This is a genomic window from Planotetraspora mira (genome assembly GCF_016863275.1).
Lineage (GTDB): Bacteria > Actinomycetota > Actinomycetes > Streptosporangiales > Streptosporangiaceae > Planotetraspora > Planotetraspora mira.
The window spans coordinates 113832-170867 of record NZ_BOOO01000001.1 but is presented as its reverse complement, the minus strand read 5'-3'; the positions used below and the strand labels follow the sequence as shown (position 1 = coordinate 170867).

Here is a 57036-nt window from a genome sequence, read left to right as displayed (position 1 = left end):
GTATCCGTACGCGAACGCTTGAGGCGACCGCGAGGCCGGGCCCTTCTCCAGCGAGAGGCCCTTCTCCACTGAGGTGAACGGCACGGCGCCTGCCCGCGGGGTGGGCTCGGGGGGTTGAAACGGCAGAGCCCCCGGGCGGACGCGGCAGGCGCGCCGCCCGAGGGCTCGGTGGTCAGGCGTGGATCAGATGTGGATCACGCCTTGCGGAGCTGGAAGGCCAGGCCGAGATCGGCGTCCTCGTGCCGGGGCAGGTCCTCAGCGGAGCCGCCTTCGGTGAGGTTCGTCGCAAGCACCTCCTCGGCCACGGTCCCGCCGCCCTCGCGCAGTGCCGTCGCCAGATCGCCGTCGGCCGACCACCACAGGTCGATCCGGTCGGTGATGGACAGCCCGGTCGCCTTGCGTGCCTCCTGAACCAGCCGGATGACCTCGCGGACCAGGCCCGCCCTGCGCAGTTCGTCGGTGATCGCGAGGTCCAGGGCCACGGTCTCACCCGTTCCGGTGTCGACCGCGCCGGTCTCCACGGCCCATCCCGTCTTGGGCTGCTCCGTGATGATCACGTCGTCCGGCCCGAGCTCGACCGTTCCCAGCACTCCCGCCTCGACGGCGGCGGCCGTCCCGGATCGGACGGCCTGAGCCAGCGCGGCCGGGTCGGCGGCGCCGATGGCGGCGGCGACCAGCTTGGTCTGCGACCCGAACCGCTTCCCGAGGGCACGGAAGTTCGGCTTCACGGTGAAGGTCACCAGGTCGGCCGAGAACCCGGACATGTCCTCCAGGCTCTGCACGTTCAGCTCGTCGGCGATCAGCTCGCGCAGCTCACCGGGGAGCGTCGCCCACCCGGGTGCGCCGATCAGCGCCCGGCCGAGCGGCTGGCGGGTCTTGACCGACGACGAGACGCGGGCCGAGCGGCCCAGCTCGACGAGGCGACGGACGAGCGCCATGCGCTCGGACAACGCCGGGTCGAGCAGCGAGGCGTCCACCTCGGGCCAGGTGGTGAGGTGGACCGACGGCGGGGCGTCGGGGCCGCGGAGCACGTCCCACAGGTAGTCGGTCAGGAACGGGACGAGCGGCGCCATCAGCCGGCTCACGGTCTCCAGGCACTCGTAGAGCGTGGCGAACGCCGACTCCTCGCCGGACCAGAACCGGCGGCGCGAGCGGCGGACGTACCAGTTCGACAGGTCGTCCAGGAAGTCCGTCAGGCGGCGTCCGGCCCGGGCGGTGTCGAACTCCTCAAGGGAGGAGGTGACGTCGGCGACCGTCCGGTGAAGCTCGGCGAGGGCCCACCGGTCGATCAGCGGACGCTCGGCGTGCGGCGGGGCGGAGGCCAGCCGGGCCGGCGACCACGACTCGGCGTTGGCGTAGAGCGTGAAGAACGACGCGGTGTTCCAGTAGGTGAGCAGGACCTTCCGGACGATCTCCTCCAGCGCGGCATGGCTGATCCGGCGGGGAGCCCACGGGGAACCCGAGGTCGCCATGTACCAGCGGAGGGAGTCGGCCCCGTGCTCGTCCATCAGCGGCATCGGCTGCAGCACGTTGCCCAGGTGCTTGCTCATCTTGCGCCCGTCCTCGGCGAGGATCAGGCCGAGGCACAGGACGTTCTCATACGACGAGCGGTCGAAGACCAGGGTCCCGACCGTCATCATCGAGTAGAACCACCCACGGGTCTGGTCGATGGCCTCGGCGATGAACTGGCCGGGGTAGGACGCCTCGAAGACGTCCTTGTTGACGTGCGGAGCGCCCCACTGGGCGAACGGCATGGCACCCGAGTCGTACCAGACGTCGATGACGTCGGGAACGCGCCGGGCCTCGGCGCCGCAGACCGCGTCTCCCTCGCCGTGCCGGCAGGGGAAGGTCACGTCGTCGACGTACGGCCGGTGCGGGTCGAGCCCTGACAGCTCACGGCCCGCGTACTCGCCGAGTTCCTTGAGCGAGCCGACGCAGGTGACGTGGGAGTCGTCCTCGGAGCAGACCCACAGCGGCAGCGGCGTGCCCCAGTACCGCGAGCGGGACAAGGCCCAGTCGACGTTGTTGCGGAGCCACTCGCCGTAGCGGCCGTTCTTGATCGTCTCGGGGAACCAGTTGGTCCCCTCGTTCTCGGCGAGCAGACGGTCCTTGATCTTGGTGGTCCGGATGTACCACGACGGGAGCGCGTAGTAGAGCAGCGGCGTGTGGCAGCGCCAGCAGTGCGGGTAGCTGTGCTCGAAGTGGTCGCCCCAGAACAGCAGGCCGCGGCTGCGCAGGTCCTCGGTGAGCGGCTCGTCGGCGTCCTTGAAGAAGGTGCCGCCGACGAACGGCACGTCGGGCAGGAACCGGCCGTCGGGTCCGATGGGGTTGACCACCGGCATGCCGTACCGCTTGCAGACGGTCATGTCGTCCGCGCCGAACGCGGGCGCCTGGTGGACCAGGCCGGTACCGTCCTCGACGGTGACGTAGTCGCCCAGCACCACGTAGTGCGCGCCGGGGATCTCGACCAGTTCGAAGGGGCGGGAGTAGGGGGTGTGCTCCAACTCGGTCCCCGTGAACCTGGCGAGCACCTCGACGTCCTCACCGAGGACCTTGGTCATCAGCGGCTCGGCGATGACCAGCACCTCGTCGCCGCGGCGGGCCGCGACGTAGGTGACGTCCGGGTGGACGGCCACCGCCGTGTTGGACACCAGGGTCCACGGGGTGGTGGTCCAGATCAGCAGCGAGGCGCCGAGGTCGGCCAGGGGGCCGGAGGTGACGGGCATCCGCACGTAGACCGACGGACTGGAGACGGTCTCGTATCCGCCCGGCTGGCCCAGCTCGTGATCGGACAGCCCGGTGCCGCAACGCGGGCAGTAGGGCGTGATCCGGAAGTCGCGGAACAGCAGGTCCTTGTCCCAGATGGTCTTGAGCGACCACCAGACGGCCTCGACGTACTGCGGGTCCATCGTGCGGTAGGCCTGGGACATGTCGACCCAGTAGCCCATCCGCTCGGTCATCTCCTCGAAGGCGTCGACGTGCCGGAGCACCGACTCACGGCAGCGGTCGTTGAACGCCGCGATGCCGTACTCCTCGATCTGGGGCTTACCGGAGAGACCGAGTTCCTTCTCGACGGCGACCTCGACGGGCAGGCCGTGGCAATCCCAGCCGGCCTTGCGGGGAACGTGATACCCGCGCATGGACTTGTACCGGGGGAAGACGTCCTTGAACACGCGGGCCTCGACGTGGTGGACGCCCGGCATGCCGTTCGCCGTGGGAGGGCCCTCGTAGAAGATCCAGGAAGGGCCGTCCGCGTTCTGCTCCAGGGACCGCTCGAAGATCTTCCCGTCCCGCCAGCGTTCAAGGACCTCGTGTTCGAGGGCGGGCAGGTCGACCTGCCCGGGAAGGGAGCGGAAGTAATTGGCGGACATCGTAGGGCGGAACCTCCACGCATCGCTGGGATCGGCGTGAAGGGACGAAGCCGGAGCGGCTCCGCGGTACCACCCTTCTTGACGCCCGCTGAGGGACGCCCTCTTCTTTTCGTGCCCGCTGCCGGGTCTACTCGGCCGGGAAGGCCTTTCTTCCGGCGGCTCCGGGGTGATCTTCCCCCCGCGACCCGCCCCGGGCTCACACCGTCCCCGGGTCGCTCGTGCGAGTGGATGCGGAGGTACTCGTCCCCATCGACGCCTTGCAGACTTAGACGATAACGCAGACGGAGCGCAAGGGCTTCCCGATATACGGCGCGGCGAGACCCGGACGGCCGCGGGCGGAACATACGGAGGGGTGGCGATGTTGTCACGGTGTGTGCCCCGGCGGTCGACGGAGGGGTGACGGAAGGCGGCCCTGTGGGCCGTCGTCTCCGTTTCCGCCGTACGGCGGGGCGCCGTGCGTCTTGTCTCGGGCATCACGAGCCGCGACAGAAGTGGTCGACATCCAGGGGGACGAGGAGGAACCGGCCGAATGTGCCGCCCGGCTCAGGGCGGGGTAAAACCGTCGGCGAGTCGTTTGCCGGGCCGTTATCAGAGACCTATGCTGCCCGGACTGCTCATATGTTGATCATCGTTCCTGACTAATGGGAGGCCTCATGGCCACGCGCGCGGCCAGAACCGCTACCAGCGAAGACACCTGGTCCGGCGAGGAGCTCGCCGAGGTCCGCACCCGGCTGCTGCATGAGATCGAGGAGCTCACCGCCGACATCACGCGTGCCGAGGCGGAACTCGCGCAGGGGGATGCCAGCGAGGGCGCGGGGGACGATCCGGCTGACGCCGGGGCCAAGACCTATGAGCGTGAGCGTGAGATCGCCCTTACCCTGAATGCGCGCGACCTGCTCGCGCAGAACGAGCGGGCGATCGCCCGCGTCGACGCAGGGACTTACGGAGAGTGCGAATCGTGCCACAAGCCGATCGGGAAGGAACGTCTGCGAGCGTTCCCGAGGGCGACGCTGTGCGTAGCGTGCAAGACGCGGGAGGAGCGCCGCTGAGCGGTGAAGCCGGAACACGGTCCGTCGGCGGGCGGAGGATCGCCCTCCTGGGCGTCGTCGCGGCGGTCGTGTACGCGCTCGACGTGGTGAGCAAGCTGCTCGTGGTCGAGTTCCTCGAGCACAAGGCGCCCACGACCGTCATTCCCGGCGTGCTGGTGCTGAACGTGATCCGCAATCCCGGTGCCGCGTTCAGCATCGGCACCGGGATGACGATCATCTTCACCGTGATCGCGCTCGGAGTGGTCGTCGCCATCCTGCGGACGGCCCGGCAGCTCAGAAGCCTTCCCTGGGCGATCACGCTGGGCCTGCTGCTGGGCGGCGCGGTGGGCAACCTGACGGACCGGATCTTCCGGTCACCCGCCCCCCTGCAGGGGCACGTGGTGGACTTCCTCCAGGCGTTCCCGGTCACGAGGTTCCCCGTGTTCAACCTCGCCGACTCCGCCATCGTCTGCGGCGGCATCCTCGCGGTCTTCCTGGCGTGGCGCGGCTACCAGATCGACGGGTCGCGCCAGACGGGGGAGACCGCCGATGGGTGACCAGCGCAGTCTCCCCGTCCCCGACGGCCTGGAGGGCGAGCGTCTCGACGCGGCCCTGGCCCGGCTGTTCGGCTTCTCCCGCACCCGCGCCGCCGAGCTGATCGCCTCGGGCGAGGTGCTGGTCGACGGCTCCGTCCCGGCGAAGTCCGACCGGGTGCACGCCGGGGCCTGGCTGGACGTGACCGTCCCGCCGCCCCCCTCCACGCCGATGCCGGTCGCGGAACCGGTGCCCGGCATGGCGATCATCTATGAGGACGACGACATCGTCGTGGTGAACAAGCCGATCGGCGTGGCCGCGCACCCGACCGTCGGCTGGACCGGGCCGACCGTGATCGGTGGCCTGCTGGGCACCGGCCACCGCGTCTCCACCAGCGGGGCGGCCGAACGCCAGGGCATCGTCCACCGGCTCGACGCCAACACCACGGGGGCGATGGTGGTGGCCAAGAGCGAGGCGGCCTACACCCACCTCAAGCGGGCCTTCAAGGAGCGGACGGTCGACAAGCGCTACCACGCGCTGGTGCAGGGCCACATGGACCCGCTCCGGGGGACCGTGGACGCTCCGATCGACCGGCACCCGTCCGGCGACGGCCGCTTCGCCGTCGTGGCGGGGGGCAAGGACTCGATCACCCACTACGACACCGTCGAGGCCTTCCGGTCGGCGTCGCTGCTCGACATCAAGCTGGAGACAGGCAGGACCCACCAGATCCGGGTCCACATGTCGGCGCTCAGGCACCCCTGCGTCGGCGATCTCATGTACGGCGCGGACCCCACGCTGTCGGCCCGGCTGGGGCTGTCCCGGCAGTGGCTGCACGCCGTCTCCCTGGCCTTCGAGCATCCGGCCACGGGCGAGTGGGTCTCGTTCACCACCGAATATCCGGAGGATCTGGCGCGGGCGCTGCGCGTCGTCAGCGACGAGAGCTAGGCGGCGAAGAGCCGGGGTTCTGCCCGCCGTCGTCGTGCCTGTTCCAGTAACCGTTCCCGAAGCCTCCCCGGCCTCCCGTGCCCTCGCCGCGGCGAGGCCCGTCGATCCGGGGCTCCGGCTGCGCCTTGTGCGTGGAGCCGGAGCCGGCCGGGGACGTCGACGGCTTACGGGTCGCCTGCGGGGCGGGCTCGCCTGACCGGGTGCCGGCGTTCGTCATCGACTGCGCCGCCTCCTGATTCGCGCCCGGCGGGGGCTGCGCCGTACGGGTGGTGAACACGGTCACGGTGGGCGTGCTGACCGGCGTGTATCCGGCGCCGGGATCCCGTGTGGTCACGTAGGCGACGCCGCCCACCACGACACCCGCGACGGCGATCATGGAAGCGGCGACCGCGGCGAACACCCAGGGAATGCGCCGGTAGCGGGACCGGCGAGGCCGGGACGGCGACGGGGACGCGGCGGCCGGCCGTCCCGCGGTCCTCCGGTGGGAATGCACGGGGGAGCCGGTGCGCGACCTCTGAGCGGGTGGGCCGCCCGGCTGCGTGGCGGGAAGCTCGACGGGAGGCTCGGAGGCGGCCTGTTCGGCCACGGCCCGCAGCAGCGGCGCGGCTTGCTCGGCCGTCATCCGCCGGGCGGGATCCTTGGCCAGCAGTCCCGTGATGATCGGAGCGAGAGGACCGGCCTGCGGCATGGGCCCGGGCTCCTCGTAGGTGACCGCCGCCAGCGTCGCGAGCGCGTGACCACGCTGGAACGGCGATCGGCCCTCGGCGGCCAGGAACAGGGTCACGCCGAGCGACCACAGGTCCGACGCGCGCCGTGCCATGGCTCCGCTGGCCCGCTCCGGGGCCATGAAGGCCGGGGTGCCGATGAGCATGCCGGTGCGCGTCACCGGGGAATCGTCCTCCAGCGCCGCGATCCCGAAGTCGGTCAGCACCGCGCGTCCGTCGTGGGCGATCAGCACGTTCTCGGGCTTGACGTCCCGATGGAGCACGCCCGCCGCGTGGGCGGCACTGAGAGCGGCCAGGACCTGGCCGCCGATCTCCGCCACCCGCCGGGGAGGCAGCGGCCCCTCCTCGCGGACGATGGAGCCGAGCGTCCGGGAGGGGACGAGTTCCAGGACGATCCAGAGGCGGTCGTCCTCTTCGAAGACGTCGTAGACCGTGGCCACGCCCGGATGGCTGAGCCGTCCCGCGGCCCGCGCCTCCCGGAAGGTCCGTGTGATGAACGTCTCCCGGTCCTGGCCGGAGAGCCCCGCCGAAGCGGTGAGTTCCTTGACGGCGACCTCTCTGCGGAGCACGTCGTCGAGGGCGCGCCAGACGATCCCCATGCCGCCGCGTCCGAGAGGCTCGATCAGCCGGTAACGTCCGGCGACCACTCGATCGGAGGTCTGCGCATCAGCCATGGCCCGTGGCGCTGCCCTTCTCGAACACGCTCATGCCGCGGAACCAGGCCCTGCGGCCGATTCCCCCCGCGATCAGGCGCCTTTGCTTTTACTCATTAGGCACGAATGTGGTCAAGAATACCCTAAAATAGGACATAGTGGTCGTCCATGTTCGGTCGGTCGTCTGCCAGTAGAGGGCGGCGTATCCGCCGTCGGGCAGCCGGAACGCCCGGTCGAGGACCCTGACCCTGCCGTACGACGGGGTGTAGGTGAACTCCCACTCGGCGGCGGGCGCTCCGCGCTGGCGGACGGCCGCCAGGCGGATGCGCTGGTAGCCGGGAAGAAGCCCCTTCTTCCTCGATGCGGCCTCGACGGCGGTCAGCGCGGGCACGGGATCGGCCGCCGTCCACTTCGTGAAGTCCACCAGCAGGTATCCGCTCCGGCTGGAGTCGTGGAAGCTCACGCGCGCCGCCTGCCGGTCGAAGGCGGTCCAGCCCTTGGGCAGGGCGACCGAGAAGCCCAGCGGATCCTTGTGCATGGTCCAGCCGGCGGGCAGGGCGGCGCCGGGGTGAGCGGCGGACGGCGTGGCCGCCGGAGTGACCTTCGCGGGCGTGGCCGGAGACGCCGCGGAGCCGGAGGCGGATCCGTCCGCGAGCCGGCGATAGCCGTACCAGCCGCCGGTGGCCAGCACGACGCAGAGCAGGGCGGCCAGTGCGACACGTGCGCCGGCACGTCCCCGCCCGCGCGGGCCGGACGGCGGCGCCGAGGTGATGTGCGGGCCAGAGGGCGGCGCCGAGACCGTATGCGGGCCGGACGGCAGCGCCGACGTCACGCGTGGGAGAGGCTCGGCGGCGACGTCTCCGGTGGACGGCGGGCCGAAACCCGTGCCGTCCGCCCCCGACGACGCGGCCTTCAGGAGCCCGGCGGCGGTCTCGGCGGTCATCCGGAGGGCGGGGTCCTTGGCCAGCAGGCCTTCGATGACGGGGGTGAGGGAGCCCGCACGCCGTGGCGGATCGAGCTCCGTGTGGATCACAGCCGCCATGGTCGCGATGACCGAGTCGCGTTCGAACGGCGCCCTGCCCTCGACGGCCGTGTACATCGTCGCGCCCAGCGACCACAGGTCCGACTCGGGTGTGGCGAACCGCCCGTTGAGCCGTTCCGGCGGCAGGAACGCCGGGGTCCCCGTCACCGCGCCCGTGGTGGTGAGCCCGGTCTCGTCCGGCATGGTGGCGATGCCGAAGTCGGTGAGGACCACCCTGCCGTCGGGCTGGAGCAGGACGTTCTCGGGTTTGACGTCACGGTGGAGGATCCCGGCGGCGTGTGCCGCACGGAGGGCGTCGAGCACCTGGAGGCCGATGTCGGCGACCCGTCGCGGCGGCAGCGGGCCCGACTCGCGAAGCACTGCGCCGAGCGACCGTCCCTGGACGAACTGCATGACGATCCAGGGCCTGCCGTCCTCCTCGATCACGTCATGGACGACGACCACGCCGGGGTGGGACAGACGGCCGGCCGCCCGTGCCTCGCGGACGGTCCGCTGGTTGAACGCCGCGCGCTCCTGTGCGTCCGCCGTGCGGTGGAGCACCTCTTTGACGACCACCGTACGGTCGAGCACCTCGTCGTGGGCACGCCAGACGATCCCCATGCCGCCGCGGCCGATGGCTTCGAGCAGGTGATACCTGCCCGCGATGCGACGCCCGTCGTTCACCTGACCCCTTCCGGAAACTCCTGAATCGTCCCACAGGATCTGCGGACGGGCCGGAAAGGGCGCTGGATCATGCCCGAAAACCGCACATTTCATTCTGCGACTTTGTTAAGTTCTGCCCCTCTTGCCCGTTTTATTACCTCCGAATACGATCACTATCGGCTCTCTCCGGCACCACAGCGGTGTCATTTCTCCGAGGATGGCGGGTTCTCGCCTGAGGATGCGCCGTCCCCCGCCCCTCCAGGAGGCATAGGTGCGGCCGAGTACGGCGTCGTACAGAAGATTTCCTTTCGGCAAGGTCACAAGTGTTGCGGTCATCGCGCTGACGGCGTTCACACTGCCGTTCATCCCGTCGGCGAGCGCGAATTCACACGGACCGAAATGCAGCCCGGATCCGAACGCCCATCTGGCGTCCGTGCCGAGCCCCGAGTCGTTCTTCGGGTTCCCCTTGGGCAAGGGGCAGTCCCGGGTGGTCACGACAGGCGAGATCAGGGCGTACGTCGACGCGGTGGGACGCGCCTCCGACCGCGTGGTCACCGGGACGATCGCGCACAGCTTCACCGGCCAGGCACTGCCGTACGCCATCGTGTCCGGCAAGGACCACATGGGCCGCAAGGAACTGGCCGAGATCGCCGAGCAGGTCAAGTCGCTGCGCGACCCGCGTTCCCTGAAGCCCGACAAGGCGGCCCGCATCGCCAAGGACACCCCGGCGATCGTCTGGGTGGCCGGGAACGTTCACGGCGGTGAGACGAGTGGCGCCGACGCCGCGCTCAAGACGCTGTACGAGTTGTCTTCCGGTCTGTCCTGCGACGTGACCAAGCGCAACGACAACCTCGTCACGGTCATCGTGCCGACCCAGAACCCCGACGGGCGCGACGCCAACCGCAGGACGAACGACCGCGGCTTCGACCTCAACCGCGACTGGTTCGCCCGGACGCAGCCGGAGACCGACGGCAAGGTCGCGATGTTGCGCGACTACCCGCCGCAGATCTTCGTCGACGCCCACGAGATGGGCGGGCGGCAGTACTTCTTCCCGCCGAACGCCGACCCGATCCACCACGAGATCGCCGACCAGCCGGTCGACTGGATCAACCGCATCGGGGCGGCCAACGCCGCGGGCTTCGGGTACAACGGCGCGTGCGCGGGCGCGGTCACCACGGAGTGCTACTTCAACTACGCGACGTATGACCTGTTCTACATGGGTTACGGCGACACCGCGCCGGCCACGGGCTTCGGCGCCGCGGGCATGACCTTCGAGAAGGGCAGCTCCTCGGCCGTCGAGGACCGGGTCCAGCAGCAGTTCAACACCCAGTGGGCCACCACCGGCTGGGCCGCGGACAACAAGCGGGAGATCCTCGGCGGGTACTACGACATCTGGCAGACCGCCCTCAAGGAGGGCGCCGCGGGCACGCTCGAGCCCAACGAGGTCGTGCAGCCCACGAACACCGTCCAGTTCCCGGTGCCCGACGTCAAGGTCAAGTCGTACTTCCTGCTGCCCGACCGCCAGCTCGGTGACGTGCGCAAGCTCGTGGAACGGCTTCGCGGCATGGACGTCGAGGTCTACAAGGTCGAGCGCTCGCTGAAGGTCCCGAACGCGCGTGTCTTCGGAGGCCGGTCCGCCAAGAACCTGACGGTTCCCGAGGGCGCGTACTGGATCCCGATGAACCAGCCGCAGAAGCACTGGATCCAGGCGCTGCTCGCGGAGGACCCCTACGTCCCCTTCCCGTACTTCTACGACGTCTCCTCGTGGAGCAACCCGCTGCTGATGGGGATCGACACCATCTCCACCGGAGACACGCTGTCCCCGAAGGTCGAGCGGGTCAAGAGCATCGACGGCGGCACGGACGGCCGGGCCCACAAGAACGGCTCCTACACCTACCCGATGGACTCGGCCAGCGCGTCCGAGCTCACCTTCCGGCTGCTCGGCTCCGGGGTCCCGGTCTCGCGTGACCTCACGACCGGGCGGGTCAGCCTGTCCGCCCGCGAGATCAGCGAGCACGACCTGGACGACCTGGCCCGTCCGCTCGGCGTGACCGTCGGCACGAGCTCCAAGCCGGTCTCCGGCACCCCGCTGAGCCTGCCCGACACCGGCCTGTTCGCCGGCACCGGCATCTCCACCACCTCCGGCTCGTACGGCGAGGCGCGATACGTGCTGGGCGACCACTGGGGTCTCAACCTCACGCAGGTGACCGCGGCGGACATCAACGGCAACACCCCCGCCTTCACCGGGCGCACCGCCCTGGTGGTCCCGGACGGCAACAGCTCGACCGGCGGCCTGACGGCCGAAGGCCTGGCCAACCTCAAGGCGTGGGTGGCCGCGGGCGGCACCTACGTCGGGCTCCGCAACGAGGGCACCCGGCTCGCCCGAACCGCCGGCCTCACGTCCACCACGGAGAAGGCCAAGCCGACCGGCTACCAGGTGATCGGCTCGCACTTCCGGGTCGACGTGGCGAACGGCACTCCGGTGGCGCTCGGCCGCCCGGCCGAGGACTTCCAGTTCAACAACAGCGACCCGATCCTGAACCCGAGCCAGACCGGCACGAACGTCCTGTCCTACCCGGCGGACGACACGTTCTGGTCCAACGGCTACACGGTCGGGGCCGACGCGCTCAAGGGCACGGTCTCGCTCGTCGACGAGCCGACCGGCGCCGGACATGCCGTGCTGTTCGCATACAATCCGCTCTTCCGGGCCTACAACGAGAACGGCATCCACCTCGTGGCCAACGCGCTGCTCGAGCCCGAGGCTCCGGCGGCCGCGGCGGCGCAGCGCACCGTTGCCCCGCAGGCCGGTGTGGACGCTCTGCGGTCGGCGGCCGCCAAGGCTCCCGAGCCGGCCGATCTCGGCGGGCAGTGGCGGCCGATCAGCATCGAGGTCGCCGGCTCCGACCTGGCCAGGACCGAGGCCGTCGTCAGGCGGTACACGGACACCGCGCAGACGGCGGAGGCGAACGGCTCGGCCTACATCACCATCCCGAACCCGGAGGGACTCGCGGCCGACGAGCACCCGTTCCTCCGCGACCTCGTCAGCGCCCTGCGCACCGAGCAGATCCCGCTGCGTTCCGTCGTCGGCTGACACAGCCGCCGGCTGAAGGATCCACCTCTCGAGAACACCCGCACGACGGGTCCGGCCGGGGTCTTCCCCGGCCGGACCCGATGGAAGGAACCGCATGACATCGCGACGTCTCGGCGCCGCGGCCTCCTCGGCCGCGCTGCTCGGCCTGCTGATCGCCCAGGGGGCGCAGCCGGCCTTCGCCTCGTCCGGAGACCACGGAAAGCACGGAGATCACGGGAACCACGGAAATCCGGGCCGGCCGCACTACTCGGCGGGTGCCGCGAGCGTCGGGGACCCCTACTTCCCCGACGCCGGCAACGGCGGCTACGACGTGAAGCACTACGACATCGCCTTCACCTACGACCCCGCCACCCGGATCATGGACGCGACGACGACGATCACCGCGGTCGCGACCCAGGGACTGAACCGGTTCGACCTCGACTTCCGCGGGCCGGAGATCAGCTCCCTCACCGTGGACGGGCACCGGTCGGCGTTCGAGCGCAGCGGCCAGGAACTCGTCGTGACCCCCCGGCACGACCTGGCCAAGGGGCGCCACTTCACGGTGGTCGTGAAGTACAAGGGCACGCCTCCGGTCGTCACGGACCCCGACGACTCCATCGAGGGCTGGGTGCCCACCGACGACGGCGTGTTCGTGCCGGGCGAGCCGCAGGGGTCTCCCGCGTGGTTCCCGGGCAACGACCATCCGACGGACAAGGCCACCTTCACCTTCCACGCGACCGTCCCCGAGGGCGTCACCGCGGTCGGCAACGGCCGGTTGGAGTCGCAGAAGACGAAGAAGGGCTGGACGACGTTCGTGTGGGACTCGCGCGAGCCCATGGCGACGTACCTGTCCACGGTGACGATCGGGAACTTCACCGTCACCAAGTCGAAGACGCCCAGTGGCCTGCCGATCTACACGGCGGTGGACCCGCGGCTGGTCACCCAGTCGGCCGCCGCCGTCGCCCAGATCCCGGACATCGTCGAGTACTTCTCCTCGATCTTCGGCCCCTATCCCTTCAACACGGCGGGCGCGATCATCGACCGGGCCCCCGACGTCGGCTACGCCCTGGAGAGCCAGACCAAGCCGATCTTCTCCAGCGCCCCGGGCGTCGGCACGATGGCGCACGAACTCGCCCACCAGTGGTTCGGCGACAGCGTGTCGCTCAGCCGCTGGTCCGACATCTGGCTCAACGAGGGCTTCGCGACGTACTCCCAGTGGATGTACACCGAGCACACCGGCGGCGCCACCGTGGACCAGACGTTCAACAGCACGAGCAACTACGGGCGTGCGGCGACGTCGTCGTTCTGGCAGACCGTCACGACCGACCCCGGCCCTGTGGACATGTTCGGCAACGTCCCCTACAACCGCGGCGCGATGACGCTGCACGCGCTCCGCGGCAAGATCGGCGACGACGCCTTCTTCAAGCTCGTCAAGAAGTGGGCCGCCTCCAACCGGTACGGCAACACCAGCACCGCCGAGTTCATCCGCACTGCGGAGAAGGTCTCGGGCATGGACCTGACGAACTTCTTCGACGTGTGGCTCTTCCAGAAGGGCAAGCCCACCACCTGGTAGGGCCCGGCTCCTGACGGGCCCGCCACCCGGTGGGCCCGGCACGTATGGCGACCCCCGTCTCGATCGAGGCGGGGGTTCGTCGTGGGGGCGTCCGCCCGTTTCGCCGGGTGGGATAGGGTTCGTGACCAGCAAGAATGCCCGGGTCTCGCCGTACCGGTGAGCACGGCGACGATCGCCCTTCGTGCAGGAGCCTCCATGGGTGCCATCGAGATCGAACTGCTGCCCGCCTCGGCGGCCGCCGACAGGACCCTCGTCGAGCGGATCACTTCACTCGTCAACGAGGTCTACACCATCGCCGAGCAGGGCATGTGGGCCGGCAGTTCGGCCCGGACGACGGCGGACGAGGTCGTGGAGCTGATCGGCGCCGGTGAGATCGCCGTGGCCCGCCTGAACGGAGAGATCGTGGGCTCCGTGCGCATTCAGCGCCTCGAGGGCGGCGTGGGCGAGTTCGGAATGCTCGCCGCCGATCCCGAGCACCGGGGCGTCGGCATCGGAAGGGAACTGGTCCGCTTCGCCGAGCGGACGAGCAGGGAACGCGGGCTCGCCACCATGCAACTGGAACTGCTGGTCCCGCGCGAGTGGAGCCACCCGTCGAAGGAGTTCCTCGCTACCTGGTATCCCAGGATCGGGTACCGGCGCGTGCGCGCCGGAAACCTCGACGAGGACTACCCGGGGCTCGCCCCCTTGCTCGCGACCCCGTGCGACTACTTCATCTACCACAAGGACCTCACGGCCTGACGGCCGTCCGGTTCAGGTGGCGGGCCGGAACGTGGCGGCGAACGTCGTGAAGTTGTGCAGGTCCTTCTGCCAGCGGCTGTCGGGGGTCTGCCAGAAGAGGGCGTATCCGTGGTGCTTGTCGGTGACGAAGCCGCGGTTGATCGCGTGGGTCTTCCCGTTGCCGGACCGCCAGGTGAACTCCAGGTCGGCGGCCTCCTTGAAGTAGTCCACGGACTTGAGGCTCACGCGCCGGTAGCCGGGGAACCGGGAGGGATAGTACTTCTCCTGGGCCTTCCAGTCCTTCACGGCGTCGGACTTGGGCGTGCTGGTCATGCCGATCTGCAGGGTGGCGGCACGGTCGGGGCCGCGGAACCAGACGTTGGAACCGTCGCGACGGTCGACCTTCCAGCCCTTGGGCAGGGCGATCGAGAATCCTGTCTTGTCCTTGTAGCGATGCCAGCCGGCCGGGACGTCCGTGGGCTGTGAGGTCGTCGGCTTCGGCGAGGCCGGGGGTTTGCCGGACGCGGAGGTGGTGGCCGGAGGCGACGGCGGCGGTGTGGTGCTCCCGCTCGCCGCGAGGGCGGCCTTTCGCCCGTCGCCCTCGGGCTTGCCCGAGGTGCGCTCGCCTTCTCGGATTCCGAGGTATCCCGCGATGGCGGCGATGATCACCAGCACCGGGATCACCACCAGGGCCCATTTGACCAGGGGAGAGGGCCGCCACCGCTCCGCGGAGGCGGGGGGCTCGGCCTGCCACGCCGTTCCGCGCTGGGTGGGAGCGGACACGGGCTGACCCCAGCCGGGCCGCCCACCCCAGTCGGCGACCGGCTCGGTCCCCTGCCTCGAGGGCGCCTGGTTCAGCCGGCCCTCGGCGGTCTCCCGCGGGGGCACGCCCCCGGGGGCGGGGTCGTGTGTGAGAAGGGGGAACGACGAGGGCGACCCCGGGGGAGTGCCGCGAGAGGGGGACGTCGCCGGCGGCGTGGAACGAGGCGCGGCCGGCCCCTCCGGATCAAGCGAGGGCGAGGGTGCGGATCCCGCGGGGGTCGCGGGACGCGCCGAGGGCGCGGGGTGAGCCGGCGGTGTGGCGCGCTCCGGCGGTGTGGGGTGAGCCGATGGTGTGGGACGCGCCGGGGCGGGGGCCCGGCTCCCGGTCCCCGGGGTCCCGCGCGGAACGGCCCGTGTCATCGGCATCTCCTCGGACGCCGGCGTGTCCTCCGCCTCCGCGAGGGAGCCCGCGGAGGGGGCCCTGCCGGGGCCCGAGGCGCTCTTCGGCCCTCCGTGCTGCTCCTCCTCCGCCCGCTCGCCCGGAGCCGGAGCCCGATCCGCGCCGGAGGCGGGCGGCTCCGTCGGAGCCGTGCCGGCCTCCTCGTCCGCGGGAGGGCCGTCAGGGGGCGCGGCAGGGTCCGATGCCGCTTCCGGCGGCGATGCCTTCTTCGCGGGTGGCCGAGGCGGCGCGGGTACGGCTTCCGCGACGGGCCCGCTGGGAGGGACGACCTCGGGAGGGGCCGGAGACGGCGTGACGGGGGCGGGGCGCGACGCCTCCTTGAGCAGACGGACGATCTCGTCGTAGCCGGGCCGGTCCTCCGGCTCCCTGGCGAGCAGGCGGATCAGCACCGGCCCGAGCCGCCCGGCCCGGATCGCTGGGGCGGGGTCGTCGGTGAGGACGGCGTGCATGGTGGCCATGGCCATGCCCCGGTCGTGGGGCGGCTTGCCCTCGACGGCGGTGTAGAGCGTCGCCCCGAGCGACCACAGGTCGGACTCCCGCCGCGCCGGGCCGCCGCGAAGCCGCTCCGGGGGGATGAACGCGGGAGTGCCGATGATCCCCGTGCGCGTCATGGTGGAGTCGGCCTCGAGGCGCGCGATGCCGAAGTCGGTCAGGACGACCCGCCCGTCCTCGGTGAGCAGCACGTTCTCCGGCTTGACGTCTCGGTGGAGCACGCCCTGGGCGTGGGCGGCCCGCAACGCGTCCAGGATCTGCAGGCCGATCTCGGCCGTCCGCTCGGGGGAGAGCGGCCCGTCCTCGCGGATCGTCTGCCCGAGGGACCGGGAGGTCACGAGCTGCATGATGATCCAGGGGCGGCCGTCCTCCTCGATCACGTCGTGGACGACGACCACGTTCGGGTGGGTCAGGCGGCCCGCGGCCCGCGCCTCGCGCATGGTCCGCCGGTTGAGATCGCTGAGCTCGTCGCCCATCGCACTGTCGTAGCGGACCTCCTTGACCGCGACGGCGCGATCGAGCAGCTGGTCATGGGCCCGCCAGACGACTCCCATGCCCCCGCGGCCGATCGGCTCCTCGAGGTGATACCGGCCTCCGACGAGCCGGCCTTCCGCTTGCGGCATCTGATCTCCTCCCGAACCCCAAATCGTCCCACGGATGGCAAATGGTTCGACCAGACCACGCGGTGTTATCTATCCGGATTTCGATATATGAGACAGATCATTTCAATCTCGCGGAGACCGGCTGGTAGGGTCGTAGGCATGGTCAGGTATCACGTGTTTACGCAGCCGGCTCCGGGAGGGCCGGTCGCGCGTTCGTGAGCTAGCGATCACCTGGAGCCGGCTGAAGGCAGAGACGTCATGTCTCTGCCTTTTTCGTTGTCGACGAGCCGGTGCGAACGGCCGGCCCACCAAGGAGCGGACATGTCGCAGGCGACACAACTCGGCCGCCGTGCCGTACGAATCGGGACTCTGTCCATCGGGGACGGCACGCCCGTCGCGGTGATCGGCGGTGACGACGCCAGATGGGTGAGCCTGCGCGGTCATCACGGCCGCAGCAGCGCGGACGAGGTGATCGGGAAGGCCAGGGCCGGATGGGCGGGGCCGCTGCTCGTGGAGCCGTTCTCGGCCGCCGACCTGGGCGCGATCGCCGAGAACGCCGACGGGGTCGTGATCGGCGCCGCCTGGATGCAGGACTTCCGCCTGGTCCAGGCGGTGGCGCGGGTCGGCCTGCCGGTCGTGGTGCAGCGCGGGCAGGCGGCGACGCTGGAGGAGTGGCTGGCCATCGCGGACTACTGCGCGGCGGAGGGCAACGACCAGGTGGTGCTCTGCGAGAGCGGGAGCCGTACCCACCTGGGCGGCACCACGCTGGACCTGGCGCTCATGCGGGCGGCGGCGGAACGCTCCGGCCGCCCCGTGCTCGCGGACCTGGGGGACGACCCGGCGCTCGCACCGGCGGCGGTCGCCGCGGGTGCCGACGGCCTGCTCCTGTCCTGCGGCGTCACGCCCGAGGCGGCCGAAGCGGCGCACGAGGCCGCCTCCGTCGTCGGCGCACTGGTACGGCCGGAGGCCCCGGGGAGCGTCGGTGCCGCGCGGGCGGCGATCGACCGGGTGGACGCGGCCCTGGCGACCCTGCTGGAGCGCCGGATCGCCCTGGCGGGGACCGTCCAGCGGCTCAAGCCGGTCGGCGGCTTCCGGGGACGTGACATGGACCGCGAGCGCCGCCTCGTCGCCGCGATGGCGCGGCGGGCGCCGAGCCTCGGTGAGGCGAGGCTCGCTCCGGTGATGAACGCGGTGATCGAGGCCGGGCTGCGTGTCGCGGAAGAGGATTCACGTCGCTGACCTGCCGTCTTCCGGCTGCGGATAGGATCTGAATCACCTGAGTCCCACGGGTTCGCGATCACGCGTAGGCTCTGATCGGCAGGGCGCACGGCGTGCCGAGCGACCCGGAGAGTGCGTCGGAGTGGGGGTCTCATGGGTGATTCGTTTGTACATCTGCACGTCCACACCGAGTATTCGATGCTCGACGGGGCGGCCCGGCTGAAGCAGATGTTCAAACACGTGGGCGACCAAGGCATGCCCGCGATCGCGATCACCGACCACGGCAACATGCACGGGGCCTACGACTTCTACAAGCAGGCCACCGCCGCCGGGGTGAAGCCGATCCTCGGCATCGAGGCGTACGTCGCGCCCGAGTCCCGGTTCCAGAAGAAGCCGGTCGTGTGGGGCGAGCCGCACCAGAAGAGCGACGACGTCTCCGCCGGCGGCTACTACACCCACATGACGATCTGGGCCAAGAACCGGGTCGGCCTGGGCAACCTCATGCGCGTCAGCTCCCGGGCGTACACCGAGGGGTTCGTCCGCAAGTGGGCACGGATGGACCACGACCTCCTGGCGGAGAACTCCGAGGGCCTGATGGCCACCACCGGCTGCCCGTCCGGGGAGGTGCAGACGCGGCTTCGCCTGGGGCAGTACGACGAGGCGGTCAAGGCCGCCGCCAAGTTCCAGGAGCTCTTCGGGAAGGAGAACTACTTCCTGGAGATCATGGACCACGGGCTCGACATCGAGCGGCGGGTCAGGGACGGCCTGACCAGGATCAGCCGCGAGCTGAACATCCCCCCGCTGGTCACCAACGACTCGCATTACACCTACGAGTCGGATTCGGCGAGCCACGACGCCCTCCTGTGCATCCAGACCGGCAAGCAACTGGCCGACCCGGACCGGTTCAGGTTCGACGGCAGCGGCTACTACATCAAGTCGGCCGACGAGATGCGGGCCGTCGACTCCTCCGACCTGTGGCAGGAGGGCTGCCGCAACACCCTGATGGTCGCCGAGAAGGTCGACCCCTCGGACATGTTCGGCTACAAGAACCTGATGCCGAGCTTCCCGACGCCCGAAGGGAAGACCGAGGAGGAGTTCTTCCGCGAGACGGTGTGGGCGGGCATGCGGCGCCGCTACCCGGAGGGCTTCGACGAGGAGCGCCGGGTCCGCGCCGAGTACGAGATGGGCATCATCCTCCAGATGGGGTTCCCGTCCTACTTCCTCGTGGTCGCGGACTTCATCATGTGGGCCAAGGAGAACGGCATCCGGGTGGGGCCGGGACGTGGCTCCGCGGCCGGCTCGCTGGTGGCCTACGCCATGGGCATCACCGACCTCGACCCGATCCCGCACGCCCTGCTGTTCGAGCGGTTCCTCAACCCCGAGCGTGTGTCCATGCCCGACGTCGACATCGACTTCGACGAGCGCAGACGCGCCGACGTGATCAGGTACGTCACGGAGAAGTGGGGCGCCGACAAGGTCGCCATGATCGCCACCTTCGGCACCATCAAGGCGAAGGCCGCCATCAAGGACGCCGCCCGCGTCCTGGGTCATCCGTACGCGCTCGGCGACAAGGTCTCCAAGGCGTTCCCGCCCGCGGTGATGGGCAAGGACATCCCCCTTTCGGGCATCTTCGACAAGGACCACCCGCGCTACAACGAGGCCGGCGAGCTGCGCAGGCTGTACGACGAGGACGTCGACGTCAAGGCGACGATGGACCTCGCCAAGGGCCTTGAGGGCCTGATCCGGCAGACCGGCGTGCACGCCGCCGGCGTCATCATGTCGGCCGAGTCGCTCGTCGACAACGTCCCGATCATGCGGCGGGACTCCGACGGCGCGATCATCACGCAGTTCGACTATCCGACCTGCGAGACGCTCGGCCTGCTGAAGATGGACTTCCTCGGCCTGCGCAACCTCACGATCATCGACGACTGCCTGAAGATGATCGAGCTGAACGGCAACGAGCCGATCGACCTGCTCAAGCTGCCGCTCGACGACCGCATCACCTACGAGCTCCTCGGCCGCGGCGACACCCTGGGCATCTTCCAGCTCGACGGCGGCGGCATGCGCTCCCTGCTGCGCATCATGCGCCCCGACAACTTCGAGGACATCTCGGCCGCCCTCGCGCTCTACCGGCCGGGCCCCATGGGCGCCAACTCGCACACGAACTACGCGCTGCGCAAGAACGCCCAGCAGGAGATCACCCCGATCCACCCGGAGCTCGAGGAGCCGCTCAAGGAGATCCTCGACACGACGTACGGCCTGATCGTGTATCAGGAGCAGGTCATGGCCATCGCGCAGAAGGTCGCGGGCTACTCCCTGGGCGGCGCCGACCTGCTCCGCCGCGCGATGGGCAAGAAGAAGAAGTCCGAGCTGGACAAGCAGTTCGAGTTCTTCGAGAAGGGCATGCAGGACAACGGCTTCTCGGCCGCGGCGATCAAGTCGCTGTGGGACATCCTGCTGCCGTTCTCCGACTACGCCTTCAACAAGGCCCACACCGCCGGGTACGGCCTGGTCTCCTACTGGACCGCCTACCTCAAGGCCAACTTCCCGGCCGAGTACATGGCCGGGCTGCTCACGTCCGTGAAGGACGACAAGGACAAGTCGGCGCTGTACCTCAACGAGTGCCGCCGCATGGGCATCAAGGTCCTCCCGCCGGACGTCAACGACTCCGACTTCGACTTCACCCCGCGCGGCACCGACGTCCGCTTCGGGCTGTCGGCCATCCGCAACGTCGGAGGCAACGTCGTCGACGGGATCATCAGCGCCCGCAAGGAGAAGGGCCGGTTCACCGACTTCAAGGACTTCCTGCGCAAGGTCCCCGCGATCGTCTGCAACAAGCGCGTCATCGAGTCCCTGATCAAGTCGGGCGCCTTCGACTCCTTCGACCACGTCCGCAAGGGCCTGCTGATGGTCCACGAGCAGGCCGTGGACGCGATCATCGACATCAAGAAGAACGAGGCGATCGGGCAGGACTCGCTGTTCGGCGCCGTCGAGGGGGACGAGGACCAGACCTTCGACGTGCAGATCCCGCCGGGGGAGTGGGACAAGACCACGCTGCTGCAGTTCGAGCGGGAGATGCTCGGGCTGTACGTCTCGGACCACCCGCTGCTCGGCGTCGAGCACATCCTCGCGTCCGGCGCCGACTGCTCGGTGGCCGCTCTGCAGTCCGAGGACCGGCCGGACGGCCAGATCGTCACCGTCGGCGGCCTGCTGTCCGGCCTGCAGCGGAAGGTCACCAAGAAGGGCGACACCTGGGTCCTCACCATGCTGGAGGACCTGGAGGGCGCCATCGAAGTGATGATCTTCCCGTCGGCGTACCAGCTGTGCGCCACGATCCTGGCCGAGGACGCGATCGTCTTCGTCAAAGGCCGGATCGACAAGCGGGAGGACGTCGCGAAGATCATCGCGATGGAGGTGACCGCGCCCGATCTCACGGCCGAGACCGGGGGGCCCCTCGTCGTCAGCCTGCCCGTGGCCCGGTGCACCCCGCCCGTCGTCGGCCGCCTCAAGGAGGTCCTGACGACCCATCCGGGGACGACGGAGGTGCATCTCCAGGTGCACAACGGGCCGCGGACCACGGTCATGCGCCTCGACGACCGGCTGCGCGTCACCCCCTCACCTGCGTTGATGGGCGACCTCAAGCAGTTGCTCGGGCCCGCCTGCCTCGGAGCCTGATCCCGGGACTTGAGGTTCCAGCGGCTGGAGGGTGCAGGCTGGTCGTGTGAGCGAGGACACACGGCTCTACACGATCGGGCAACTCGCTCGCCGTACTGAGCTTTCGGTACGCACGATCCGTTTCTGGTCCGACATCGGCCTGATCCCACCCGCCGGCCGGTCCGCCGGCGGGTACCGCCTCTACGACGCCGAGGCGGTCACCCGCGCCGACCTCGTCAGGACCCTGCGCGATCTCGGCGTGGGGCTTGAGGCCGTCCGCGAGATCCTCCTGCGGCAGGCCTCGGTCGCCGAGGTGGCGCAGGCCCATGTCAGGGCGCTGGACGCGGAGATCCGCACTCTGCGGCTGCGCCGCGCCGTGCTGAGCACGGTCGCCGAGCGCGGCGGCACGACCGAGGAGACGTTGCTGATGCACAAACTGGCCCTGCTGTCCGTGCGCGAACGCCGGCAGATCATCGATGACTTCGTCGACCGGGTGACCGCCGGGGTCGACCTCGAGGCGGACGCCGCGGTCATCGCCCAGTGGATGCGCGAGTTGCCCGACGACCCGGCCCCCGAGCAGGTGGACGCCTGGATCGAGCTCGCCGAACTCGTCGGCGACGAGGACTTCCAGCTCAAGATCAGGCAGATGGTGGCCGGGGGAGCGGCGGGACGGCGGCCCGAGTCCGCCTACGACGTGCGCGCGCTGGTCGTCCGGTTCGCGGGGCGGGCACTGGCGGACGGGATCGTGCCCGGTTCCCCGGAGGGCAAGGCCGTCCTGGACCGCATCGTGGCTCCCGATCTGCCGGCTCCGGGGCGAGCGGAGCTCCGCCGGTGGCTGGAGCCGCTCGCGGACGCCCGGGTGGAGCGGTACTGGCAGTTGCTGGACGCCGTGAACGGCCGGGTGCCGTCCCCGCCTGCCGTCCCCGCTGTGGAATGGGTGGTCGACGCGCTGCGCGTGCACGGCTGAGCCCCGGCCGCCGGCCGCGCATGATCACGACGTGCGTTCGCGCAGGTCGCGGGCGTTGATCGCGAGCCTGTGCATGATCACGATGGATGAGTGCGCAGGTCGGAGGACTTGATCGCGAAGGTGTGCATGATCACGCCCGATGGGTGGGCAGGTCAGGCGCCGTGATCACGAACCTGTGCATGATCACGGCGAGGGTGAGGGTGGGCGGGGGCCGGTTGTTTGTGGGCCTGGTCGGCATGGGGCTGACCGGTGTGGCCCTGGTCGGCATGGGGCGGACCGGTGTGGGGCTGACTGGTGTGGGGTTGGCCGGTGTGGGCCGCGTGGCGGGCTCGCGGTGGGCTGGTGGCTTTGACGGCGTCGTCGCCGGGCGAGGGGGCCACGGCACGGCCGACGTCCCGATGCCCCCCGGGTGTGGTCCTGTGTGAGGGGCCGGGGCGGTCTCCGCGCGCGTGGGCGCGAGGGCCGGCGCCACGGCGGTCGTGCCGGATGTCGGGGCGGCCGCCGCGCGGGTCGCCCCGCCAGCCGTCCGGCCATTCGTCGTGCCGGCCGTGTGGCCGTGCCTCCGTGCCTCCGTCTCCGCCGCCGGGTCCTTCGCCCGTGGCCCGGTCGGTGCCGTCCCCGTGGTCCCGGCCGCCGTCCCTGTCCCCGTCTGCGCCCCGGCCGCCGTCCCTGTCCCCGTCCGCGCCCCGGTCGCCGTCCCGGCCTCTGCGCCGGTCCTCCTCGTCGAGGGACTCCCTCAGGCCGGGCGTGAAGCCTCCGCCGAACCGGGACATGTCCGGGGGGACGAATCCGGACGGCTCGATGTGCTGAAGTGCCGCGGACATGGAGTCGACCCAGATCGGCCCGGGAAGGGAGGCGCCCTGTACGGCGCCGTAGGACTGGCCGCCGATCTCGACGCCCGTGAGCGGGTAGCGGTAGGAACCGCGGATGTCGCCGACGCTCACGGCCGCGGCGAGGTTGGGCGTGTAGCCGGCGAACCAGGCGGACGTGTATCCGTTGTTCGTGCCGGTCTTGCCGGCCGCCGGGCGTCCGATCGACTGGCCGCGCATCGTCCCCTGGGTGAAGACGCCGGACAGCACGTGGTTCACGGCGTCGGCGACCTCGGGGTCGAGTGCCTGCGTGCAACTCGGCGGTATCTGCGTCCGGGTCCCGTCCCGCTCCACGATGTCGGTGATCGCCATGGGCTGGCAGTAGCGCCCCCGCGCGGCGAACGTCGCGAACGCCGCGGACACCGTGGTGGGGTCCATCTCGTTGACCCCCAGCGTGAAGGTGGGGACCTCCTGCAGCGGCTTGCCGTCGGCCCGGGTGATGCCGAGGGCCTTGGCCGTCTTCACGACGTTGCACAACCCGACGGCCTGCTCGAGCTTCATGTAGAAGATGTTGACCGACTTCCAGGTGCCCAGTTCCAGGCTGTACGGCCCGCCGCTGCCCTCTCCGCTCGCGTTGTAGATCGTGGCCGACGGATCGTTCACCGGCCTGCCCGCGCAGTTGCGGAAGCCGCTGGAGGGCACGAAGGACCCCGGAGTCTGGAAGCCCTCCCCGAACCGCCAGCCCTGCGACAGCGCGGTGGCCAGGGTGAACGCCTTGAAGGTCGACCCGGCCTGGAAGCCGTCGCCGCCGCCGTGCGCCCGGTCGGCGGCCAGGTTGTAGGTGGTGCTCGGGCCGGAGTTCCGGTTCCGCGGGTTGCGGCCGTACCGCTTGCTGGCGGCCATCGCCCTGATCAGCCCGGTGCCGGGCTCCACCATGGTCTCGGCGGCGACCTGGTTGTCCTTCGGGCTGACGCGTTCGGCGATGGCCTTCTGCGCTGATTTCTGGGCGACGGGGTCGATCGAGGTCCACAGGGTGAGCCCGCCTCTTTGAAGGCGGCGCTCCCGGTCGGCCCGCGTGTAGCCGAAGGCCGGGTTGGTGAGCACCTCGTGCTCCACGTAGACGCAGAAGAAGGGGTAGGCACTGCCGCCGCACCCTCCCGGCTCGCCGCGCATGTTCAGCCCGAGCGGGCTCGCCGCCGTGGACTTGTCCGTGGCAGGCGTGATCATCTTCAGGTCGGCCATCCGGTCGAGCACGATGTTGCGCCGCTCCAGCAGCCGTGCCTGCTCCTCGTCGCCGATGGAGGGGTCGGTGTCGGACGGCGTGCGCACGGCGCCCGCGAGCGTGGCGGCCTGGGCGAGCGTCAGATCCGCGGCGTCGGTGTCGAAGAACCGTTGCGCCGCGGCCTGGACACCGAAGGCTCCCGCGCCGAAGTAGGCGATGTTGAGATAGCGCTCCAGGATCTCCTTCTTGGTGTACTTCTTCTCCATCGCCAGCGCGTACCGCAACTCGGTGATCTTGCGCTGGATGTTCTTGACCCGGGCGAGCGCACGCTCGTGCTCCGACTCGGCCTGGGTGAGCATGATGTTCTTCACGAGTTGCTGGGTCAGTGACGAACCGCCCTGCTTGATCCCGCCGGCCTGCGTGTTGGTGATCAGTGCCCGCAGGGTGCCCTTGATGTCGAGCCCGCCGTGCTCGTAGAAGCGGGCGTCCTCGATCGCGACGATCGCCTGCTGCATGGCGGGCGCGACCTGGGAGAGGGGCACCGACTGCCGGTTCTGGTAGTAGAACTGCGCGATCTGCGTGCCGTTGCGGTCGAGCAGCCGGGTCATCTCCGGGAGCGGTTCCTCGCGGGGAGGCGAGGGCAGGTCGGTGAAGGTGGACGCGACCCCCTTCACGCCGACCCCGGCCCCGCCCACCAGCGGCAGGACCAATCCCGCGACCAGGACGCCGCCCAGCGCTCCGGACACGCCCAGCGCGACGGCGGCGCTGAGGAGGCGAGAGGTCACGGGTTAACAGTGCGACGCGGCGGAGTGTCGCAAACTCCGGCCGCGAAAACTTTACGTTCCCCTGCTGATCTTCAGCCCGAGAGAGGTGAACTGCTCGAACGGCCGGTGGTAGCCCCGCTCGATGTGGTTGACCCCCCGCAGCGTGGAGGTGCCCTCGGCCACCGCGGCCGCCAGCACGGCCGAGAATCCCGCACGGATGTCGGGAAGCGTCACGTCGGCGCCGCGCAACTCGGACACGCCGCGGACCACGGCGGAATGCTTCGCGTTGGTGTCGTGGTAGCGGCAGGCCGGACCGCCCAGGCACTGCGCGAAGACCTCGATCTCGCAGCCCATCTTCTGCAGGGCGGGCACGTAGACCAGCCGGTTCTCGAAGACGGTCTCGTGCAGCACCGACATGCCCTCGGCCCGCGTGAACAGCACCATCAGCGGCGTCTGCCAGTCGGTCATGAACCCGGGATGCGTGTCGGTCTGCACCGCGGCGGCGCGCAGGCCGTCCGGGGCCGAGGCCGTCAGCCAGTCGTCGTTGATCTCGAACCGGGCGCCCATCCGCGCGAGGGTGGTGATGGCGGTGACCAGCCGGTCCTGCGGGCACCCGTGCACCCGCACCTCGCCCTTCGTGACGAGCCCCGCCACCAGGTACGAGAACGCCTCGATGCGGTCGCCGGCGAGCCACGTGGAGGCGCCGTGCAGGCGCTCCACGCCCTCGATGACGATGCGCCGGTCCGGGCTGAGCTCGATCATCGCGCCCATCCGCTGGAGGAACAGCGCGAGTTCCACCACCTCCGGCTCCATCGCCGCGCCCTTGATGACTGTCTTGCCCTCGGCGAGCACGGCGGTCATCAAGATCGTCTCTGTGGCGCCGACACTCGGGTAGGGCAGCGTGATCCTGCTTCCGCGCAGGCGCGTGGCCTTGGCGGTGATCCCGGTCTCGCCGACCTCGATCTCGGCGCCCATCGACCGCAGCGCCTCGACGTGGAAGTTGACCGGGCGCCGCCCGATCGGGTCGCCGCCCACCAGGGGGACGAACGCCTCGCCCGCCAGGTGCAGCAGCGGGCCGAGCATCAGGATCGGGATGCGGTTGAGCCCGGTGTACTCCTCCGGGACGCGGGGCCTGATCTCGTCGCTCCGCTCGATGGTGATCTCCCCGGGGGTGATCTCCACATGGATGCCGAGCGCCTCCAGCATGGCCGCCGTCAGGCCGACCTCGCCGACCTCGGGGGCGTTGTGCAGCGTGCTCGGGCCGTTCCCCAACATGGCCGCGACCATGTGCTTGGACACGGCGTTCTTGGACCCGCGCACCTCGACGTCACCCCGGAGGGGACCCGAGGGGTCGATCCGCCACACCTCTTCGCGGCCATTGCCTTGCACGCTCACACTTACTCCTCGCCGGTGGCTGGTGGAGCAAGGGTATCGGGGCTTGCCCCGATCACCATGTAGGTACCATCTGGACGGTGCGGCATTTGAGGGGCAATCTGACGACGCTGGTCGCGACCGTTCTCGTGCTGGTCGTGGTGGGGGTGGTGGCCGGTCTCGTGTGGTCGGCGCTGGCGCCCACCACCCAGTACGTCCTGACCGACGTGGGGCCGCAGCCGGCGGATCTCGAGGGTCAGTCGCTCATCGCGGCCGACGGCTGGTTCGCCGTCATCGGCGCGGTGTGCGGCCTCGTCTGCGGCGCCGGAGCGTACTTCCTGACGCGCACCCGCCCCGTGCCCGCCGTCCTGGGGGTCGCCGGCGGAGGGCTGCTGGCCTCCTACGTCGCCTCACTCGTCGGGAGTTCGGCGAAGGGAACGATCCAGGCCTCCGCCGCCGGCGGGTTGACGACGTCGACGTCGCTCGGCCTGACCGCGCACGGCGTGCTGTTCGCGTGGCCGGTCGTGGCCACGGGAGTCTTCTGGATCCTCGAGTTCGTGCTGACCTACCGGCTGCGGGGACAGGCCTGAGAGCCCGGGAGGTCCGGCTTCCTCCGCCAGGTGCCCCTCGCCTGCTCGAAAGCGTGGCCCAGTTGCAGGACGTCGAAGTCGGCCCACGGCCGTCCGACGATCTGCACGCCGACGGGCAGCCCCGCAGAGGTGAAACCGCAGGGCACCGACATGGCGGGCGCGTGGAGCACGCTGATCCAGTAGCAGGACCGCATCCACGCCAGATAGTCGGGCATCGGCGTGCCGTCGATCTCCAGGACGTACGGATCCTCCACCGGGAACGGCGGCACCTGGCTGACCGGCGCGATCAGGAAGTCGTATTCGCCGAAGAAGGCGTTCATCCGGTGGAACAGCCCGGTGCGCAGCCGCTCGGCCCTGGCGAGGTCGGCCCCCGTGACCTTGCGGCCCTGTTCCACGTTCCACGTGATGTTGGGACCCGCCTCGGGTAGTTCGCCCAGCGCCAGCGCGTAGTACCACGAGCGGTAGATCCGGAAGGCGTCCTCGGCGTCGGACAGGTCGAGGTCGACCTGCTCCACCTTGGCGCCGAGACCGGTCAGCACGGCCGCGGCCTCCGCGGTCACCCGCGCGGTCTCCGGATCGACGGGCAGCCCGCCGAGGTCGGGGCTGAACGCGATCCGCGCCCCCGTGAAGTCGCGCTCGAGCGGGCCCGCGAAGACCGACCCGTCCTCCCTGATCGCGTACGGCGAGGCGGGGTCGAAGCCCGCGATGGCGGTCATGAAAAGCGCCAGGTCGGCCGCCGTGCGCGCCATCGGGCCCGACACGCTGAGCGTGTACCAGGCGGCCTCGGTGGACACCGACGCAACGCGCCCGGGGGTCGGCCGCAGCCCCGCCACGTTGCAGAAGGAGGCGGGGTTGCGCAGCGAGCCGCCCATGTCCGAGCCGTCCGCCAGCGGCACCATGCGGCTCGCCAGCGCGGCCGCGGCGCCGCCGCTGCTGCCGCCCGCGCTCTTGGACAGGTCGTAGGGGTTGCGGGTCGCCCCGAAGACCTCGTTGACGGTGTGCGACCCCGTGCCGAACTCCGGGATGTTGGTCTTGCCGATCATGATGCCGCCGGCGTCCCTGACCCGGCGCACGAGCAGGTCGTCCTGGTCGGGCACGTGGCCGGCGAAGACGCGGGAGCCGTACGTCGTCCTGACCCCGGCCGTGTCGACCAGATCCTTGTGCGCGACGGGGAGGCCGTGCAGCGGGCCGCGCCAGTGACCGCGCGCCAGGTCGGCGTCGGCCTGCCCTGCCCGGTCGAGCGCCTGTTCGGCCACCAGCGTGACGATGGCGTTGACCTGGTCGCCGACCTCGTCGATGCGCCTCAGGTGCGCCTCGGCGAGTTCCACGGCGCTCACCGCCCGCTCACGCAGCAGCGCCGACATCTCCGTCGCGGTCAGTTCCACGAGTTCGGTCACGTTCGTGCCCCCGTTCCGTCGTCCTTCAGCTACGAGTCTCGGGTGGGGGAGCGGGCGGAGGCGATGGCAACAGTCGACAGGCTCAGGTCTTCGCGATGGGGGCGGTGACCGCCTGCGTGAGCCGTACGAGATTGGCGGGGGCCGTCTCGATCTGCAGGCCCCTGCGGCCCGCGGAGAAGTAGACGGTCTCGAAGCCGAGCGCCGACTCGTCGATCACCGTGGGCAGCTTCTTGCGCTGCCCGAGCGGGCTGATGCCGCCGACGACGTAGCCGGTGACCCGCTCCACCTTGACCGCGTCGGCCATCGCCGCCCGCTTCCCCTTGAGCGCCGCCGCGAAGGCCTTCAGGTCCAGTTTGCCCGCCACGGGTACCACCGCGACGGCGAGGCCCGCCTCCGTCTCCGCGACCAGCGTCTTGAAGATCCGCTCGTACGGCACGCCGAGCGCGTCGGCCGCCTCCTCGCCGTACGCCTGGGCGTTCGGGTCGTGATCGTAGGGGTGGAGGGTGAACTCCGCCTTCGCCTGTGTGAGGGCGACCGTCGCCGGAGTGCCCTGGCCGCCCTTGCTCCTGGTCTTGCTCACGCCGGACAGACTAGCGATCCGCGCGGCCGGCCCCATCTCCTTACCATCCATTTCACATGACTTGACTCAAGTCGACAGAGAACAGATCATCGTCCTTGATCCGGATATCGCCGTGCCCGTAGGCGGACGGGCCCCGCTCCTGCCGGACGTTCGTCATCGAACAGAGGATCATGCTCATGACCAGGCACGACATGGGGGTGACGCGCACGTGGACCCGGCTGCTCGCCGTGTTCGCCGTCGCGCTGGGGCTCTCCGCCGTCCCCGCCCACGACCCCGCGCGGGCGGCCGCCGCCCCTCAGTTCAAGGTGCTCGCCTTCTACAGCGGCACCTACGACGCGGCCCACATCGACTTCACCAAAGAGGCGAACCAGTGGTTCCCCCAGGCCGCCGCGCAGAACAACTTCTCCTACACCTCGACCACCGACTGGAACCAGCTGAACGCCGCCACCCTCGCGCAGTACCAGGTGGTCATGTTCCTGGACGACCTGCCGCAGACCGCCGCCCAGCGGTCGGCATTCGAGCAGTACATGCGGGGCGGCGGGGCGTGGATGGGGTTCCACGTGTCGGCGTTCAACACCAACCCGGGGAGCTGGTCCTGGTACCACAACGAGTTCCTCGGCACCGGGGCCTTCAAGTCCAACACGTGGGGCCCCACATCGGTCGTCGTGCGCAATGAGGGCGGCGCCGGCCATCCCACGACGGCGCGCCTGCCCGCCACGTTCACCTCGTCCGTGAGCGAGTGGTACAGCTGGAACAACGACCTGAGGAACAACCCCAACATCAAGATCCTCGGGTCCATCGACCAGTCGAGCTTCCCGGTCGGGACCGACCCCAACCAGACCTGGTACAGCGGTTACTACCCGATCATGTGGACGAACAAGAACTACAAGATGGTGTACGCCAACTTCGGCCACAACGCCATGAACTACTCGACCAACACCCGCCTGTCGTCCACGTTCGCCAGTGACACCCAGAACCGGTTCGTCATCGACAGCCTGCTGTGGCTGGGCGGGGGGAGCGCCCCTCCTCCGCCGCCGGACACGATCTCGCCCACCGCGTGGTACAGCCTCGCCAACCGCGCCAACGGCAAGTGCGTGGATGCCCGGGCGGCCGCCTCGGCGAACGGCACCGCCATCCAGCAGTACGCCTGCAACGGCACCTCCGCCCAGCAGTTCCAGGTCCAGCCGACCAGCGGCGGGTTCGCCCGGCTGAACAACCGCAACAACAGCGCCCAGGTGATCGACGTGACCAACGTGTCGACGGCCGACGGCGCCCCGCTCCAGCTGTGGGCGTACGGCGGGGGCGGCAACCAGCAGTGGCAGGCGGTCTCGGAAGGCGGCGGGTACTACCACTTCGTCAACCGCCTGAGCGGCAAGTGCCTGGACGTGCCCGGCGGCTCGGCCGCCGACTCCATCCAGCTTCAGCAGTACGCGTGCAACGGAACGGCGGCGCAGTCGTTCCAGCTGTCCCAGAGGGCGTAGCCCGCGGGCACTCACAGTGAACACCGAGGGCGGCCGGGAGATCATCGACCGGCCGCCCCTCGACGCGCCGAGGAGGTGCCGTGGAAGATCGCGCAGCTCGGGGCGCCGGGTTCCCGTCCACGAAACACGGCGTCCCGCATAGTGGGCAGAACGGGATCTGTCCCTGGTCATCCGTAGACTAGGACGGTGATTTCCCGTATCGACCTGCGTGGGTCGCTGCCCGGCGACCTGCGTGAGGTCCTGCCCCGCGCCGAGCTCGACGTCGAGGCCGCCCTGGAGAAGGTGCGGCCCATCTGTGAGGACGTCCGCCATCGTGGCGCGGTGGCCGTCCGGGAGCTCACGGCGAGGTTCGACGGGGTCGAGCTGGCGTCGACCAGGGTCCCCGCCGCGGAGATCTCCCGAGCCCTCGACGAGCTCGATCCGGCCGTGCGCGCCGCCCTTGAGGAGTCGATCCGCCGGGCCCGCCTCGTCCATCGTGACCAGCGGCGCACCGACACCACGACCCAGGTCGTGCCGGGCGGCTCGGTGACCGAGCGCTGGGTGCCGGTGGGCCGGGTGGGGCTCTACGTGCCGGGCGGCCGGGCCGTCTACCCGTCCAGCGTGGTGATGAACGTCGTGCCGGCCCAGGAGGCCGGGGTGCGGTCGCTCGCGGTGACCTCGCCCGCGCAGAAGGAGTTCGGCGGTCTGCCGCACCCGACGATCCTGGCGGCCTGCGCGCTGCTCGGGGTCGAGGAGGTCCACGCCGTCGGAGGCGCCCAGGCCGTGGCGATGTTCGCCTACGGCACCGAGGAGTGCCCGCGGGCCGACATGGTCACCGGACCGGGCAATATCTGGGTCGCGGCGGCCAAGCGGCTGCTCAAGGGGCGGATCGGGATCGACTCCGAGGCCGGCCCGACGGAGATCGCGATCCTCGCCGACGAGACCGCCGACCCCGTCCACATCGCGGCCGACCTGATCAGCCAGGCCGAGCACGACGTGATCGCCGCCGCGGTGCTGGTCACGACGAGCGCGGAGCTCGCCGACGCGGTCGACAAGGAGCTTCCCGGCCAGATCGCCGCCACCCGCCATTCCGAGCGGATCACCGAGGCCCTCTCGGGCCGCCAGTCCGGCATCGTGCTCGTCTCGAGCGTCGGCGACGGCCTCGAGGTCGTGGACGCCTACGCCGCCGAGCACCTGGAGATCCAGACGGCGGACGCGCGTGAGGTCGCCGCCCGTGTCCGCAACGCCGGGGCGATCTTCATCGGGCCCTATGCGCCGGTGTCGCTCGGCGACTACATGGCGGGCTCCAACCACGTGCTGCCGACCGGCGGGTGCGCCTGCCACTCGTCGGGGCTGTCCGTGCAGACGTTCCTGCGCGGCATCCACGTCGTCGACTACACCCGTGAGGCCCTCGCCGAGGCGGCGCCGTACGTGTGCGCGCTGGCGGACGCCGAAGACCTGCCCGCCCACGGCGCCGCCATTCGTGCCCGGTTCGACTGGGAAGTGCCCTCATGACACTCGACGACCTGCCGATCCGCGACGACCTGCGCGGCAAGCAGCCCTACGGCGCGCCGCAACTCGACGTGCCCGTCCAGCTCAACACCAACGAGAACCCCCACCCGCCGTCGGCCGCGCTGATCGACGACCTCGCGCGGGCCGTGCGGCACGGGGCGGCCACGCTCAACCGCTACCCCGACAGGGACGCGGTCGACCTGCGCAAGGACCTCGCCGACTACCTCGGCCACGGCCTCACCGCCCGGCAGTTGTGGGCGGCCAACGGGTCGAACGAGATCATCCAGCAGATCCTCCAGGCGTTCGGCGGCCCGGGGCGTTCGGCCATCGGGTTCGAGCCGTCCTACTCCATGCACCCGATCATCGCGGGCGGCACGAACACCCGGTGGGTCGAGGGCGCCCGCGACGAGGACTTCTCGATCGACGTCGGCCACGCCGTCCAGGCCATCGAGACGCACCGTCCCGACGTCGTCTTCCTGACCTCGCCGAACAACCCGACCGGTACGGCACTGCCCCTCGGCGTGATCGAGCAGATCACCGCCGCGGCCCCGGGGATGGTCGTGGTCGACGAGGCGTACGCCGAGTTCGCGAGGGCGGGCACGCCGTCGGCCCTCAGCCTGCTGCCGGGCAACCCCCGCCTGATCGTCACGCGGACCATGTCCAAGGCGTTCGCCATGGCGGGCACGCGGCTCGGGTATCTGGCGGCCGACCCGGCCGTGGTCGACGCCATGCTGCTGGTCCGCCTGCCGTACCATCTGTCGACCCTGACCCAGGCCGCCGCCCGGGTGGCCCTGGCACATCGCGAGGAGTTGCTCGCGACCGTCGGGACACTGCGGGCAGAGCGGGACGAGACGGTCGCGTGGCTACGGCACCGTGGCCTGGCGGTCGCTGACTCGGATGCCAACTTCGTGCTATTCGGTAGGTTTCCGGACCGGCGCGCCGTATGGGAGGGGCTGCTTGAGCAGGGCGTTCTGATCAGGGAGACCGGCCCGGCGGGCTGGCTCCGCGTGTCGATCGGGACAAAGGACGAGATGGCGGCCTTCCGGGCCGCCCTGGAAGGGGTCCTCGGATGAGTGACGTACGCCGTGGCCGGGTCGAGCGCAGCACCAAGGAGACCTCGGTGCTGGTCGAGATCGACCTCGACGGCACCGGTGTCGTCGACGTCGCGACCGGTGTCGGCTTCTACGACCACATGCTCGCCCAACTGGGCAAGCACGGCCTGTTCGACCTGACCGTGAAGACCGAGGGCGATCTGCACATCGACGCGCACCACACGATCGAGGACACCTCGATCGCGCTGGGCGCGGCGTTCCGCGAGGCACTCGGCGACAAGTCGGGCATCCGCCGCTTCGGCAACGCGTCGTGCCCCCTCGACGAGGCGCTGGCCCAGGTCACGGTCGACCTCTCCGGCCGGCCGTACCTCGTGCACACCGAGCCCGAGGGCATGGCCCCGATGATCGGCCCGGACTACGACACGAGCATGACGCGGCACATCCTGGAGTCGTTCGTCGCCCAGGCGGCGGTCTGCCTCCACGTGCACGTGCCGTACGGGCGAAACGCCCACCACATCGTCGAGGCGCAGTTCAAGGCCTTGGCCCGGGCCCTGCGTGAGGCCTCGGAGCGGGACCCTCGCGCGACCGGCGTGCCGAGCACCAAGGGCGTTCTCTGATGACCTTCGCCTCGGGTGGCATGATCTTCATTGGGCTCTTCCTCCTCGGAGGGGTCTACTCCGCCATACGGCAGAGACTGAAGGTGCTCGCGGCGCTGACCGGCGTCGCGGCCGCGCTGGCGATCACGGCAGGGGTGATGTGGTGGCAGTAGGCAGACGTGTCGTGGTCCTCGACTACGGATCGGGCAACCTCCGCTCGGCGGAGCGCGCGCTGGCCCGGGTGGGCGCCGACGTGACGGTGACCGCCGACTGGGATGCCGCGCTGGAGGCCGACGGCCTGGTCGTTCCCGGCGTCGGGGCCTTCTCCGCCTGCATGGAGGGTCTCAAGAGCGTGCGCGGCGACCAGATCGTGGGCCGCAGGCTCGCGGGCGGGCGCCCGGTGCTCGGAATCTGCGTCGGGATGCAGATCCTGTTCGAGAAGGGCGTCGAGCACGGCGTCCACACCGAGGGCTGCGGCGAGTGGCCCGGCACCGTCGAGCGCCTCGACGCGCCCGTGCTCCCGCACATGGGCTGGAACACGGTCGCCCCGCCGGCCGGCAGCGTGCTGTTCGACGGCCTCGACGCGGGCACCCGCTTCTACTTCGTCCACTCCTACGGCGTGCGCGACTGGAGGCTCACGGCCGGCCCCGGCTTCAACCAGCCGCTGGTCACCTGGGCCGAGCACGGCGTGCCGTTCGTCGCGGCCGTGGAGAACGGGCCCCTGATGGCCACCCAGTTCCACCCCGAGAAGTCCGGCGACGCCGGAGCCGCGCTGCTGGGCAACTGGCTGCGCACGTTGTGAGCCGGGCTAGCCGTAGGGCGGGACGGGAGACAGGATGAGCAAGGAGCGGGCCAGGCGGAGGGCGGAGCGCGAAGCCGAGCGCGAGCGCCTCGCCGCCGCTCGCGCCGTGCGTGAGGCCAGAGCGGCCAGGCGGCGCGAGTTGCGCGGCCGCGTCACCGCGGTGTTGCCGCGGCCGGTCCGGGTGGCCCGGGTGGCCCGGCAGCAGGGCAGGCTCGCGCGAAGGCGCCGCACGGAGAACGGCGTTCTCGCGCTGCTGTGGTTCATCGTCCAGGTGCTCGCCTGGCTCCTGCTCGACGGCTGGATGGCCCGGCTCGGCGTCCTGATCTTCTCCACACTTCTGATCCCCGTGCTCGTCACCATCGTCTTCGACCGGAGGTCGTGACCAATGTCGCTCGTATTGCTCCCTGCTGTGGACGTCGCGGACGGCCAGGCGGTCCGCCTGGTGCAAGGTGAGGCGGGGACGGAGACCTCGTACGGGGATCCGCTCGCCGCGGCGCTGGCCTGGCAGGAGGCCGGTGCGGAGTGGATCCATCTGGTCGACCTGGACGCGGCGTTCGGCCGAGGTGACAACCGCGAGTTGCTCGCCTCCGTCGTCGGCGCCCTGGACGTGCGGGTCGAGTTGTCGGGGGGCATCCGTGACGACGCCTCGCTCGACGCCGCGCTGTCCACGGGCTGCCGCCGTGTCAACATCGGCACGGCCGCCCTGGAGGACCCCGCCTGGTGCGCCAAGATCATCGCTGAGCACGGCGACAAGATCGCGGTGGGCCTCGACGTCCGGGGGACCACCCTCGCCGCACGCGGCTGGACCCAGGAGGGCGGCGACCTGTGGGAGGTCCTCGACCGTCTGGAGTCCGAGGGCTGCCCCCGCTACGTCGTCACCGACGTGACCAAGGACGGCACGTTGCGCGGTCCCAACCTCGATCTGCTCCGCGAGGTCTGCGCCAGGACCGACCGGCCCGTGATCGCCAGCGGCGGCGTCTCCTCGCTCGACGACCTCCGCGCGCTGGCCACCCTCGTCCCCGAGGGCGTCGAGGGCGCCATCGTCGGCAAGGCGCTGTACGCCCAGGCGTTCACGCTGGAAGAGGCGCTCGCGGCGGTGAGCGCGCGATGAACGAGCGTGTCACCTTCACCCGGATCTCCTCCGGCGGTCCCTGGGAGGACCGGTACGGCTACGCCCGCGCGGTCGTCGCGGGCCCCCACATCCACGTGTCCGGCTGCACCGCCACCGTCGGCGGGGAGATCCAGCACGTCGGCGACGCCTACAACCAGACGCTGACGGCGATCTCCATCGCCCTCGACGCGGTGGAGAAGGCGGGGGTCTCGGTCGCCGAGGTCGTCCGCACGCGCCTCTACGTCGTGAACGCCGCCGACTTCGAGGCCGTCGGCCGCGCGCACGGCGAGGTGTTCGGGACCGTACGGCCGGCCTGCACGAGTGTCCAGGTCGCCGGCCTGGTGGACTCCCGCATGCTGGTAGAGGTCGAGGTCGAGGCCTACCGGGGGGAGCGGTCGCCATGACGGTCGCGGTGCGGGTCATCCCCTGCCTGGACGTGGACGCCGGGCGGGTGGTCAAGGGCGTCAACTTCGAGAACCTGCGTGATGCGGGGGACCCGGTCGAGCTCGCCCGCCGCTACGACGCCGAAGGCGCGGATGAGCTGACATTTCTCGACATCACCGCGTCTTCGGGCGAGCGGGAGACCATGCTCGACGTGGTCCGCCGTACGGCGGAGCAGGTGTTCATCCCGCTGACCGTCGGCGGGGGGATCCGGGCGGTCGAGGACGTGGACCGCATGCTGCGCGCCGGCGCCGACAAGGTGGGCATCAACACCGCGGCCATCGCGCGGCCCGAACTGCTCACCGAGGCGTCGCGGCGGTTCGGCTCCCAGTGCGTGGTGTTGTCCGTCGACGCCCGCAGGGTCGTCGACGGCCCGCCCACGCCGTCCGGCTTCGAGGTGACCACCCACGGCGGACGCCGCGGCACGGGGCTCGACGCCGTCGAGTGGGCCGCGCGGGGCCAGGAGCTCGGTGTGGGGGAGATCCTGCTCAACTCGATGGACGGCGACGGCACCAAGTCGGGCTACGACCTGGAGATGCTCAGAGCCGTCCGCGCGGCCGTGACGGTCCCGGTGATCGCCTCGGGCGGCGCGGGGAGGCTGGAGGACTTCGCGCCGGCCGTCGAGGCCGGGGCCGACGCCGTGCTCGCCGCGTCGGTGTTCCACTTCGGCCAGCTCAAGATCCACGAGGTGAAGGAGACGCTGCGGTCCGCGGGCCATCCCGTCCGCTGAAGGCAGGGTTGAAACGGCTCTTTACCGCTCGGGGAGTTTGATTTCCGGGCGGTGGAGATGTGGTCCTCGTGCGATTCCTGGAAATTCACCGAATACGCGAGAAACGCGGCCTCCAGATTCACCGGAGGCCGCATCCCATTCATGTGGCCGCTTTTTCCGCGGCGCTTGGTTTCACTGTGTGCGGCGCAGGCGCGGGTGTGTCACTCGCCCTGGTCCGACCAGCGGTGCCTGGGCTCCTCGCGGGGAGGAATCGACTCTCCCCGCATGGACTGCTGCTGCATGGGCTCGCCCGTGAGGGACTCGTCCACGGTGGACTCGTCCTGCGAGATCTCTTCCGGTGTGGTGGACTCTTGCTGCTCGGACTCGTCGGACTCCTCGGCCACCGGGTCGAGGGACGGGATCCGCATCCGGTCGCTCATCGCGCCGGACGTCCCGCTGTAAGCGGTGCCGATCGTCGTGTCGGACGCCGTGTCGGCGACCGACGAGGTGCCGGGGTCGTGGGTGGCGGCCTGGGCCGTCTGCGCCGACCCGAAGGCGATGGCGGGAAGAAGGGCCAGACTCAGAAGAGCTGGGAGACGCTTTCCGTTCATGCTTTCTCCTATCCGATCAGGGCCGCTTGGCGGCGATCGGGGATTTGCTCTTCCATCGTCGGCCCGGGCGTCGAATTCCGTCTAGGCGAAACAACCGGAAATAGAGCGAACCGAACGGCATTCCATTCCACGGGCTGACGGTTCGTTGTCCTTGCCCACCGATTACGAGGTGGCGATTTGCGCGCCCGTCGACTCCCTGACGACCAGCGTCGGCTGGAACATGATCTGCTGGTGCGTGTGCGCCTCGGGGTTGTCGCACTCGTCGAGCAGCAACTGGGTGGCGATGCGGCCGAGCCGGTACGTCGGCTGAGTGATCGAGCTGAGCGACACGGCCGAGGCGGCGGCGAAGTCGATGTCGTCGTAGCCGATCAGCATCACGTCGCCGGGCACGCGTACCTCCGCCTGGAGCAGCCCGCGCAGCAGGCCCAGCGCCAGCAGGTCGTTGGCGCAGAACACGGCGTCCGGCAGCGCTCCCGACGTCAGCAGCGCCTCGGCCGCCTGCTGTCCGCACCCGGCGTTCATGCTGGGCACCGTCAGCTCGGCGAGCGTGACGGCCGGGTCCAGGCCCGCCTGCAGCACGGCCTGCCGCGCTCCTTCCAGGCGGTCCTGACACTGCCGGATGGAGGAGGGGCCGCTCAGGTAGGCGATTCGGCGGGCTCCCCGCTCGAGCAGGTGGCCCACGGCGAGGCCGCCGCCCACCACGTCGTTGACGGCGACCGAGCACTGGTCGGGCCGGTGGGCCGGGTGGTCGACCAGGACGAGGTTGATGCCGCGCTCGCGGATGCGGTCGAGCCGCACCGGATCCTCTCCGGACGGAGTGATCAGCACTCCCCGCACACGTTGCTCGGACAGGACGAGCAGGTTGCGCTCCTCCTTCGCGAGGTTCCCCGCGGAATTGCCGAGGATCACCGCGTACCCGAGCTCGCTCGCCATGTCCTCGACGCCGGCGGCGACATCGGTGAAGAACGGGTTGCCGATGTCGATCACGGACAGCCCGATGGTCCTGCTGTGCCCCGCCCGCAACGACGACGCGGAGCCGTGCCGGACGAATCCCAGCTCCCGTACGGACCGCTGGACTCGTTCTCTGGTGGCGGCGGCGACCTTCTCCGGACGGTTGAGCACGTTGGAGACGGTGCCGGGGGAGACACCGGCGTGGGCCGCGACCTCCCTGATGCCGATCGGATTCATCGAAGCCGATTAAAACGGAGCCGCAGGGGCCGCGCCAGCCCGGGGCGCGCCTTTCCGGGGGCCGGCCGGCGGGTCAGAACGCCCGCAGGTGCTGGAAGGTCTCGTACGCGACGTCCTGGGCGGCGAAGTCCGCGGCCTCCGACCGTTTGACGGCCAGATAGGCGGCGCCCCGCAAGGGCCCCAGGGCGTCCATGAGGAGCCGGTCGGCCTCCAGGGCGTCCAGAGCCTCGCCGAGGGATGAGGGGAGCCGCTCGCAGCCCAGACGGGCTCGCTCCTTGGCGCTCAGCGTGTCGGGGTCCACCAGGACGGGCTTTCCGGGGTCGAGCTCCCGCCGGATGCCGTCCAGCCCCGCGTGGAGGACGGCGCCGAGCGACAGGTACGGGTTGGCCGACGAATCCGAGGGCTTGATCTCGAGATTCGTCGACGCCTCGACGTTTCCGCCCATGGGGGAGCAGATCCGGACCGCCGCCTCGCGATTGTCCATGCCGTAGCAGGTGTAGGCGCTCGCCCAGGCGCGGGGCCGGAGGCGCCGGTAACTGTTGACGCTCGCGCAGGTCAGTGCCACGAGGCCGGGCAGGTGGGCGAGGACGCCCGCGATGAAGCGCCGGCCGAGCACCGACAGGCCGCCCTTGCCGTCGGCGAACAGGTTGTGCTCCAGATCGGCGTCCCAGAGGGAGATATGCAGGTGGGCGCCGTTGCCCGCCTGGTCGGCGATCGGCTTGGGCGCGAGCGAGGCCCACATCGCCATCCGGAAGGCCACTCCGCGGACGGTCTCCCGGTAGATCACGTGGTTGTCGGCGGCTTTGAGCGCGGTCGCGGGCCTGATGGACAGCTCGTGCTGGCCGGCTCCCAGTTCGGGGTAGTAGTGCTCGATCGGCAGCCCCTGCGCCTCCAGCGCGCGTACGAGCGCCATCGTGTAGTCGTGGGCGAGGTCGAACCCGGCCGCGGCGTAGCACAGGCTGTCGTCGATCGGGACGAGCCGATCGGGGCCGCCGGTCGGATCGGGGAGCCGCCGGCCGAGGGTGAACTCGGGCTCGAACGCCGCGACGGGGGTGAGGCCCTCCGAGCCGAGCAGGGCGATGGCGTCCTTGAGGAACGTTCGCGGGCAGGCCGCCCACGGGCTCCCGTCGAGCTGCCGGAGATCGGAGAGCATCGCCGCCGCGCCGGACGCGTAGGGGAGCGGCACGAAGGTCGCGGGATCGGGGACGATGCGGACCTCGCCCACCGGTCCCATGCCCTCGACCGGCTGGAGACGGTCGAGCATCGACATCGCCATCATCGCCACCGTGTGGCCGATGCCCGTGCCGATCCGTTCGGAGAGGCGGGAGCGTCCCGCCGCCTTGCCGCGGATGACTCCGCCGTGGTCGGCGTAGAGGAATCGGACCAGCTCGATGCCGTCGACCTCGACACGTTCGAGGATCCGGCGGGCTGCGGGATCGAGTTGTTGTTGAGCGACGGCGGCGCTTTGGCGGTCTCCCATCCTGCCTGCGTAACACGGCGGAGCCGTCGGCGGAAGGGCCGCCACGCCACCGCGCCGCCTTTTCGGCGCGGTGCGCGGGGTGGAGAGAAGGCCGGGTGTGCGGAATCCCCTTCGGCACACCGGCCGGGGTCACATCACTGCAGGACCGTCGTGAAGAAGGTCGCCAGACGGGTGGCGCCGGTGTTGATCGTGTCGAACACGCCGCTGACGGCGCCGGCTGCGGCTCGCGGCTGGTTGTAGAGGTAGAAGACCACGAACGCGATGGCCGCGTACGTAAGAACCTTCTTGACCTGCATTGGGGGGCCTCCTGCAGTCAGTTTCCCGGCTGTTTGTACCCGGCGACACGGAAGATCATAACTAGCCGGGAGGCCACGAGCCCCTACCATCCCATCCGCTGAGAAGGCGCAGGGTCAGCTGTTCACGAGCGTCGTGAAGAACGACGAGAGGCGTTCCGCGCCGGTGCTGACGCCCCCGAACAGGCCCCTGACCGCGGCGGCTGCGGCCGTGGGCTGGGTGAACAGGTAGAAGATCACGAAGGCGACGACCACATAGGTGATTATCTTCTTGGCGTTCATCGGGGCTCCAACCATGAGGCACTGCCCTCATGCTGCCGCATCGCGCCAAGGTTACGCGTGATTTCCGTCTAGATCGATTTACCGTGTCACATGCCCAGAGGCGTCTCGCGCAGCCGCCGCACCGCGCCCTCGTCGCCGTCGAAGGTCACCCGGGCGTGCTCGCCCCGGCCGAAGGCGAACAGGATCAGCTCGCCGGTCTCACCGCTGACGACCACCTCGGGCGCGGTCTTCCCGGCCGTCACCTCGCCGCCGCCGGTGCGCCGGAGCAGGACGCCGACCGGCGATTTGCGCAGGAAGAGGCGGGCGCCGCTCTTGAGTTGCCGCCACAGCGACTCCTCGGCCTCCGGAGGCAGCACGCGGGGCTCCCAGCCGGGCCGGGCGCGTCTGACGTCCTCGTGGTGGACGAACAACTCGACGGAGTTCACGACCTTGTCGATGCCGGGGATGCGGTACGGGGACCAGACCGGCGGGCCCTGCCGTACGAACTCGACCAGTTCGGCATAGGACCGCCCGTTCTTGAGGCGGTTCTGGACGGAGCCGGTGTAGCCGGACAGGAAACTGAGCGCGATGCCCCCCGCGGCGTCGGGCCGGCGCTCACGGAGCACGAGGTGCGCGGCGAGATCCGCCGTCGTCCATCCCTCGCAGAGCGTGGGAGCATCGGGACCGAACTCGTCCAGTGTGGTGGAGATGGCCGCACGTTCGTCCCGTACAAAACTCACGAGGGCAGCCTAGCCCCGATCACCCGCGTCACGATCACCAGGCCCGTCAAGGAATAATCCGGTTGATCGTGATGATATGGAATATCTAGGACTAAAGGCTTGGTGTGGCGTCGGTCGAGAGGCCGATTCGTGTGCGCGCCGGGGTAGGTAACGTCCGATTCGCTGGCGCTCGGAGCGGGCGGCCAGAACGTCCCCGACCGAGAGGAAACCCGGCGTGCCGTCGAAGGACTCCCCCGCGCGGCCGAGTAAATCCGTCATGACCCGCGGTCTGCGGGTCATCGGCATGGCGATCAGGGCCGAGCCGCGCATCTTCACCAGCGCGGTGCTCGCGAGCGCGGTCTACGGCATCATGACCGTCGGCTCCTCCTGGGCCCTCGGCCGGGCGACGGACGACGTCGTGCTGCCCGCCTTCCGTGACGGCCGCGCCCACACCGGCGCGCTGGTCGCGGCGGCCCTGCTGATCGTCGGCGTCGCGGTGTTCAAGGCCGCCGGGATCATGGGCAGGCGGATCCTCGCCGGAGTCATGCAGTACCGGATGCAGGCCCGTTCGCGGCGCGCGGTGACCCGGCAGTACCTGCGGCTGCCACTGGCCTGGCACCACCTGCATCCGACGGGTCAGCTGCTGTCCAACGCCAACTCCGACGTCGAGGCGGCCTGGGCGCCGCTCGCGCCCCTTCCGATGGCTGTGGGCGTCATCGTGATGCTCGTGACGGCGGCGGGGGCGATCCTGCTCATCGACCCCGTCCTCGCCGTCGTCGGTTTCCTGATATTTCCGGCGATCGCCGTACTGAACCTGATCTACCAGCGCAGGCTGTCCCCTCTCGCGATGCGCGCGCAGCAGCTCAGGGCCGAGGTGAGCGAGGTGGCGCACGAGAGTTTCGACGGCGCGCTCGTCGTGAAGACGCTCGGCCGGGAGGACGCGGAGGCCCGCCGGTTCCAGGTGCGCGCCGACGAGTTGCGCGACGCCAACGTCGCCGTCGGCCGGGTGCGCGGATTGTTCGACCCGCTGCTCGAGGCCCTGCCGACGATCGGCGTGCTGGCCGTGCTGCTGGTCGGCGCGATGCGGCTCGAAGCCCGCGACGTCGTCGCCGGAGACCTGATCCAGGTCGCCTACCTCTTCACGCTCCTCGCCTTCCCCGTCCGGGCGCTCGGCTGGGTGCTCGCCGAGCTTCCCCGCAGCGTCGTCGGCTGGACCCGGGTGCAGGACGTCCTCGACGCCACCGGGTCCATGGAGTACGGCACGGCGGACCTGGCCGGCGACAGCCCCGCGGGCGTGCGGGCCGACGGGGTGAGCTACGGCTACCTTCCCGACGCCTCCGTGCTCACCGACGTGACGTTCGAGGTGGCGCCCGGCCGCACCGTCGCCGTCGTGGGGCCGACGGGTTCGGGCAAGTCCACGCTGACCCTGCTGCTCGGGCGGCTGATCGACCCCGCCGCCGGCGCCGTACGGATCGACGGCACCGACCTGCGCGAGGTCGCGAGGGGCGGGGTGAGCGACGCGGTGGCCCTGGTGCTCCAGCAGACGTTCCTGTTCGACGACACCGTCCGCGGCAACATCACGGTGGGCCGGGACGTGCCGGACGAGACCGTGTGGGCGGCCCTGCGGCTGGCCCAGGCGGACGGGTTCGTCAGCGCATTGCCGTCCGGGCTGGACACGCGTGTCGGCGAGCGGGGCACGTCGTTGTCGGGCGGGCAGCGGCAGCGGATCGCGCTCGCCCGGGCGATCGTCCGCACGCCCCGGCTGCTCATCCTCGACGACGCCACCTCCAGCGTGGACCCCCAGGTGGAGAAGCGCATCCTGCACGGCCTGCGCGAGGGCGCGGCCGGTTCAACGGTGATCGTCGTCGCCTACCGGATGGCGACGATCGCCCTGGCGGACGAGGTCGTCTACCTGGAACACGGCAGGGTCGTCGACCAGGGCCCCCACGAGCTGTTGCTGGAGCGCTGCGCGGGCTACCGGGACCTGGTCACCGCATACGAGCGCGAGGAGGCCGAACGGGCCGCGCTCGACACCGACGAGGAGATCGTGGCATGACCGCCGTGACAGAGGAGACCACGACCGAGGGCGAAAAGCCGGGCGGCCTCCAGGCCGCCGAGCGGACGGCGTTCGAGACCATACGGCACGGCCTGCGGTTGTCGCCCGAATTCCGCAACGGACTCCTGGGCACGGTGTGCCTCGCCGTGCTGGCGACCCTCGGCAAGGTCATCGTCCCCATCGCCGTGCAGCAGGTGATCGACCGGGGGCTCGGCGACGTGCCCGACGTGCCGTTCATCCGGAACGCGACCGCCCTGTGCGCCGTCGCCGTCCTGCTGACCGCCCTGTGCGGCTACCTGATGAACGTCCGGCTCTACAAGTCGACCGAGTCCGGCCTCGCCACCCTGCGGGGCAAGGGCTTCCGCCACGTGCACGACCTGTCGGTGCTCACCCAGAACTCCGAGCGGCGCGGCGCGCTGGTCTCGCGGGTGACGAGCGACGTCGACCAGATCAGCACGTTCATGCAGTGGGGCGGCCTGCTCGTCATCGTGGCCCTCGGGCAACTGTTGGTCGCGACCGTCCTCATGGCGGTCTACTCCTGGCAGCTCACCCTGCTGGTCTGGGCCTGCTTCCTGCCGCTGGTGATCGCCCTGCCGCGGTTCCAGCGGCTGGTCGCCCGGGCGTACATCCGCGTCCGCGAGCGGACCGGCGACGTCCTCGCCGGCGTCAGCGAGTCGGTCGTCGGCAGCGCCGTCATCCGGGCCTACGGCTCGGAGGACCGTACGGCCGCGCGGATCGGCGCGGCGGTGGACGAGCAGCGCAAGGCGCAGACCAGGGCCCAGAAGATCATCGGGTTCACGTTCCCGATCACCGAGCTGGTCGCCGCCATCGCCGTCGCGGGCGTCGTGGTGGCAGGGGTGGAGCTCGGCGTCTCCGGCTCCATCACGCCGGGCAGGCTCATCGCGTTCCTCTTCCTGATCACCCTGTTCATCAGCCCGCTGCAGACCGCGACCGAGGTGCTGAACGAGGCGCAGAACGCCATCGCCGGATGGCGGCGCATCCTCGGCGTCCTCGACACCCCCGCCGACGTCGCCGACCCCGCGGACGGCGCGACGCTGCCGCGGGGGCCGATCTCCGTGGAGTTCGAGAACGTCGGCTTCGCCTATCCGGGCGGTGCCCCCGTGCTCCACGACGTCGCGGTGGAGATCGGGCCGCGCAGCCGCGTGGCCATCGTGGGCGAGACCGGATCGGGCAAGACGACGTTCGCCAAGCTGCTCACCCGGCTCATGGACCCGACCTCGGGCCGGATCCTCGTCGACGGCGTCGACCTGCGGAAGGTGCGGTTCTCCTCCCTGCGGGAACGGATCGTGATGGTCCCTCAGGACGGGTTCCTGTTCGACTCGTCCCTGGCGGACAACATCCGCTTCGGGCGCCCGTCCGCGACCCTCGACGACGTACGGCTGGCCGTGACCGAACTGGGCCTGGCCGACTGGGTCGACGGCCTGCCCGCGGGGCTGGACACGGCCGTGGGCCAGCGCGGGGAGTCGCTGTCGGCGGGGGAGCGGCAACTCGTGGCGCTCGCCAGGGCCTACCTGGCGGATCCCGACCTGCTGCTGCTGGACGAGGCCACCTCGGCCGTCGACCCGGCCACCGAGGTGCGGCTGGCTCGCGCGCTCGACGGCGTGACCCGCGGCCGCAGCGCCGTCTCCATCGCCCACCGGCTGTCGACCGCCCAGGCGGCCGACGAGGTCATCGTGTTCGAGCACGGGCGCATCGTCCAGCGGGGTCCCCACGCCGTCCTGGTCCAGGAGCCGGGCGTCTACGCCGACCTCTACGACTCCTGGACGTCGGCCACCCATTCCTCCTGATCAGTGCGTGGTCGTCTCGCCTGAAAGCCGCTGGGCGAGGTAGATGGGGACGATCGAGACGACGATGAGGGCGGCGGCGACCACGTTGACCACGGGAGCCTGGTTCGGGCGGAAGAGGTTCTCGAAGATCCAGATGGGCAGGGTCCTGACTCCCGCCCCCGAGGTGAACGTGGTCACGATGATCTCGTCGAACGAGAGCGCGAAGGCCAGCAGGCCGCCCGCGAGCAGTGCCGACCGCATCATCGGGAACGTGACCAGGCGGAACGTGGTGAAGGTGTCGGCGCCCAGGTCGGCCGACGCCTCCTCGAGCCCCAGACCCATCCGGCGCAGGCGCGCCAGCACGTTGTTGTAGACCGTGACCACGCAGAAGGTGGCGTGCCCGACGATCACCGTCAGCATTCCGAGGGGGATCCCCAGGACCGTGTGGAAGGTGTTACTCAGCGCGATGCCGGTCACGATCCCCGGCAGCGCGATCGGCAGCACGATGAGCAGCGAGACGCTGTTCTTGCCGAAGAACCGGTAACGCTGTACGGCGAAGGCGGCCATCGTGCCGAGGACGAGGGCGATCGCGGTGGCGCCGAGCCCCGCCTGGACCGAGGTCCACAGGGCGTCGCGGACACCGCTGGAGTTCCATGCCGAATGCCACCACTGGAACGTCAGCCCCGGGGGCGGCCATCCGAAGGTGCGGTCGGAGTTGAAGGAGTTGAGGATCACCACGGCCAGCGGCACGTAGATGACGCCGAGGCCGAGGACCAGCGCGGTCCTGAGCAGCAGGCGGGCCGGACGGGACAGATTCACCGCGTCTCCTTCTTCACAGGTTGTCCAGCGCGCCGGTACGGCGGACGGCCGCGAGGTAGACCAGCATGATCAGGACTGGGACGGTGGCCACGGCCGCGGCGAAGGGGAGGTTGTTGGCCGCGCCGATGTTGTCGTAGACGACGTTGCCGATGAGCTGCGACTTGCCGCCGACGATCTTCACGGTGATGTAGTCGCCCAGCGACAACGAGAACGTGAAGATCGAGCCCGCGACGACGGCCGGGAACGTCAGCGGCCACACCACGGTCCTGAACGTCCGCCAGCCGCGGGCCCCGAGGTCGCCGGACGCGTCCAGCAGGGCGTTGGGCAGCCGTTCGAGACCCGCGTAGATCGGCAGGATCATGTACGGCAACCAGAGGTAGGAGAGCGTCGCGATCGTCGCGGTCAGGCCGTACCCCCAGCCGAGGATGCCGCCGGACGAGAGCAACACCCGCCAGGCGTACGCCTTGACCAGGTAGGAGGCCCACAGGGGAGTGAGGACGAGGATCACCAGCCACCGCTGGGACCGCGGCGAGGCGAGCTTGGCCATCGCGAACGCCATGGGGAAGGCGATCACCAGGTCGATGACCGTCACCGCGGCGGCGACCCAGAGGGAGCGCAGGGCGACCGTCCGGTAGACCTCACCCGTGACGAGGTCCTGGAAGTTGGCCCAGGTGAAGACCTTGACCAGGTCGCCGGTGAAGGTGTCGGTCGACCAGAAAGCGGTCACGAACAGGGCGGCCAGGGAGCCCAGGTATGCCAGGCCCAGCCAGGCGAGGGGAGCCGACAGCAGCAGCGACAGCCGTACGCGGGCGTGTCTGTGCAAGAAGGCCGCCACCCGCCGCCGAAGGCCCGCGGCCTCCCCATCCCCCAAAGCAGCACTCGCCGTCATGCTTCCTTCTCTCTCACTCTCCACGCCTCTCTTGCGCGTGATCATGCACACATTCGTGGGCACCCCGAGCGACCTGCCCCAACCCCCGCCGTGATCATGCACACATTCGTGATCAGCTGGGCTGAGCTGCGGCGACGCACGTCGTGATCATGCGCAGGTTCGCGCACGTGCCGCCCAACCTGGGGTGACGCCTTCCGTGATCATGCGCAAGTTCGTGCACGTCCCGCCCGACCTGCGGTGACGCCGTCCGTGATCATGCACGCCGTCGCCGACTGCATGATCACGGACCGTGTTCTCCCAGCTGGGCCGGCGTATCTCCGAACCTGTGCATGATCGCGAACTGGATTTCACCTGGTCAACGGACCTGCCGCCGAACCTGTGCATGATCACGCTTGGGGTTTGGCCTGGTCAGCGGGCCTGTTTCCGAACCTGTGCATGATCACGGCCAAAAAAAGGGGGGTGGGGTCAGCCCTTGATCTCGGTCCAGGCTCGGGTCCACTCCGAGTAGTCGGTGCACTTGACGTCCGTACGGCCGTCGAGGCACTGGGCGATCGGCGTGGTCCAGTAGTGGACCTTGGAGAAGTAGCTCTCGTCGGCTGCGTGGAAGGTGTCGCAGAACGTCTTGTCGGACGTCTCGTCACACGCCTTGGCGTTGGACGGGGCCTCGCCGAACCACTCCGCCACCTGGGCGTTGGCCTTGGGGGAGATGATCCAGTCCATCCACTCGTACGCGCAGTCGGGGTGCTGGGCCTTGGCCGCGACCATCCAGGTGTCCGACCAGCCGGTCGAGCCCTCCTTGGGCAACGTCACCTGGACCGGCGCCTTCTCGGCCTCGGTCAGGTTGGCGATGACCTGCCAGGTCGTCCCCACCACGGTGTCGCCGCTCTTGAAGCTCTGGACCGCCTTGGTGTAGTCGGACCAGTACTCGCCGATGTTCGCCTTCTGCTGCTTCAGCAGGTCGACCGCCGCCTGGAGTTGCTTGTCGTCCAGCGCGTACGGGTCCTTGATGCCGAGTTCGGGCTTGGTGGACATCAGGTACAGCGCCGCGTCGGCGATGTAGATCGGCGAGTCGTACGCCGTCACGTGCCCCTTGTACGGCGAGGCCCCGTCGAACACGACGCTCCACGAGTCCGGCGGCGTCGTGACCTTGTCCGTCCGCCACATCAGGAGGTTCGCGCCACGGCCGTGCGGCACGCCGTAGGGGACCCCGTTGACGGAGTTCCACGGCTTGAGCTTGAGGCCCTCGAACACGTCCTTGTAGTTGGGGATGAGGTCGGTGTTCACCGGCGCGACCGTGCCCGAGGCGATCAGCCGCAGCGAGGCGTCACCCGAGGCGGACACGGCGTCGTACTCGCCGGTCTTCATCAGGTTGACCATCTCGTCCGAAGTGCCGGCGGTCTTGGTGTTGACCTTGCAGCCGGTGGCCTGCTCGAAGGGGTGCACCCAGTCGACCTTCGGGTCGTTGGAGCCGTCCTCGGCGTACCCCGCCCAGGCCACCAGGTTGACCTGGCCTTCGCCCTGCCCGAGCGACTTCAGCGCCTCGATCTTGGGCGGGGTGAAACCGGTGCTCCCCGGTGCGGGGGCCGAGCCCGTCGTGGACGAACCGCCGCAGCCCGCCACGGCGGCGAGCGCCAGCGCGGCGGTGGCGATGAGACTGTGCCGGCCGATACGCCGGTGGGGGGATGACATGGGGGTTCTCCTTGTTCGATGACGGTTCATGACTCGCCGCGCGATGTCCGGAACCGCGCGATGTCCGGAACGCCGCCCGCGGGCGTCATGGGTGTGCCGCTTCCCTGGGTACGGCCAGGCTCACGTCCGCGATCGCGAACTCGTGCCGGCGGTGCCACACGAGGCTGACCCTGGTGCCCCGCAGGCCCATGACGTCCATGGACGAGACCTGCAGGTTCTGCTGCAGAGCGATCAGCCGCACGCCGGCGTCGAGGTCGACGACGAAGCGGGTCGCCGGCCCGGCGTAGACCACCTCGGACACCGTCCCCGACGCGCTGTGCTCGTCCGGCCCCGGTGTCTCGCCGTCACCCGCGACCACCCGCAGCTTCTCCGGCCGGACGCTGAAGGTGCCCTCCTTGCCGAGGACGGCCCGGGCCGCCTCGCCGGAGATCAGGTTCGACGTGCCGACGAAACCGGCCACGAACGCGCTGGCGGGCCGCTCGTAGATCTCGGCCGGAGTGCCGATCTGCTCGATCCTGCCCTGGTTGAACACCGCGACCCGGTCGCTCATCGTGAGCGCCTCCTCCTGGTCGTGGGTGACGAACAGGAAGGTGATGCCGACCTCGCGCTGGATCGCCTTCAGCTCGACCTGCATCTCCTCGCGTAACTTGAGGTCGAGCGCCCCGAGGGGCTCGTCGAGCAGGAGCACGCGCGGACGGTTGACGAGGGCGCGGGCGAGCGCCACACGCTGGCGCTGGCCTCCCGACAACTGGCCCGGGCGCCGTTTGTCGAAGCCTTCGAGACGCACCGAGCGCAGGGCCTCCAGGGCCCGCTCCCGCCGCGGAGACCTGGCCACCTTCTTCACCCGCAGGCCGTACTCCACGTTCTCCAGCACGCTCATGTGCGGGAACAGGGCGTAGTCCTGAAAGACGGTGTTCACGTCGCGCTCGAACGGCGCGAGCCGGGTGACGTCACGGCCGGCCAACTCGACGGTCCCGGCCGTCGGCGACTCGAATCCGGCGATCATCCGCAGCACGGTCGTTTTGCCCGAACCGGAGGGCCCGAGCATCGCGAAGAACTCCCCGTCGGCGACATCGAGATCTACGCCGGCGACCGCCTCGACGCTTCCGAAGCTCTTGCGCAGGCCGCGGAGGCTGACTGCTTGGTCTGGCATGGCCGAAAACATATGGGGTTAAATGTTTCTCGTAAAGTCCCGGACCGGATTCACCGTGTTAACTTCTGGCGCAGCGGAGCGCCGGCCCGGGGGTGTGCGGCCGGCGGCGACCGATCGGCTCGCTCTCAGCTGGGACGGCGAAGGCGGTGGGGACGGCATGGTGGTGAACGCCGCCCGGCTCGCCGTCTTCTCGCCTGTGGACAGCACCGCCCGGGTCGACGTCGTCGTCCGCCGCCTGGCCGATGCGATCGCCGTCGGACTGCTCGCCGACGGCGAGCAGCTTCCCAGTGAGGCAGAACTGGCCGCGAGCCTCGGCGTCTCCACGGTCACCCTCCGGGAGGCCCTCATGGCCCTGCGCCAGCAGGGGATGGTCGAGACCCGGCGCGGACGCGGGGGCGGCAGCTTCGTCCGCGCTCCCTCCGAGATCGACGTGGCCACACGCCTGCGCCTGTTCGCCGTCGACGAGTTGCGCGACCTGGGGGACCACTACACGGCCATCGCGGGGGCGGCGGCGCGGCTGGCCGCCCAGCGCTCACTGCCCTCCGACGTCGCCCCACTGTGGCGGTCCCTCGACGAGATGGCCGCGGTCGCCGCGCAGACGCCCCCGGGCATGATCGCCCGGCTCCGGAGACTCGACGGGCGGTTCCACATCGAGGTGGCGGCGGCCTCGCAGTCCGCGCGACTCACTCAGGAGGAGATCCGGTTACAGGCCGACATCGGACCTCTGCTCTGGCTTTCTCATGAGGCGCTGGGCGGGCACGATGAGATGGCCGCACAGCACCACGCCATCGCCCACGCCATCGAGATCGGCGACGGCGACCAGGCCAGAGCCCTCGCCGAGCGGCACGTGCTCGACGCGATAGAACATCTCATCGAGCTTCGGCTGGGGCTTCAGGAGTAAGAAATGATCACTGATGTGGACGCCGGCCACCACAGCCCCGCCGTCGCCGGGGTGCTCACCCGCGTGGGAGACGCGATCGAGGGCGTGTTCGGGACTCTGCGCGAGGTGCGCGACGCGTCGGCCCGGTGCGTGCGGCGCCGGGGCCGCCGGCCGGTGGCCGCCGACCTCGCCGGGTTGCGGCCGTCGTTGTGGGCACACCTGAACGGGAACGGCGTCGCGGCGCTCATCGCGGGCATCGGGTTCATCGCGGCGCCGGGCCTGCTGGCCGACGCTCACTGGTACCTCGAATGGTGGCAGGAGAACCCCTCGGGCGCCCCGGTCCAACTGCTGCGCGACCTCGACCCGTCGAGCAGCGCCTTCTACGACTACACCCACTGGGACTGGTACACCGGCCCGCTCTCCGGCGCCGAGCACACGATCTGCGGGCCGTACGTCGACTATCTGTGCACGGACGAGTACAGCCTCACGCTTTCGGTGCCGGTCGTCCTCGACGGCGCGTTCATCGGCGTCGCGGCGGCCGACGTGTTCGTCCGCCGTTTCGATGGCGCCGTGCTCCCCGCACTTCGCGAGATCCCCGCCCCGGCGTTCCTCGTCAACGCGAGCGGCCGCGTGGTCGCCTCGAACACAGCGCGCTGGGTCGCCGGATCCCTCTATCGAGGCGCCCAGGGCTTCGCCGTACGGCCCGTGCGCGACCTGCCGCTGTCCCTGGTTACGGCCCGGAGCTGCGACATTCTCGAAAAATAGGGCAGGCCGTTACAAAATTATCACGAGTCCGGTAATAAGCGATCGAAAACTGATCTTCTACGTTGTAGATGCTTTGGTCGGATTTTGGCGGTCATGTGGGGGCTAAGACTTAATGAGTCCAGGCGACTGGTTCCAGGCGGTTTCGGTTCTCGTGGTCATAGTCGCCCTCATTCTGAACATCATGCAATTACGCGCGTTGGGCCAGCAGAACGCCTCCATCGCCTCCTCTCTCCGCCAGACGGTGTACCAGGCCCTCGTCCAGTCCAACACCAATTCCAGGATCACGTTCTTCAACAAGGACCCCGCCCTCTTGGCGTGGCATCTGTCGCACCGAGGCTACGGAGCCTCGAGGCGCAGGATGAACAAGAAGAGGCTGTACATCATCGTCGAGATCGAGCTCCACGAGTTCAACTATCTGAACTATGAGGCGGGACTCCTGCCCAGACATATCTGGACCGCGTGGAACAAGGTTCTCGAGGCCGACTTCGCCGTCACGGAGTTCCGTGAGATGTGGCCGGCCGCCCGTGAGTTCTTCGCCCCGCCCTTCGTCGCCTATGTGGACGCGCTCGTTGCGAGGCCGCTAGAATCGCCCCCGAACCGGGCTACGAATGCAAATCCTCTTTCGCGGGTATTCCGTAAGACCTGGTAAGACGGATAGAGGCGGCCGGAATGCCCGAGATTAGACAGGCAACCGTAGCGGAGGTCGACGGTCTCACTCGGGTGGAGCGGGACGTCTATGTCGGCCACGCCTATTCCTCGACTGTGTTGCGCCAGTTCCTCGACATAGCGGGTCCGTTGGTGATCGTCGCGGTCGAGGACGGCGAGGTGATCGGTCATACCATCGCTCTGCCTGCCGTCTCGGAAGGGGAGGCCTGGCTGGTGGCGCTGGCGGTGCGGGGAGACTGGCGCAAGAGAGGGATAGGGCGATCGCTCTCCCGCCTGGTCCTGAGCCGAGCCGTCGATCACGGCTACCGGACAATCCACCTGACCGTGGAACCGGACAACCAGATCGCCATCGGACTCTACGAGAGCCTGGGTTTCACCACCGAGGGGAAGGTCCCCGACTACTTCGGGAAAGACGAGCCCCGGTTGGTGATGCGCTGGTCGGCGAAGCGGAGTGAACAGCTCCTCCACGCCTTCGCCTGACGACCGGCGGCAGCCGGTGCGGCAGAATTGGGCACATGGCACTCGACCCGAAGATCGCCGGACGGCTGAAGCGCACCGCTGACGGGCTCGTGCCCGCGATCGTGCAGCAGCACGACACCGGCGAGGTGCTGATGCTCGCCTGGATGGACGACGAGGCCCTGCACCGCACGCTCACCACGGGCCGGGCGACCTACTGGTCCCGCAGTCGCGGGGAGTACTGGGTCAAGGGCGACACCTCGGGTCACGTGCAGTGGGTCAGGCACGTCGCGCTCGACTGCGACGGCGACACGATTCTGCTCAAGGTGGACCAGGTGGGGGCCGCCTGCCACACCGGCGACCGCACCTGCTTCGATGCGGACGTGCTCGAGGTAAGCGAGAACGCATGACCGCGCAGGACGGGACGCCCGCGCCCGACCCGGCTCGTACGGCACGGCGCGCGCTGACGGCCTGGCTGATCACGTGTGCGGTGGGTGCCGGGCTGGTGCTGGTGGCCGCCGGGCGCGCGTGGGCCACGGTGACCTTCCGGTCGCAGGCCGGCGCGCTCGGACCGGGCAAGGTGGCCGTCACGGGAACCGAGATCGTCGCCTCCCTCACGCCGGCCACCCTGGCGGCCCTGGCGGCCACGGTCGCCGTGCTCGCCACCCGTGGCCTGGCCAGACGGGCGATCGCCGTGGTGATCGGCCTGTGCGGCGTCGCGGTCGCGGCGGCGAGTTGCACGGGGACGCGGTCGGAGGCGATCGCGGCCGCGGCGCGCGAGCACGCGACCTCGTCGATGATGTCCAGCGGCAGGCCCGTCTCGGAGTCCCTGGTGTGGGCGTGGCCCCTGCTGTCCATCGCAGGCGGGCTCGTGCTGGTGGCCGCCGGAGTGGTGGCCGTCGTCGGGAGCGCGAGATGGCCCGGCATGTCGAGCCGGTACGACCGGGCCGACGGCGGGAGCCGTACCGGATCGTCCGGGGAACGGCGCAGCGCGCGCCCCCGCAAGGTCACGGGAGAGCGGGCTCTGTGGGAGGCCCTCGACGAGGGCGCCGACCCGACCCTGGAGCCCCGGCAGTCCCACGATTCCTAGCGCCGCTTTGGGCCCAGATCACAACTTGTCCACAACCTTGAGGTTTCCTCCAGATCAGCCGTCGCCGTCGATAGGCTTCCGGCCGCAACGAATGATCTCAGGGGAGCATCAATGAGCTACGAAAATCAGCCGGGCGACACGGGAGGTCATGGGACGCCGCCGCCCGGCGGAGGGTACGGCCCTCCCGGGGGTTACCCGCCTCCCGGTGGGAACTACCCCCCCGGTGGTTACCCCCCTCCGGGTGGGTACGGCGCGCCTCCCACGCCGCCGAACAACCACCTGGTCATGGCGATCATCACCACGATCCTCTGCTGCCTTCCGCTGGGCATCGTGTCGATCGTCTTCGCCAGCCAGGTCAACTCCAAGTGGGCGGTGGGCGACTACCAGGGCGCCCTCGCCTCGTCCGAGTCGGCCAAGAAGTGGTGGATCGCGGCGTTGATCTCGGGCATCGTCCTATCCGTGCTGTACATCATCCTGGTCGTGGTCATCGGGGTCGGCGCAGGCCTGTCGTCCTCCACCTCGTCATACTGACGGGCATGACGCAGATCGTCCGCGGGCGGCGGAGGGTGGACCGGCTTCGGTCCGTGCTCGCGCCGCTCGGCGTGGCGGCGGTCACCGGCGCGGCGTTCACGTATGTCGGCGCCGTCGACCCGAACCAGCCCGGTCACTATCCGACCTGCCCGTTCCTGTTCCTCACCGGCCTTTACTGTCCCGGGTGCGGCTCGCTGCGGGCGATGCACGCCCTGGGACACGCCGATTTCGTGTCTGCTCTCGGGCTCAATCCGCTGGCTGTCGCGACCCTCCCGTTCCTCCTCTTCTGGTGGGGCCGGTGGACGCTGCGATCATGGCAGGGACGCCCTGCGCGCACGAGCCTGGCGCATCCGGCGTACATCTGGGGACTGTTCGTCGTCGTACTCGTGTTCGGGGTCGTACGGAACACACCTTTCGGCCAATTCCTCGCACCCTGACGAGACCCAGTGGCGGAGCGGCGCGAGCCGGGCCGATAGCATCGCAAGGCAAGACAGGGAGCGCAGCCGACCGGAGGGACCCTTACGCGTGAGCGAGCGGACTGGTATTTCGCGCGGGATCCGAGCCGAGGGCGAGGAGGACGCGTGAGTGTTCTCGAGGACATCATCCTGGGCGTGCGAGAAGACCTCGAAGAGCGGCAGCGGACCGTGCCCATCGAGGAGCTCAAGAAGCGGGCGTCGCGCGCGCCGGGGCCCCGGGACGCCTACCCCGCGCTCGGAGGCGACAAGGTCTCGGTGATCGCCGAGGTGAAGCGCTCGAGCCCCTCCAAGGGCGCGTTGGCCGCCATCGCCGACCCCGCCGCACTCGCCGCCGACTACGAGGCGGGCGGAGCTCACGTCATCAGCGTGCTGACCGAGCGGCGCAGATTCGGCGGCACGCTCGACGACCTCGCCGCCGTCCGTGCGGCGGTGGACATCCCCATCCTGCGCAAGGACTTCATCGTCACCTCCTACCAGTTGTGGGAGGCCCGGGCCTACGGCGCGGACCTCGCCCTGCTGATCGTCGCCGCCCTCGAGCAGAACGCCCTGGTGTCGCTCATCGAGCGGGCGGAGTCGATCGGGCTCACGCCGCTGGTCGAGGTGCACACCGAGGAAGAGCTCGACCGGGCCGTCGAGGCGGGCGCCAAGATCATCGGAGTGAATGCGCGGGACCTCAAGACCCTCGAGGTCGACCGCGAGGTCTTCGCCCGGCTGGCGCCGAAGGTGCCCGACGGCGTCATCAAGATCGCCGAGTCGGGTGTCCGCGGCCCGCACGACCTGCTCGCCTACGCCCGGGCGGGCGCCGACGCGGTGCTGGTGGGGGAGAGCCTCGTGACGGGGCGTGACCCCCGGGCCGCCGTCAACGATCTGGTGACGGCCGGAGCGCATCCGGCCTCACGCCTGGACACGGGATCCGAGAGGTAGTCGTGACAGACAGCGTTCATCGACAAGAGCGGACGACGGGGGCGGGAGGGGTCCTGATCACCCCCGCCGACCTGGCCGGTGGCGGCGTCCGGGGCGACGATCCCGACATCCGCGGCAAGTTCGGCGTCTTCGGCGGCCGTTACGTGCCCGAGGCGCTGATCCCCGCGCTCGACGAGGTGGCCGCGGAGTACGAGAAGGCCAAGACCGACCTGGACTTCATCCGGGAGTTCGACCACCTGCTGCGCACGTATGCGGGCAGGCCGACGACGATCACCGAGGTGCCGCGCTTCGCGGAGCAGGCCGGCGGCGCGCGGATGCTGCTCAAGCGCGAGGATCTCACGCACACCGGCGCCCACAAGATCAACAATGTGCTGGGCCAGGCGCTGCTCACCAAGCGCCTCGGCAAGACCCGCGTGATCGCTGAGACGGGCGCGGGCCAGCACGGCGTCGCCACCGCGACCGCCGCGGCGCTGATGGGGCTCGAGTGCGTCATCTACATGGGCGCCGTCGACTGCGAGCGTCAGGCGCTCAACGTGGCGCGGATGAAGCTGCTCGGGGCCACCGTCGTCCCGGTCACCAACGGCAGCCAGACCCTCAAGGACGCCATCAACGAGGCCTTCCGCGACTGGGTCACCAACGTCGACCGCACCCACTACCTGTTCGGCACGGTCGCGGGGCCGCACCCGTTCCCCGAGATCGTCCGTGACTTCGCCCGCGTCATCGGGGTCGAGGCCCGCCGCCAGGTCCTGGAGCTCACCGGCAGGCTTCCCGACGCGGTCGCGGCGGCCGTCGGCGGCGGGTCGAACGCGATCGGCATCTTCCACGCCTTCCTCGACGACGAGGACGTCCAGCTCCACGGCTACGAGGCCGGCGGGCGGGGCGCCGAAAACGGCGAGCACGCGCTGACGCTGACCAAGGGAAGCATCGGCGTGCTGCACGGCTCACGCACCTACGTCCTGCAGGACGAGGAGGGCCAGACGATCGAGTCGCACTCGATCTCGGCCGGCCTCGACTACCCGGGCGTCGGTCCCGAGCACGCCTGGCTCAAGGACTCCGGCCGCGCCGTCTACCACGGCGTCACCGACGCCGAGGCGATGGAGGCCTTCTCCCTCCTGGCCCGCACGGAGGGCATCATCCCGGCCATCGAGTCCTCGCACGCCCTCGCGGGAGCGCTCAAGCTCGGCCGTGAGCTCGGCCCCGAGGCCACCATCCTGGTGAACCTCTCCGGCCGTGGCGACAAGGACATGGGCACCGCGATGAAGTACTTCAACCTCTGACATCCGTTGAGGCAACCGATGACGACACTCCAGACGGTCTTCGAGAAGGCGCGCGCCGAGAACAGGTCCGCTCTGGTCGGATACCTGCCCGCCGGCTTCCCCAGCAAGGACGGGGCCGTGGCCGCCGCGACCGCCATGGTCGAGGCCGGCTGCGA

Annotated in this window: 51 protein-coding genes (1 of these 51 cut by a window edge); 33 read left to right on the top strand and 18 right to left on the bottom strand. The window is 70.0% G+C overall.

All coding sequences use genetic code 11. The annotated features are described in order from the left end of the window. Positions 1-194: 194 nt before the first annotated feature. Positions 195-3371, bottom strand: a complete 3177-nt coding sequence (gene ileS / locus Pmi06nite_RS00760; RefSeq protein WP_203950807.1) for an isoleucine--tRNA ligase — start codon at positions 3369-3371, stop codon at positions 195-197. Between the two features lie 653 nt (positions 3372-4024). On the opposite strand from ileS, the gene Pmi06nite_RS00755 reads away from it, so the two are divergent. Genes Pmi06nite_RS00755 through Pmi06nite_RS00745 form a run of 3 tightly spaced genes read left to right on the top strand, consistent with a single transcriptional unit; the run spans position 4025 to position 5878 of the window. Further along, positions 4025-4420: a TraR/DksA family transcriptional regulator gene (locus Pmi06nite_RS00755; RefSeq protein ID WP_203950806.1), complete on the top strand. Its 396-nt coding sequence runs from the start codon at positions 4025-4027 to the stop codon at positions 4418-4420. Next, positions 4384-4956, top strand: coding sequence for a signal peptidase II (gene lspA / locus Pmi06nite_RS00750; RefSeq protein WP_239113420.1), 573 nt, complete (start codon positions 4384-4386; stop codon positions 4954-4956). Before Pmi06nite_RS00755 ends, lspA begins: the two co-directional genes overlap by 37 nt. After that, positions 4949-5878, top strand: a complete 930-nt coding sequence (locus Pmi06nite_RS00745) for an RluA family pseudouridine synthase (protein ID WP_203950805.1) — start codon at positions 4949-4951, stop codon at positions 5876-5878. The genes lspA and Pmi06nite_RS00745 overlap by 8 nt, the downstream gene beginning before the upstream one ends. Here Pmi06nite_RS00745 and Pmi06nite_RS00740 read toward each other — a convergent pair. Beyond that, complete coding sequence (locus Pmi06nite_RS00740; protein ID WP_203950804.1) at positions 5862-7277, bottom strand: serine/threonine-protein kinase; 1416 nt, start codon at positions 7275-7277, stop codon at positions 5862-5864. The two genes, Pmi06nite_RS00745 and Pmi06nite_RS00740, sit on opposite strands and share 17 nt — an antisense overlap. Before the next feature lie 88 nt (positions 7278-7365). Next, positions 7366-8961, bottom strand: coding sequence for a serine/threonine-protein kinase (locus Pmi06nite_RS00735; RefSeq protein ID WP_203950803.1), 1596 nt, complete (start codon positions 8959-8961; stop codon positions 7366-7368). Between the two features lie 412 nt (positions 8962-9373). On the opposite strand from Pmi06nite_RS00735, the gene Pmi06nite_RS00730 reads away from it, so the two are divergent. The 3 genes from Pmi06nite_RS00730 to Pmi06nite_RS00720 all read left to right on the top strand — a co-directional run bounded on the left by Pmi06nite_RS00730 (position 9374) and on the right by Pmi06nite_RS00720 (position 14321). Beyond that, positions 9374-12031: a M14 family zinc carboxypeptidase gene (locus Pmi06nite_RS00730; protein ID WP_203950802.1), complete on the top strand. Its 2658-nt coding sequence runs from the start codon at positions 9374-9376 to the stop codon at positions 12029-12031. 94 nt (positions 12032-12125) lie between these two features. Further along, entirely contained in the window at positions 12126-13583 is a 1458-nt protein-coding gene (locus Pmi06nite_RS00725; protein ID WP_203950801.1) for a M1 family metallopeptidase, read from the top strand. 195 nt (positions 13584-13778) lie between these two features. Beyond that, on the top strand, positions 13779-14321 hold the full coding sequence (locus Pmi06nite_RS00720) for a GNAT family N-acetyltransferase (RefSeq protein ID WP_203950800.1): 543 nt from the start codon (positions 13779-13781) through the stop codon (positions 14319-14321). Between the two features lie 12 nt (positions 14322-14333). Here the strand turns inward: Pmi06nite_RS00720 and Pmi06nite_RS42475 are convergent, their stop codons facing one another. Continuing rightward, on the bottom strand, positions 14334-16637 hold the full coding sequence (locus tag Pmi06nite_RS42475; protein ID WP_203950799.1) for a protein kinase domain-containing protein: 2304 nt from the start codon (positions 16635-16637) through the stop codon (positions 14334-14336). Between the two features lie 300 nt (positions 16638-16937). On the opposite strand from Pmi06nite_RS42475, the gene Pmi06nite_RS42900 reads away from it, so the two are divergent. From Pmi06nite_RS42900 to Pmi06nite_RS00700, 3 genes are all read left to right on the top strand, one after another. Beyond that, positions 16938-17855 carry a chorismate mutase gene (locus tag Pmi06nite_RS42900; RefSeq protein WP_203950798.1) on the top strand — a complete coding sequence of 306 codons (918 nt, stop codon included), beginning with the start codon at positions 16938-16940 and terminating at the stop codon, positions 17853-17855. Positions 17856-17987: 132 nt separating this feature from the next. After that, a complete protein-coding gene (gene dnaE / locus Pmi06nite_RS00705; RefSeq protein WP_203950797.1) occupies positions 17988-21509 on the top strand; it encodes a DNA polymerase III subunit alpha in 3522 nt (1173 codons plus the stop codon). A gap of 46 nt (positions 21510-21555) precedes the next feature. After that, positions 21556-22455 carry a helix-turn-helix domain-containing protein gene (locus tag Pmi06nite_RS00700; RefSeq protein WP_203950796.1) on the top strand — a complete coding sequence of 300 codons (900 nt, stop codon included), beginning with the start codon at positions 21556-21558 and terminating at the stop codon, positions 22453-22455. A 152-nt stretch (positions 22456-22607) separates the two neighbouring features. Here Pmi06nite_RS00700 and Pmi06nite_RS00695 read toward each other — a convergent pair whose 3' ends face one another. Together Pmi06nite_RS00695 and murA are read right to left on the bottom strand one after the other, a co-directional pair. Next, positions 22608-25271, bottom strand: a complete 2664-nt coding sequence (locus Pmi06nite_RS00695; RefSeq protein ID WP_203950795.1) for a transglycosylase domain-containing protein — start codon at positions 25269-25271, stop codon at positions 22608-22610. A 51-nt stretch (positions 25272-25322) separates the two neighbouring features. Beyond that, positions 25323-26645: a UDP-N-acetylglucosamine 1-carboxyvinyltransferase gene (murA, locus tag Pmi06nite_RS00690; RefSeq protein ID WP_239094493.1), complete on the bottom strand. Its 1323-nt coding sequence runs from the start codon at positions 26643-26645 to the stop codon at positions 25323-25325. Positions 26646-26722: 77 nt separating this feature from the next. Here murA and Pmi06nite_RS00685 point away from each other — a divergent pair, with 77 nt between their 5' ends. Then, on the top strand, positions 26723-27211 hold the full coding sequence (locus Pmi06nite_RS00685) for a hypothetical protein (protein ID WP_203950794.1): 489 nt from the start codon (positions 26723-26725) through the stop codon (positions 27209-27211). Here Pmi06nite_RS00685 and Pmi06nite_RS00680 read toward each other — a convergent pair. Both Pmi06nite_RS00680 and ybaK read right to left on the bottom strand, forming a co-directional pair. Further along, positions 27187-28608: an amidase gene (locus Pmi06nite_RS00680; RefSeq protein WP_203950793.1), complete on the bottom strand. Its 1422-nt coding sequence runs from the start codon at positions 28606-28608 to the stop codon at positions 27187-27189. The genes Pmi06nite_RS00685 and Pmi06nite_RS00680 overlap by 25 nt on opposite strands. Positions 28609-28690: 82 nt before the next feature. Further along, the gene (gene ybaK, locus Pmi06nite_RS00675; RefSeq protein ID WP_239094491.1) at positions 28691-29188 is read right to left on the bottom strand and encodes a Cys-tRNA(Pro) deacylase; all 498 of its coding nucleotides are present in this window, start codon (positions 29186-29188) and stop codon (positions 28691-28693) included. A gap of 176 nt (positions 29189-29364) precedes the next feature. On the opposite strand from ybaK, the gene Pmi06nite_RS00670 reads away from it, so the two are divergent. From Pmi06nite_RS00670 to hisF, 10 genes are all read left to right on the top strand, one after another. After that, a complete protein-coding gene (locus Pmi06nite_RS00670) occupies positions 29365-30669 on the top strand; it encodes an RICIN domain-containing protein (protein WP_203950792.1) in 1305 nt (434 codons plus the stop codon). Positions 30670-30855: 186 nt separating this feature from the next. Continuing rightward, on the top strand, positions 30856-32163 hold the full coding sequence (gene hisD, locus Pmi06nite_RS00665; RefSeq protein WP_203950791.1) for a histidinol dehydrogenase: 1308 nt from the start codon (positions 30856-30858) through the stop codon (positions 32161-32163). Further along, a complete protein-coding gene (locus Pmi06nite_RS00660; RefSeq protein WP_203950790.1) occupies positions 32160-33233 on the top strand; it encodes a histidinol-phosphate transaminase in 1074 nt (357 codons plus the stop codon). The genes hisD and Pmi06nite_RS00660 overlap by 4 nt, the downstream gene beginning before the upstream one ends. Continuing rightward, positions 33230-33829: an imidazoleglycerol-phosphate dehydratase HisB gene (hisB, locus tag Pmi06nite_RS00655; protein ID WP_203950789.1), complete on the top strand. Its 600-nt coding sequence runs from the start codon at positions 33230-33232 to the stop codon at positions 33827-33829. The genes Pmi06nite_RS00660 and hisB overlap by 4 nt, the downstream gene beginning before the upstream one ends. Beyond that, the gene (locus Pmi06nite_RS00650; RefSeq protein ID WP_203950788.1) at positions 33829-33981 is read left to right on the top strand and encodes a CG2302 family histidine operon protein; all 153 of its coding nucleotides are present in this window, start codon (positions 33829-33831) and stop codon (positions 33979-33981) included. Before hisB ends, Pmi06nite_RS00650 begins: the two co-directional genes overlap by 1 nt. Next, positions 33972-34610: an imidazole glycerol phosphate synthase subunit HisH gene (gene hisH / locus Pmi06nite_RS00645; protein WP_203950787.1), complete on the top strand. Its 639-nt coding sequence runs from the start codon at positions 33972-33974 to the stop codon at positions 34608-34610. Before Pmi06nite_RS00650 ends, hisH begins: the two co-directional genes overlap by 10 nt. 34 nt (positions 34611-34644) lie before the next feature. Next, positions 34645-34992 carry a hypothetical protein gene (locus tag Pmi06nite_RS00640; protein ID WP_203950786.1) on the top strand — a complete coding sequence of 116 codons (348 nt, stop codon included), beginning with the start codon at positions 34645-34647 and terminating at the stop codon, positions 34990-34992. 3 nt (positions 34993-34995) lie between these two features. Beyond that, on the top strand, positions 34996-35721 hold the full coding sequence (gene priA / locus Pmi06nite_RS00635) for a bifunctional 1-(5-phosphoribosyl)-5-((5-phosphoribosylamino)methylideneamino)imidazole-4-carboxamide isomerase/phosphoribosylanthranilate isomerase PriA (protein ID WP_203950785.1): 726 nt from the start codon (positions 34996-34998) through the stop codon (positions 35719-35721). Then, positions 35718-36125 carry a RidA family protein gene (locus Pmi06nite_RS00630; protein WP_203950784.1) on the top strand — a complete coding sequence of 136 codons (408 nt, stop codon included), beginning with the start codon at positions 35718-35720 and terminating at the stop codon, positions 36123-36125. The genes priA and Pmi06nite_RS00630 overlap by 4 nt, the downstream gene beginning before the upstream one ends. Further along, positions 36122-36892 carry an imidazole glycerol phosphate synthase subunit HisF gene (gene hisF, locus Pmi06nite_RS00625; protein WP_203950783.1) on the top strand — a complete coding sequence of 257 codons (771 nt, stop codon included), beginning with the start codon at positions 36122-36124 and terminating at the stop codon, positions 36890-36892. The genes Pmi06nite_RS00630 and hisF overlap by 4 nt, the downstream gene beginning before the upstream one ends. Positions 36893-37092: 200 nt before the next feature. Here hisF and Pmi06nite_RS00620 read toward each other — a convergent pair whose 3' ends face one another. The 6 genes from Pmi06nite_RS00620 to Pmi06nite_RS00595 all read right to left on the bottom strand — a co-directional run bounded on the left by Pmi06nite_RS00620 (position 37093) and on the right by Pmi06nite_RS00595 (position 41444). After that, complete coding sequence (locus tag Pmi06nite_RS00620) at positions 37093-37482, bottom strand: hypothetical protein (protein WP_203950782.1); 390 nt, start codon at positions 37480-37482, stop codon at positions 37093-37095. Between the two features lie 162 nt (positions 37483-37644). After that, a complete protein-coding gene (locus tag Pmi06nite_RS00615; RefSeq protein WP_203950781.1) occupies positions 37645-38670 on the bottom strand; it encodes a LacI family DNA-binding transcriptional regulator in 1026 nt (341 codons plus the stop codon). Positions 38671-38743: 73 nt separating this feature from the next. Then, positions 38744-40150, bottom strand: a complete 1407-nt coding sequence (locus tag Pmi06nite_RS00610) for a glutamine synthetase family protein (RefSeq protein ID WP_203950780.1) — start codon at positions 40148-40150, stop codon at positions 38744-38746. Between the two features lie 134 nt (positions 40151-40284). Further along, positions 40285-40446 carry a hypothetical protein gene (locus Pmi06nite_RS00605; protein WP_203950779.1) on the bottom strand — a complete coding sequence of 54 codons (162 nt, stop codon included), beginning with the start codon at positions 40444-40446 and terminating at the stop codon, positions 40285-40287. Between the two features lie 114 nt (positions 40447-40560). Next, positions 40561-40725 (bottom strand): hypothetical protein, encoded by a 165-nt coding sequence (locus tag Pmi06nite_RS00600; protein ID WP_203950778.1) that lies wholly within the window; start codon positions 40723-40725, stop codon positions 40561-40563. A gap of 86 nt (positions 40726-40811) precedes the next feature. Beyond that, a complete protein-coding gene (locus Pmi06nite_RS00595; RefSeq protein WP_203950777.1) occupies positions 40812-41444 on the bottom strand; it encodes a TIGR03085 family metal-binding protein in 633 nt (210 codons plus the stop codon). Positions 41445-41700: 256 nt separating this feature from the next. On the opposite strand from Pmi06nite_RS00595, the gene Pmi06nite_RS00590 reads away from it, so the two are divergent. Together Pmi06nite_RS00590 and Pmi06nite_RS00585 are read left to right on the top strand one after the other, a co-directional pair. Further along, positions 41701-43479 carry an ABC transporter ATP-binding protein gene (locus tag Pmi06nite_RS00590; RefSeq protein ID WP_203950776.1) on the top strand — a complete coding sequence of 593 codons (1779 nt, stop codon included), beginning with the start codon at positions 41701-41703 and terminating at the stop codon, positions 43477-43479. Beyond that, complete coding sequence (locus Pmi06nite_RS00585; protein WP_203950775.1) at positions 43476-45287, top strand: ABC transporter ATP-binding protein; 1812 nt, start codon at positions 43476-43478, stop codon at positions 45285-45287. Before Pmi06nite_RS00590 ends, Pmi06nite_RS00585 begins: the two co-directional genes overlap by 4 nt. On the opposite strand, the gene Pmi06nite_RS00580 is transcribed toward Pmi06nite_RS00585, so the two are convergent. From Pmi06nite_RS00580 to Pmi06nite_RS00565, 4 genes are all read right to left on the bottom strand, one after another. Then, on the bottom strand, positions 45288-46085 hold the full coding sequence (locus tag Pmi06nite_RS00580; protein ID WP_203950774.1) for an ABC transporter permease: 798 nt from the start codon (positions 46083-46085) through the stop codon (positions 45288-45290). Between the two features lie 13 nt (positions 46086-46098). Next, positions 46099-46974 (bottom strand): ABC transporter permease, encoded by an 876-nt coding sequence (locus tag Pmi06nite_RS00575; protein WP_203950773.1) that lies wholly within the window; start codon positions 46972-46974, stop codon positions 46099-46101. A 465-nt stretch (positions 46975-47439) separates the two neighbouring features. Continuing rightward, positions 47440-48663, bottom strand: coding sequence for an ABC transporter substrate-binding protein (locus Pmi06nite_RS00570; RefSeq protein ID WP_203950772.1), 1224 nt, complete (start codon positions 48661-48663; stop codon positions 47440-47442). An 85-nt stretch (positions 48664-48748) separates the two neighbouring features. Then, positions 48749-49816 carry an ABC transporter ATP-binding protein gene (locus Pmi06nite_RS00565; RefSeq protein WP_239113418.1) on the bottom strand — a complete coding sequence of 356 codons (1068 nt, stop codon included), beginning with the start codon at positions 49814-49816 and terminating at the stop codon, positions 48749-48751. Between the two features lie 55 nt (positions 49817-49871). Here Pmi06nite_RS00565 and Pmi06nite_RS00560 point away from each other — a divergent pair, with 55 nt between their 5' ends. From Pmi06nite_RS00560 to trpA, 11 genes are all read left to right on the top strand, one after another. Next, on the top strand, positions 49872-50717 hold the full coding sequence (locus tag Pmi06nite_RS00560) for a FadR/GntR family transcriptional regulator (protein ID WP_239113417.1): 846 nt from the start codon (positions 49872-49874) through the stop codon (positions 50715-50717). A 3-nt stretch (positions 50718-50720) separates the two neighbouring features. After that, positions 50721-51461: a cache domain-containing protein gene (locus Pmi06nite_RS00555; RefSeq protein ID WP_203950770.1), complete on the top strand. Its 741-nt coding sequence runs from the start codon at positions 50721-50723 to the stop codon at positions 51459-51461. Positions 51462-51573: 112 nt separating this feature from the next. Beyond that, positions 51574-52110: a hypothetical protein gene (locus tag Pmi06nite_RS00550; RefSeq protein ID WP_203950769.1), complete on the top strand. Its 537-nt coding sequence runs from the start codon at positions 51574-51576 to the stop codon at positions 52108-52110. A 71-nt stretch (positions 52111-52181) separates the two neighbouring features. Continuing rightward, on the top strand, positions 52182-52607 hold the full coding sequence (locus Pmi06nite_RS00545; RefSeq protein ID WP_203950768.1) for a GNAT family N-acetyltransferase: 426 nt from the start codon (positions 52182-52184) through the stop codon (positions 52605-52607). Positions 52608-52642: 35 nt separating this feature from the next. After that, positions 52643-52993, top strand: coding sequence for a phosphoribosyl-AMP cyclohydrolase (hisI, locus tag Pmi06nite_RS00540; RefSeq protein ID WP_203950767.1), 351 nt, complete (start codon positions 52643-52645; stop codon positions 52991-52993). Next, positions 52990-53673 carry a Trp biosynthesis-associated membrane protein gene (locus tag Pmi06nite_RS00535; RefSeq protein ID WP_203950766.1) on the top strand — a complete coding sequence of 228 codons (684 nt, stop codon included), beginning with the start codon at positions 52990-52992 and terminating at the stop codon, positions 53671-53673. The genes hisI and Pmi06nite_RS00535 overlap by 4 nt, the downstream gene beginning before the upstream one ends. A 111-nt stretch (positions 53674-53784) precedes the next feature. Then, on the top strand, positions 53785-54204 hold the full coding sequence (locus tag Pmi06nite_RS00530) for a CD225/dispanin family protein (RefSeq protein ID WP_203950765.1): 420 nt from the start codon (positions 53785-53787) through the stop codon (positions 54202-54204). Between the two features lie 5 nt (positions 54205-54209). Beyond that, complete coding sequence (locus tag Pmi06nite_RS00525; RefSeq protein WP_203950764.1) at positions 54210-54641, top strand: DUF2752 domain-containing protein; 432 nt, start codon at positions 54210-54212, stop codon at positions 54639-54641. Between the two features lie 144 nt (positions 54642-54785). Then, a complete protein-coding gene (trpC, locus tag Pmi06nite_RS00520) occupies positions 54786-55604 on the top strand; it encodes an indole-3-glycerol phosphate synthase TrpC (protein WP_203950763.1) in 819 nt (272 codons plus the stop codon). Positions 55605-55660: 56 nt separating this feature from the next. Continuing rightward, on the top strand, positions 55661-56881 hold the full coding sequence (trpB, locus tag Pmi06nite_RS00515) for a tryptophan synthase subunit beta (RefSeq protein ID WP_373317235.1): 1221 nt from the start codon (positions 55661-55663) through the stop codon (positions 56879-56881). 18 nt (positions 56882-56899) lie between these two features. Beyond that, positions 56900-57036, top strand: partial view of a tryptophan synthase subunit alpha gene (gene trpA, locus Pmi06nite_RS00510; protein WP_203950762.1) — the 5' portion only. It continues 658 nt past the right edge of the window; 137 of the gene's 795 nt are visible here — the first part of the coding sequence; its start codon is at positions 56900-56902; its stop codon lies off the right edge, out of view.

What these genes read in the sequence shown, in the direction of transcription:
- ileS (WP_203950807.1), bottom strand. Translation starts at nt 3,371, where the DNA reads ATGTCCGCCAATTACTTCCGCTCCCTTCCCGGGCAGGTCGACCTGCCC.
- Pmi06nite_RS00755 (WP_203950806.1), top strand. Translation starts at nt 4,025, where the DNA reads ATGGCCACGCGCGCGGCCAGAACCGCTACCAGCGAAGACACCTGGTCC.
- Pmi06nite_RS00745 (WP_203950805.1), top strand. Translation starts at nt 4,949, where the DNA reads ATGGGTGACCAGCGCAGTCTCCCCGTCCCCGACGGCCTGGAGGGCGAG.
- Pmi06nite_RS00740 (WP_203950804.1), bottom strand. Translation starts at nt 7,277, where the DNA reads ATGGCTGATGCGCAGACCTCCGATCGAGTGGTCGCCGGACGTTACCGG.
- Pmi06nite_RS00725 (WP_203950801.1), top strand. Translation starts at nt 12,126, where the DNA reads ATGACATCGCGACGTCTCGGCGCCGCGGCCTCCTCGGCCGCGCTGCTC.
- Pmi06nite_RS00720 (WP_203950800.1), top strand. Translation starts at nt 13,779, where the DNA reads ATGGGTGCCATCGAGATCGAACTGCTGCCCGCCTCGGCGGCCGCCGAC.
- Pmi06nite_RS42475 (WP_203950799.1), bottom strand. Translation starts at nt 16,637, where the DNA reads ATGCCGCAAGCGGAAGGCCGGCTCGTCGGAGGCCGGTATCACCTCGAG.
- Pmi06nite_RS42900 (WP_203950798.1), top strand. Translation starts at nt 16,938, where the DNA reads ATGTCGCAGGCGACACAACTCGGCCGCCGTGCCGTACGAATCGGGACT.
- dnaE (WP_203950797.1), top strand. Translation starts at nt 17,988, where the DNA reads ATGGGTGATTCGTTTGTACATCTGCACGTCCACACCGAGTATTCGATG.
- Pmi06nite_RS00670 (WP_203950792.1), top strand. Translation starts at nt 29,365, where the DNA reads ATGACCAGGCACGACATGGGGGTGACGCGCACGTGGACCCGGCTGCTC.
- Pmi06nite_RS00660 (WP_203950790.1), top strand. Translation starts at nt 32,160, where the DNA reads ATGACACTCGACGACCTGCCGATCCGCGACGACCTGCGCGGCAAGCAG.
- hisB (WP_203950789.1), top strand. Translation starts at nt 33,230, where the DNA reads ATGAGTGACGTACGCCGTGGCCGGGTCGAGCGCAGCACCAAGGAGACC.
- Pmi06nite_RS00650 (WP_203950788.1), top strand. Translation starts at nt 33,829, where the DNA reads ATGACCTTCGCCTCGGGTGGCATGATCTTCATTGGGCTCTTCCTCCTC.
- Pmi06nite_RS00640 (WP_203950786.1), top strand. Translation starts at nt 34,645, where the DNA reads ATGAGCAAGGAGCGGGCCAGGCGGAGGGCGGAGCGCGAAGCCGAGCGC.
- priA (WP_203950785.1), top strand. Translation starts at nt 34,996, where the DNA reads ATGTCGCTCGTATTGCTCCCTGCTGTGGACGTCGCGGACGGCCAGGCG.
- Pmi06nite_RS00630 (WP_203950784.1), top strand. Translation starts at nt 35,718, where the DNA reads ATGAACGAGCGTGTCACCTTCACCCGGATCTCCTCCGGCGGTCCCTGG.
- hisF (WP_203950783.1), top strand. Translation starts at nt 36,122, where the DNA reads ATGACGGTCGCGGTGCGGGTCATCCCCTGCCTGGACGTGGACGCCGGG.
- Pmi06nite_RS00620 (WP_203950782.1), bottom strand. Translation starts at nt 37,482, where the DNA reads ATGAACGGAAAGCGTCTCCCAGCTCTTCTGAGTCTGGCCCTTCTTCCC.
- Pmi06nite_RS00615 (WP_203950781.1), bottom strand. Translation starts at nt 38,670, where the DNA reads ATGAATCCGATCGGCATCAGGGAGGTCGCGGCCCACGCCGGTGTCTCC.
- Pmi06nite_RS00610 (WP_203950780.1), bottom strand. Translation starts at nt 40,150, where the DNA reads ATGGGAGACCGCCAAAGCGCCGCCGTCGCTCAACAACAACTCGATCCC.
- Pmi06nite_RS00605 (WP_203950779.1), bottom strand. Translation starts at nt 40,446, where the DNA reads ATGCAGGTCAAGAAGGTTCTTACGTACGCGGCCATCGCGTTCGTGGTC.
- Pmi06nite_RS00600 (WP_203950778.1), bottom strand. Translation starts at nt 40,725, where the DNA reads ATGAACGCCAAGAAGATAATCACCTATGTGGTCGTCGCCTTCGTGATC.
- Pmi06nite_RS00590 (WP_203950776.1), top strand. Translation starts at nt 41,701, where the DNA reads ATGACCCGCGGTCTGCGGGTCATCGGCATGGCGATCAGGGCCGAGCCG.
- Pmi06nite_RS00585 (WP_203950775.1), top strand. Translation starts at nt 43,476, where the DNA reads ATGACCGCCGTGACAGAGGAGACCACGACCGAGGGCGAAAAGCCGGGC.
- Pmi06nite_RS00575 (WP_203950773.1), bottom strand. Translation starts at nt 46,974, where the DNA reads ATGACGGCGAGTGCTGCTTTGGGGGATGGGGAGGCCGCGGGCCTTCGG.
- Pmi06nite_RS00570 (WP_203950772.1), bottom strand. Translation starts at nt 48,663, where the DNA reads ATGTCATCCCCCCACCGGCGTATCGGCCGGCACAGTCTCATCGCCACC.
- Pmi06nite_RS00565 (WP_239113418.1), bottom strand. Translation starts at nt 49,816, where the DNA reads ATGCCAGACCAAGCAGTCAGCCTCCGCGGCCTGCGCAAGAGCTTCGGA.
- Pmi06nite_RS00555 (WP_203950770.1), top strand. Translation starts at nt 50,721, where the DNA reads ATGATCACTGATGTGGACGCCGGCCACCACAGCCCCGCCGTCGCCGGG.
- Pmi06nite_RS00550 (WP_203950769.1), top strand. Translation starts at nt 51,574, where the DNA reads ATGAGTCCAGGCGACTGGTTCCAGGCGGTTTCGGTTCTCGTGGTCATA.
- hisI (WP_203950767.1), top strand. Translation starts at nt 52,643, where the DNA reads ATGGCACTCGACCCGAAGATCGCCGGACGGCTGAAGCGCACCGCTGAC.
- Pmi06nite_RS00535 (WP_203950766.1), top strand. Translation starts at nt 52,990, where the DNA reads ATGACCGCGCAGGACGGGACGCCCGCGCCCGACCCGGCTCGTACGGCA.
- Pmi06nite_RS00530 (WP_203950765.1), top strand. Translation starts at nt 53,785, where the DNA reads ATGAGCTACGAAAATCAGCCGGGCGACACGGGAGGTCATGGGACGCCG.
- Pmi06nite_RS00525 (WP_203950764.1), top strand. Translation starts at nt 54,210, where the DNA reads ATGACGCAGATCGTCCGCGGGCGGCGGAGGGTGGACCGGCTTCGGTCC.